Below are 57,671 nucleotides of genomic sequence, written 5' to 3'. Positions count from 1 at the left end.
GTTAAAAATGTAGATCAAAATAGCGCTACCGATGAAGCGGCAACAGCGCAAAGTACATTTGCAGCACTAAACGAGCCAGCTACTGAACCTACAACAAATTCGGATGATACCGAAAAAGAACTTACTTTTACTGAACAATTAGCAAGTCAGGGCTTAATAACTAATTTACTTATATTTTTTGTTGTTGGTGTAGGCCTTGCTTTTACGCCGTGCGTATTCCCTATGTTTCCTATTTTGTCGAGCTTAATTGCGGGTCAGCAAAACCTTTCAACTAAAAAAGCGTTTGCGTTGTCGTTTGTATATATACAAGGTATGGCAGTTACCTATGCAGCGCTTGGTTTAGTTGTTGCGGCGCTTGGTGGGCAAGTGCAGGGGTATTTACAGCATCCATTTGTATTAGTTAGCTTTAGTTTACTATTTGTATTATTGGCTATGTCGATGTTTGGTTGGTACGAAATTAAACTGCCAAGCAGTATGATGAGCAAGCTAACCCAAGTAAGTAACAATCAAAAAGGCGGCAACTACGTTGGCGTATTTTTAATGGGCGTACTGTCGGGGCTAATTGCATCACCGTGTACTACAGCGCCACTGTCGGCGGCGCTCTTATTTGTTGCGCAAAGTGGTGATTACTTAGTAGGTGGTTTAACACTATACGTGCTTAGTTTAGGTATGGGGTTACCACTTTTATTACTTGGTACATCTGGCGGTAAATTGCTGCCTAAAGCAGGTGGTTGGATGGAGCAAGTTAAAACCTTGTTTGGTTTTGTGATGCTCGTTGTGCCGCTTATATTACTTGAGCGACTAGTAAGCGCCGACATTATATTATTAATGGCAGGTGTGCTTGCATTAGCAACGGCACTTTACCTACATCACTGGCAAAGTAGCCAAACACAAAGCAAGTTAAAAACTGCATTATGGTTTGCTGCAACGCTATTAGTTATGACAGGGTTTACGTTAACTAAAAACTACTTTTGGCCAGTACAAGCTGTGCAAGTTAGCTCACAAAGTAATGAGTTTAAAAAGGTGGCGGATTTAGCTGAGCTAAAAGAAGCCGTAGCGCAAGCGAGTAATGAAGGTCGAATGGTTATGGTCGACTTATATGCTGACTGGTGTGTGGCGTGTAAAGAGTTTGAGCATTACACGTTTCCAGATGCCAAAGTACAAAGTGAATTTAGCCATTATCAGCTAATTCAAGTTGATTTAACTAACAGTGACAATAAAACAATTGAGTTAATGGAAGAGTACACCGTGTTTGGTTTACCTAGTATTTTGTTTTTTAACACCCAAGGTAAAGAGCTAACTACACAACGTGTAACCGGCTTTTTAAACGCAGAAGATTTTGCTAAACACCTTGCTACAGTGCGCGCCAGCGCACAATAATAGTGCAATAGAGCCACTTGGATATACCAAGTGGCTTACGACTCCCTCCTAGTTATTCGTTCCCAAAATAGAGATTGGACCAGTATTTTGCTGCTATTTACATCGAAATCACTATAATAGTTGGTTAACGTGAGAATTTGTTGCTACATTACTTTTTTCTGCTTGCTTAAAAGCGAAAAACTACTTAGCAACCGCTTAACTCATTACTTATAGGATATATCGCGTATTATGGCTGCAAAATTTAACCTTTTAGTTATAAATGGTCCAAATTTGAACATGCTTGGCAAACGTGAACCGGATAAATACGGTTTTCAAACGCTAAGTGAAATTATGAGCGAACTAACCAGTGCCGCTGATAGTCTAGATGTTGAGTTAGCACATTTTCAAAGTAATAGTGAGCAAGCCCTCATTGAGCGAATACACAGTGCTTGGCAAGCGGTTGATTACATAATAATTAACCCTGCTGCATTTACGCATACAAGCGTTGCATTACGTGATGCATTGCTAAGTGTTGATATTCCGTTTTTTGAAGTGCACTTAAGTAATGTGCACGCACGTGAAGCCTTTCGTCATCATTCGTATTTTTCTGATGTGGCACAAGGCGTGATATGTGGATTAGGTGCAATGGGTTACCACGCAGCATTAAATGCCGCTGTGAGCCGGTTGAAAAACTCGATTTAATTTTAAATTAACACACAAACAAACAGGCGGGTCGTGTAATGGATATTCGCAAGATAAAGAAGCTTATCGAATTAGTAGAAGAATCAGGTATTGCTGAGCTAGAAATCACTGAAGGTGAAGAATCAGTACGTATTAACCGTAACAACATGAGCGCAGGCCCTGGTTACCCGCAATTTGCTCCACAGCAATATGCACCAGCGCCAGCAGCCCCTGCTCCAGTTGCAGCAGCTCCTGTAGCAGTTGAAGCAGCAGCTCCAGCAGAACCTACTGGCCATCAAGTTAAATCACCAATGGTTGGATCTTTTTATGCAGCAGCGTCTCCTGAAGCTCCAGCGTATGTAGAAGTTGGTCAGCAAGTTAAAGTTGGCGATACGCTTTGTATTATCGAAGCTATGAAAATGATGAACCAAATTGAGTCAGATAAAGCCGGTACAGTAAGAGCTATCTTAGCTGAAAATGGCGAGCCAATAGAATTTGATCAACCTCTATTCATCATTGAATAATAGCGTAACCTAAAAGGCCAACTCTAATGTTAGATAAAGTAGTCATTGCAAACCGAGGTGAAATTGCACTTCGTATATTGCGCGCCTGCAAAGAGCTTGGGATCAAAACGGTTGCTGTGCATTCAACGGCGGATCGCGATCTTAAGCATGTATTGCTTGCAGATGAAACCATCTGTATTGGTAGACCATCAGCAACTGAAAGTTATTTAGATATCCCGCGCATTATTGCTGCGGCTGAAATAACTGACGCTGTAGCGATTCATCCAGGTTACGGTTTCCTTGCAGAAAACGCTGATTTTGCCGACCAAGTTGAGCAAAGTGGTTTTGTATTTATTGGTCCAAAAGGTGACACTATTCGCCTTATGGGTGATAAAGTTTCTGCTATTTCAGCAATGCGTAAAGCAGGCGTTCCATGTGTACCAGGGTCTGATGGTCCGGTATCAGATGATAAAGAACGTAACATGCAAATCGCTAAACGAATCGGTTACCCGGTAATCATTAAAGCCGCTGGTGGCGGTGGTGGTCGTGGTATGCGTGTTGTTCGTAGCGAATCTGAACTTATTGATTCAATTGCATTAACACAGCAAGAAGCTAAGCAGTTCTTTGGTAATAGCATGGTTTACATGGAGAAATTCCTTGAAAACCCACGCCATATCGAAGTTCAAGTATTAGCAGATGGCCAAGGTAATGCAGTGCATTTAGGTGAACGTGATTGTTCTATGCAACGTCGTCACCAAAAAGTAGTTGAAGAAGCACCAGCGCCAGGTATTACTGCAGAAACACGTAAATTTATTGGTGAACGCTGTACACGTGCATGTATCGAAATCGGTTACCGCGGTGCAGGCACGTTTGAGTTTTTATACGAAAACGGCGAGTTTTACTTCATCGAAATGAATACACGTATTCAGGTTGAACACCCTGTAACTGAAATGGTTACTGGTATTGATTTAATCAAAGAGCAGTTAAAAATTGCTGCGGGTCAACCATTATCATTCACGCAAGACGACGTTGTTATTCGTGGTCATGCTATTGAGTGTCGTATTAATGCTGAAGACCCTGAAACGTTTATCCCTTCACCGGGTAAAATTACACGTTTCCATCCTGCTGGTGGCTTAGGTATTCGTTGGGACAGCCATATTTACGCTGACTATACGGTTCCACCACATTACGATTCAATGATTGGTAAGTTAATCACTTACGGTGAAAACCGTGACGTAGCTATTGCCCGCGCGCGCAATGCACTTAACGAGCTAGTAATTGACGGAATTAAAACTAATACTCCTTTGCATAAGAGAATTCTTGCAGATGAAAACTTCCAAAATGGTGGTACTAACATCCACTATCTTGAGAAGAAATTAGGATTGTAATTCTAGCCTGTAAAAAGGCGTTTTATCTTAGTTAATAACCCGAGTTATTAAGCTGATTTAAATAATTAAAAATCCGATATCAGGAGACCGATATCGGATTTTTTAATGCCTGTAATTTAAGTTTTATAGGCAATAAAAAAGTCCATAAAATATACTGCAAAGAGTAAATTCGATGGACTCAATATTTATATAATATGTTGAACTAACATTACACTAATTTAGATTCAATTAACTGTAGTGCTTCTTCTAAAATTGTTTCTACTGCTTTTTTAGCGCGCTCAGGATCGCGTGACTTTATAGTCTCTAAAATATCAGCGTGCTTAGCAACATCTGCGCCCGGTACACCTTTAATGTGGTTTGTATAACGAATACTTACTCTAAGAGCTGTACTAATAAACTCAGTTAACTGCACAAAAAAGCGATTGTTACTGGCCACTAATATGCTGGTATGAAAAGCAATGTCGGCTTCTAATGGGTCGTCTAAGCCTTCGTCTGCTTCAGCCATACGGGCTAAGGCACTATCTATATCAGCGAGTTGTTCAGCAGTTGCATTTAGTGCTGCAAGAGCGGCCGCTTGTGGTTCAAGGGCTACGCGTACTTGAGTAAACTCTTTTAATAACGACAGTGATGGCTTACTGCTTAAAATCCAACGTAGTACGTCGGTATCAAACATGTTCCAGCTACTTTCAGGTAATACACGAATACCTTGCTTAGGACGCGATGAAATTAACCCTTTAGCAGAGAGCATTTTTACCGCTTCGCGGGTAGCGCTGCGACTTACATCATACTTTATACATAAATCGGCTTCAGAAGGCAGGCCTTCGCTTACAGGGTAAACACCACGCACAATAGCAAAACCCAAATCGTGGGTTAATTGTTGTGTTAAATTTTGACGGGGTTGGCTTTTCATTGCGCAGGATTCCGAGTTGATATATTGCTTTATTATATATCATATATCATATTAATGTACTCAAGGATATGATATAAACTTTTAATTAGCTAAATATTTTAACACAGCAATAACGACTTAGTTTGGCTCTTTATACTGTAAATGTAAGTTTATAAAGAGTTTAAATAAAATTGAAAATGCGCTGTATGGAGAGTTGAATTTGAACACCCTAGCTCAATATCATAGTCTTTCTGGTAAAGTTATTTTTATTACAGGCGGTGCATCAGGCATTGGTAGAGCAATGGTTAAATCCTTTGTAAACCAAAATGCAAAAGTAGCATTTATAGATATTGATGATAAGGCAGCGCAATCGCTTATTCGTGATTTACCCAATGCAAAACTATGGTATAGGCAAGTTGATGTAACTGACTCTCATGCACTTCAGCAATCACTTGTGGATGCATGCGCCGCTTTTGGTGCCATTAATGTACTAGTTAATAATGTAGCGAACGATCGCCGTCAAGCAAGCGAAGACGTTACAGTGCAAGACTGGGATCAGTGCTTACAAATAAACTTAAACCCTGCATTTTTTGCCTCTCAAGTTGCTATGTCTTTTATGAAGGGCGATGGAGCGGGCAGTATCATTAACTTTAGTTCTATTAACGCTATTATGGGGCAACCTCAAATGGCAGGCTATGTAACCGCAAAAGCAGGCCTAATTGGTATGACTAAGGCACTGGCTCGCGATTACGGCGAGTTTGGTATTCGCGTTAACGCTATTTTACCAGGGTGGGTGGCTACCGACCGTCAACTAGCAAGCTGGTTTACCGAAGAAGAGCAAGTTAAGTGGATGGAAGCCATGGCGCTTAAAAAATTAGTAACTCCTGAAGATGTTGCTAATTTGGCACTCTTTTTAGCCGCCAATGAAAGCAGTATGATCACCGGGCAAAGTATTAAAATTGACGGTGGGAGGCTTTAAAGCTTGGCTACTTCATCTCTTTTTATTGCTGTTGACTGGGGCACGAGCCATTTACGCGCTTATTTGTGCGAAGTACAAGCGCAATCAACACTTAAACTATTAGCACAACGTGATGGCCCTGGCGTTGTTAAGGCAAATCAAAATTTTGAGCAAACCCTAATCGACACCATTGCGGTGTGGAAGCAAGAGTATGGCAGCTTACCTATATATATTGCAGGACAAATTACCTCAAGCATCGGCTGGCACGAAACACCTTATTTAGAATGCCCAATTAATCCCGAAGGGTTACTTAATGCTGCTGTTAGCTTTGATTGCGATGGGCATATTATTAAAGCGTTACCTGGCACAAAGTGTACGCTGCAAAATGGCTTGTTTGATGTAATGCGCGGCGAAGAGCTGCAAATTTTAGGGTTTTTAAAGCAAAACCCAGAGTATCAACAAGGTAAAATATTACTCTGTTTGCCTGGCACACATACCAAATGGGTGCTTATAAATAATGGCGAAATCATTTGCTTTAAAACAGCCATGACCGGCGAGCTATATGATTTGTTATGTCATCAAAGTGTTTTAATTCCTAACGACTGTGCAGAAGGTGAGTTTGACTTTAAAGCATTTGAGCAAGGCTGTGAGCTAACTTTAGGTAGTGATAGCGGTAACTTGGCACATGGTATTTTTAGTGTGCGTACCCGCCAGCTTTCAAAGGAGTTAACGCCAGTACAAGCTAAAGCCTATTTGTCGGGTGTATTAATTGGCAGCGATGTACGAGCAGCTCGCCACGCTAGTGAATGGCAATTATTAAGTGATACACAAGTTGTGGTGATTGGCACAAAGCAGCTGAATAAGTGTTTTACTACGGCGCTTAACCAAATAGGTGTGAAGTGTGTTGAGTTTGATATTAAAACAGCGACGCTTAGTGGCTTTAATTATTTATTTAATTTAGAGTCAAAAAAATAAACCCCTTTATAACGGTTAAATTATAAAGGGGTTAACAGGAAGCTATTATAACTTGATAGTTAAGCGCTTTTAGCTGCTTGGTTATGCTCAATATAATCATTAAGCGCAGCAACTTGCGCCTCATTAAAACGTAGTCCTAATTTACTGCGGCGCCATAAAATATTGTATGCGTTTTCTGCCCACTCTTCATTTAGCAAGTAATCTACTTCTGCTGCAAATAAACCATGGCCAAAATCCTGGCCTAAATCACTCAGCCCAGTTGCACTACCTAAAATATGTTTAGCACGAGTACCATAAGTGCGTACAAAGCGTTTAAGTGTTATTTCAGGTAGCCATTCGTATTTTGCTTTTAGCTCTGATTTAAGTGCTTCTACAGAGCTAAAATCACCACCAGGGAGCGGACTATGTTTGGTCCACGCATTGCTTATTTGCGGATAAAAATCTTCAAGCTTATTAACCGCAGCTTCGGCAAGTTTGCGATAAGTTGTAATTTTTCCGCCAAACACACTCAGTAGAGGTGTTTGCTTAGCATCACTCGAAAGCTCTAATTTATAATCGCGAGTAACGGCTTGTGCATTAACTGATTCGTCATCAAGTAATGGGCGTACACCAGAAAAAGTATGTACTATGTCTTCGCGTTTAATCGGTTGTTTAAAGTAGGTATTAGTAATATCAATTAAGTAATCAATTTCTTCATCACTAATTTTAACGTCTTGTGCTTCACCTTTGTGTTCTACATCGGTTGTGCCAATAAGTGAGAAGTCATCTTCAAACGGAATAACAAACACAATACGCTGATCTTTATTTTGTAAAATATAAGCTTGTTTTTCATCGTGAATGCGAGGCACTACAATGTGGCTACCTTTTACAAGGCGAATATTTTGTGGTGATTTTTCTGTTAGTGCTTCGTCAAATAATTTAGCTACCCAAGGACCCGCAGCATTAACAATACCTTTGGCAGAAATGGTGTATTTAGCTTTGCTCTTTTGCTGCTCAAGGGTTACCTGCCATTTACCTTGCTCTCGTTTAGCATTTACACACTTAGTTTGCGTGGTAATAACAGCACCTTTTTGTTGCGCTGCTAGGGCGTTTAAAACGACTAGGCGAGAGTCATCAACCCAGCCATCTGAGTATTCAAAACCTTTAGTAATAGAGGGTTCTAAAACGCTATTTTCACCAAATTTAATGCTTCGAGAACCCGCTAGTGTTTCGCGTTTTGCTAGGTTGTCATACATAAACAAGCCAATACGAATCATCCACGCAGGGCGGAGGTGTTTTTGATGCGGCAATCTAAAGGTTAGCGGCCACATAATATGAGGTGCGTTTTTAAGTAGCACTTCACGCTCTGCTAGCGCTTCTTTTACTAATCTAAATTCGTAATGCTCAAGGTAGCGCAGACCGCCGTGGATCAGCTTAGAACTGTTTGAAGATGTTGCACAGGCAAGGTCTGATTGTTCGCACAATAGAACTTTTAACCCTCTGCCAGCTGCATCAGCTGCTATTCCAGTGCCGTTTACACCGCCACCGATGACTAGTAAGTCATATTCGTTATCTGCTAATTCCACCGAGCTAACCTTTTTATTTGTAATATAAATAAGACATAAACATCATAAAGCTGCTGTTTTCATTTGACAATAGAAAACCCAGTTTTTTATTCGTTAATTTTGACGCCAATCCATTTTCAATTTAAAGCAGTAAAACATGCCTTTTAAATCTAGCATTTAGCTAAGTTAAAAAAGCAAAGTGGCTAAAGTACTGGCCTTAACCACTTAGTATTTACTGCGGGCAGTTTTTATTCGTTAAGCAGACTTGAGCTACGCAGTGCTGCCATTTTGCGTATAGATCGTTACGCTCGTCGGCACTCATGGTGGGCTCAAAGCGACGGTCGCATGTCCACATTTTAGATAACTGTTCAGTTGACTCGTACACACCTGCTTGCAAGCCTGCTAAATAAGCGACCCCTAAAGAGGTGGTTTCGGTCACTGTTGGTCGCTCAACTGTTGCACCTAAAATATTTGATAAAAAGGTCATAACCCAATTATTTTTTACCATACCGCCATCTACACGAAGCACACTTGGGCGAAGGCCATCACGCTCCATCGCTTTTTGTAAATCTTTGGTCTGGTAGCCAACTGATTGCAGCGCTGCAGCAACAATAGTGCTAATACCAGAGTCGCGTGTTAGCCCTAAAATAGCGCCACGTGCATTAGGGTCCCAATAAGGAGCGCCTAAACCAGTAAACGAAGGCACTAAAAATACACCATGATCGAGCGGTACATCTTTAACCATCGACTCACTTTCGCCAGCATGGCTAAGTAGTTTTAAGCCTTCAACAATCCACTGCATAGTTGCGCCAGCCATAAATATACTGCCTTCAATGGCGTAAGTTGGCTTGCCGTTTAATCTATAAGCAACAGTGGTCAGTAAGCGGTTTTCTGAGGTCAGTGCTTTTTCGCCAGTGTTAAGCATTAAAAAACAGCCAGTACCGTAAGTACTTTTAGCCATGCCTTGTTCAAAACATGCGTGTCCTACAAGCGCAGCTTGTTGATCGCCTGCAATACCACAAACACGAATTGGCGCGCCAAAAATGTCAGCGCTGGTTGAACCAAACTCGTCAGCTGAATCCATTACTTCTGGCAGCATAGATTCTGGAATATCGAATAACTCTAAAAGCTCTTGATCCCACTGCTGGGTATGAATATTAAATAACATGGTGCGCGATGCATTGGTTGCATCGGTTCGGTGCTCTTTACCGCCAGTTAGCTGCCAAAGTAGGTAAGTGTCAACCGTACCGAAGGCGAGTTCGCCTGCAAGGGCTTGTTCGCGTGCGCCTTCAACGTTATCTAAAATCCAACGAACTTTAGTGGCCGAAAAATAAGGGTCGAGTAATAAGCCTGTTTTATCGCTTATTGTTTGGCAAAGCTCATCAGTTGTTAGGCTTTCGCAATAGTCACTGGTGCGACGGTCTTGCCATACAATAGCGTTATAAATTGTTTTGCCTGTTTTTTTGTTCCATACCAAAGTGGTTTCGCGCTGATTGGTGATACCAATGGCAATAATTTCTTCAGGCTTTACATCGTTTTTAGTTAACACTTCGCGACTAGTGCTAAGCACTGTTTGCCAAATATCGTTAGGGTCGTGTTCTACCCAACCATTTTGTGGAAAATGCTGCGAAAATTCTTGTTGTGCTGTACCAAAAACGTCTGCATCTTTTGTAAACAAGATGGCCCGAGAGCTTGTGGTTCCTTGATCAATTGAGAGTATGTATTTGGACATGATATTTGTGTTATTTATCTTATCTTATATATGACTAGATTGCCTTTAACCGAAGTTAATGGCAATGGTTTTTTCTTAAAATAGCAGATTAAAAAATAAACACGCTGATATTTGCTGGTAACTCTTTTATATAAAAGGCGTTTTATTTTTGCATTATCTTAAGGGCGTATGCGGCTATTGATTAAAATAACCGCTTAAAGCTTATTATTACTTGGTGTGAGGTTTAGCTTGTTGCCAATCCATACCGGTAGAAAAGCGATTATCAAACCCGCGCCACTGTGGCAGCGGTTTACCGTCAACAACAGCTTGGTCGCCGTTTTGTGGTAAATCTAAGTATTTACACTCGCTGGCTATGCCTTTTACGTGGCAATCCATCATGGCAAGTACAAAGTGTTTGTTGGTCTCGTTTAGTGTGCGCATAGACCACGAAGGCTCATAGTAATGGCCTATATCTAGCTCACTGCTGCTTTGTGCAATAGCAGGGGCTGGGTGTGGTGCAATATTATGGCGTGCATTTTTGTAAGTAAGCATGTACTTATCTTCGCTGCCTGTTTGTTCATAAAGGTTTTTAATGCCTTCATAGCCTGATATGTCATCTAGGTTACCGGCTACATAAAGCGAAGGTACTTTAATATTTTCCATTGCTTTGGCATCAAATATAGCGTGCTGTCCGCCCCATGGTGCAAAGGCAACCATGGCTTTTATACGAGGGTCTACTTTTGGGTTTTGGTATTGCCCACCAGCGCAGCTGTTTAGTAATTGCTGTACTTTTTCAATTTGAGCAGGGTCTTTCATACCCGTAAACATAGCCGTAGTTTGCTCATTAAAAGCGTAACAGCCACCTATCGTATTTACAGCGCCATAGCCACCCATTGAGTAACCAATTACGCCTGCGCTTTTGTTATCTACTTGTTTGCTTGCAAAGTTGTTTTGCTCATTAAAGTAATTAATAACAAACTGCTGATCGCGTGAACGATTTATTAGCGTACTAAAAAAGCCAGAGAATGGTGCGTTTTTAAAATCAACATCGGCATTGGTCGAATCGGTATGATCAAGTGCAACAACAATGTAACCGTGCGATGCTAAATGCTCGCCAAGGTAGTACATAATTGCACGGTAACCGGTATAACCGTGCGAAAGCACAATGACAGGGTAGTGCTCTTTATTATTAATGGCGACATCACGCATTGCATCGGCTTGCAAAGTAAACTCTTTACCTGAGCGAGTTTCATCTGTGTAGCTGGTAAGTGGCGCTTTTGCTGTATTTGCAGCCGGATACCACACCTCTACTTTTAAAGGACGATCTTTTTGACCTTGTGTAGCGGGGTCAAATTGCGCAGGGTTAACTAAATCAAGTGTTTGCACACCTACATTGTAGCTACCTTTAGCTGCAAGCTCTGGGAGTACTTCGCTAGTAATTGGCGGATATAGCTGCTCTGGTTTATTAGATTCAGCAACAGCTACACTGACAGATAAACTGCACGTAGCAAGTAATATGGCTTTTGAAAGCGCCTTGAGTGTGTGTGTCATTGTGTGTCCTTGTTGTGTATTTTTATTTTTTAATTAGTCAGTTCAGCCGACTCGACGGCATTGCTATATTGCAGTTGCCATTGTGCTCGCAAGGTATCCATTATATTCATAACTCGTAAGCTAGTACTTAGTGGCAACACGCTGCTTTGGGTTTGTTTTTGTAATATACACTGCGTGACATGTGCAATTTCAAACTTAAAGTTTTCATCGTCGCTAAAGTTGTATTCAAAGTATTTAGGGTCTTGGCCACTTATATGTAGCTCTATAGATTGCGCGCCTACAAATTGAGGTATTCGAATATAGCCAAGCTCACCGTTTATACATGCTTCTGTTGGGCCATTTTGCTGCAGTGCGCTGGCAAGAGATGCAAATTGCCCGTTACCGTAATCAACTAAAGCAGTGCTTCGCTCATCAATACCGGTTGTGCTTTTATGTACAAAGGATTTGATGTGTTCAGGGGCTTTATTAAATACCACATCAGCAATCGAAATAGGGTAAATACCTAAATCGAGCAGGGCGCCACCCGCTGTTACAGGGTTCATTAATCGGTGAGTGTCTGCAAAGCTGCCAGGTAAACTAAAGTTGGCATTAACACTGTGCACATTACCAATAACATCTTCTCTTAGGAGTTGTTGTAATTTTACTATGGCTGGTAAAAACCGCATCCAAACGCCTTCCATTAAAAAGCAGTTTTGTTGCTTGGCAAGCTTAGTGAGGTTTTGCAACTGCTTAGCATTAACGGTAATTGGTTTTTCGCTTAGCACGTGCTTATTGTGTTTTAAGCATTGGGCTATCGTTTTAAAGTGTTGATCGTGCGTATTGGCAATATATACGGCATCTATATTTGGGCACTGCATAAGAGCTTGATAGCTCTCATAGCCTTGAATATTGTACGGTGTGGCAAATTCTTTAGCGCGCTGCATACTCGTTGATGCCGCGCCAATAAGCTGTGCATCATTACAATACGCAATGCTTTTAGCAAAGGTGTGAGCTATATTGCCACACCCAATAATTCCCCAATTAACCTTTGCCATGCTTATTCCTTAGTTTTATTTAAAAAGACGTAATTTGTAATCCTGAGCCCGCTGAACATACGTAAATATCAGCATTTAGGCTAAAACGCTCAAAGTAATGCTTTTCTACCGCTGCTTTAATTAGTGGTACTTCAGCATCACGACACAAACATACAATTGCGCCACCAAAGCCGCCACCCGTCATACGTACTGCACCGCGATCGCCCATGGCTTCTTTACAAATCTCTACTAGGCCATCGGTTGCAGGTACGGTTACTTCAAAGTCGTGTTTAAGTGATTGATGCGATGCAGCCATTAGCGTACGAAGTGCATCCATATCGTTATTCTGTAGTGCAGTTGTTGCTGCAATTACGCGGTCGTTTTCGCTAATTACGTGGTGTGCACGTTTATATTCGTTTTCGCTTAATGTCGCTTTTACTGCTTGTAGGGCAGTCATGGTTGCTTGGCGAAGTGTTTCTACACCCATTTTTACAGCTGCTTGTTCGCAGTCAATACGGCGCTGGTTGTATTCGCTATCAACCAACTTACGCGGGTAGTTAGAGTTAACAATAACAATATTTAAATCATCAGGAACTTTAACTGATTTGGTTGCTAAGTTTTCACAATCAATTAATAGCGCATGCCCGTTTTCGCCTTTAGCTGAAATAAGCTGATCCATAATGCCGCATTGGCAATGCATAAAGTCGTTTTCGGCTTCTTGGCCAAATAGCGCAATTTGCTCTGGCGGTAAACCAAGCTGTGCAATATGGTTAAACATACCGCCTACAGCAACCTCTAGTGCGGCCGATGACGACAAGCCACTACCTTGCGGTAAGTTACTGTCAATTAGTAGGTCGGCACCACGCAGTGTGTAGCCTGCTCTTTTAAGAACATAAGTAACAGCACGAATGTAGTTACCCCATTGCGATTGGCCTTCAGTGATTTCTTCATCAACACTAAAGCTGTCTTTTTCGCCTGGGTAATTTAAAGAATGCACAGTGATAATATTGTCGTCGCGCTCTTTAAACATTACTTGGGTACGAAACTCTAACGAACACGGTAAAACAAAACCGTCGTTGTAGTCGGTAAATTCGCCAATGAGGTTTACACGCCCCGGTGCTGCTGCAATACCTTGAGCAGGCGCGCCATACAGTGACAAAAATTGTTGTTGGAATTCGTTAAGCTTCATCTGTGTGTCCTGCTGTATCTTTATAGTGTGTTGTACTGGCTGCTTTTAAAATAGAAGCAGCGGTTTCTGCGCTTAAATCGCGTTGGCTTTCGCCTAGCATTTCGTAGCCTACCATGTGTTTTTTAACAGTAGCAGAGCGAAGTAGCGGCGGATAAAAATGGGCATGCAAACGCCAATGTTGCTCATCAGAGCCTCTATTAGCCGGTGCATTGTGCCATCCCATTGAGTATGGGAAGCTGCAATTAAATACGTTGTCGTACTTAGTGGTTAATACTTTAAGTGCCTGAGCCAAAGAGTCTGTTTGCGCATCGTTTAACTGGCTAAAGTTTTGAATATTATCTTTAGTTACTAGCATTGTTTCAAACGGCCACGCTGCCCAAAATGGCACCACAACAAGCCAATGTTCGTTTTCAAATACAACACGTGTTTGATCCGCTTGCTCTTTTTGTGCGTAATCGGCAAGCATAGCTGTGCCATGCTTTTTATAATAAGCAAGCTGCTGGGTATCTTCGGCTTCTATTTCGGTTGATAAATGCGAGTGAGCCCAAACTTGGCCGTGAGGATGAGGTTGCGAACAGCCCATGATCTCGCCTTTATTTTCAAAAACTTGTACGCATTCGTACTGCTGTGCAAGCTCTGTGTAATTTTGTTTCCAGGTTTTCACTACTTCGTGCAATGCGTTTTGGCTAAGCTCTGGTAGTGTTTTATTATGCTCTGGAGAAAAACAAATTACGCGGCATTCGCCACTGGCTTCGTCGGCAATAAATAAATCACTGTCTGACTCTAAGCTTTGTAATTGCTCGCTGGCATTAGGTGTGAGTGCACCAAAGTCATTTCTAAATACGTGTGTGTATTTATAATCTGGGTTACTGTCGCCATTTGCACGGGTATTACTTGGGCAAAGTGGGCAGCTTTCATCGTGTTTTGGTAATACGTTTTCGTTAACGGCTTCTGTTGCGCCTAACCATGGGCGGTTATTACGATGTGGTGACACTAATACCCAACGACCCGTTAGCGGGTTTTTACGTCTGTGAGTACTTTCTAATAAAGCCATGTTAACTCTCCAACCCACTTGGGTAATTAGTTTGCCAGCGCCATGTGTCGTTTGTCATGTCGCTAAGTGTTAGTTCTGCGTACCAGTTAAGTGTGTTTTGCGCTTTTGTAGCATCGGCGTAGTTACAGGCAATATCACCTGCTCGGCGCGGTGCAATCTTATACGGAATATCTTTATTGGCTGATGCGCTAAATGCGTTGATCATATCAAGCACAGAATAACCTTGCCCTGTGCCTAAGTTGTAAGCATGAAATGCGGTATCTGTTTTATGCTGCATAAATGCCGCAACATGACCTTTAGCTAAATCTAAAACATGAATATAGTCGCGCACACCTGTGCCATCTTCGGTGTCGTAGTCGTCACCAAAAATATTAACCACGTCACGTTTACCTACTGCAGTTTGGGCAATAAATGGCATTAAGTTATTAGGAATACCATTAGGACTTTCACCTAATAAACCACTTGGGTGTGCACCTACTGGGTTAAAGTAACGAAGCGCAATACCCATAAATTGACTGTTGGCATTACATACGTCTTGCATGGCTTGTTCAACCATGACTTTAGTCCAACCATAAGGGTTCGTTGCGCGTATAGGATGCTTTTCGTCAATAGGGAGGTAGTCTGGCTCGCCATATACTGTAGCCGATGAGCTAAATATAATATGGTTAACGCCTTCATCTTGCATGTTTTGTAGCATGCTTAATGTGCCCGACACGTTATTTTGATAATAACGCAGCGGTTGCTCGGTAGATTCGCCAACGGCTTTTAAAGCTGCAAAGTGAAAGACAGCTTCGGCTTTAGTGTGTTTTAGAGCGAGCTTAAACTGTTGCTCGTCTTGTATGTCGCCCAAAATAAACTCAAACCGAGTACCTGTAATCTTTTCGAGTTGGTCAAGTACCCGCGCACTTGCATTAGACAAGTTATCATAAATAACAGGTGTAATACCTGCTTCATGCAATGCAATACATGTGTGGCTACCTATGTAACCCATGCCGCCAGTAACTAAAACTTTCATGTTATTTCTCGAAAAGTGTATTTATATGATAAATACTACTATTAAGGTGGTTTAAAAACAATAGTTATGATTGCTGAGTAATTCAAATAAAAGCATAAAAAATATTCAGCTTAAACACTCATCTTCCTCTTAAAGGAATGCTTTTATATTAACTAACATAGGCTTAGCTTTATCAATTAATTCTATAAACTGATTCAACTATTGGCCTAATTATCAGCAGTAAGTCGGGGTGCTAATATAGCGAAAATAAAGTAAGGAGAGATCAACATGAACAAAACAATTTTACTTACCGGCGCAACCGATGGCATTGGGCTAGAAACTGCAAAGATGTTATTAGCACAAGGTCACACCGTATTATTACATGGCCGCAGCCAAGCAAAGCTCAATGCGCTACAAGTAGCTTTAACCGAGCAATACCCAAATGCAAGTACACATACTTATATTGCTGATTTAAGCGATATGAGCCAAGTTCAAACTTTGGCAAAAAATGTATTAGCCGATATGGCCGAAAATAATAACCAGCTCGACGTACTTATTAATAATGCAGGCGTTTATCAATTAGTTGATGCTACAACAATTGACGGCCTTGATGCTCGCTTTGTTGTAAACACGATTGCGCCATATCTTCTTACAAAACTATTATTACCTGTCCTTGGTCATGATTCGCGAGTGGTTAATGTGTCATCAGCTGCGCAATCAAGCGTTAACTTAAATGCACTTATAGGTAACACTGAACTTTCTGATAGTGCGGCTTATGCACAAAGTAAATTGGCTATTACTATGTGGTCACGTCATTTAGGGCTTGAGCTTAAAGATATTGGGCCATTAGTTGTATCGGTAAACCCTAAATCGTTACTGGGAAGCAAAATGGTAAAAGACGCTTACGGTATAGATGGTGGGGATTTAAAAATTGGCGCAGATATTTTTTGTCGCGCAGCGCTTAGTGATGAATTTAAAGATGCCGCAGGCCTGTATTTTGATAACGATACAGGACGCTTTGCGCCTCCTCATGTTGATGCACTTAATAATGCTAAAAATCAACAACTCGTAGATACGTTAGACAGTATTTTAGCACAGCTTAAATTAGGTAAAGCATAATGAAAAAGCATGTTACCTGGACAGTACAAGGCCAAATTAAAGAAGGTAAATACGATGAGTTTTTACTGGTAATGGCGCAATTAGTTACTTTGGCTAAAAGTGAAGCGGGCACTTTAGTGTATGAGTGGACAGTAAGTGATGACAAGCGCAATGTACATATTTACGAGCGTTACCAAGATGAAGATGCTGCTAAAGCGCATCTTGCTGGTTGGGGCGAAAGTGGCCCACTATTTTTAAGCGTAGTTGATATGGATAAAGTAACGGTATTTAGTCAATTATCAGAAGAGTTTGCACAAGCCTTTGCAGGCCCAAGCAGTGTATTTATGAAACCTGTGGGTGGCTTTGTAAAGTTTTAGAGAAAATACCCATTGTTGATCTAAAGAGCTCACCTCATCAGTGAGCTCTTTTTTTAGTGGCATTACTGCTCTTGCTGCAAGCGCTCGTATAGCCAATCTTTTAATTCTGTACGTTCGTGTTTTAATAGATGCATTTGTTCATCGCTTATGGGCGCATCTTTGAGCTCTAACACTCTAATCTCTTTATCTAGCTTGTCGTACTTATCTGCTTTTTTTGCAAATTCAGTATCGCTTTCATTTAACTCGGCAATGGTCTTTAAGTACTCTGGAAAGTCGTTTGTTAATGAGTGGTCTTCGCCTAACATATTCGCTCCTTAGTAGGATATAAATGAGCTCACAAGTAAGTGAGTTGTATAAGTGAATTACTGCCTTTCATATAATACACTGGGGCTTACATAGATATAATTCAACCATCGAGCCACTAATTTGATGTAGCACAAACAATCTGTTTATTTTGCTCAGTAAGGCATTTCACCAAAGTATTTAATAGTGCGATCAATAAGTGCACGTACTTTAGAGGTCAATAATTTATTGTTGGGGTATACAGCCTACGTAGGTGTATTAACTAGTCGTAAAAAGCTTAGGGTTCGATATTATTGCTCAAGGTGCAAGGAATCTCTGGCTAGAGAAAATAAATTTAAATATCATCATGATTCAATACGTTAGTAAATCTCTTAACCAGAGTTAAAGTTTAGTAAACCAATACCCGCTAAAGGCTTTTAAGCATTTTAGCTAAAAGAGTTAATTTTTAACGCTTTTTGCTAATTTATGTTGGTTAATTAATAGTGGTAGAATGCAGCGCTTAGTACCACTTGTGTAAAGTAGTGGTCAATAATTTATAAGGTCTGTTGTGTAATGCTGTTGATGATCGACAACTACGATTCGTTTACTTACAACTTAGTGCAATATTTTCAGCGTTTAGATCAAGACGTTTTAGTGAAACGTAATGATGAGCTAAGCATTGCACAAATAAAACAGTTAAACCCGCAGCACATCGTGTTATCGCCAGGGCCATGCACCCCTAACGAAGCGGGTATTTCACTAAATGTTGTTGAGCAACTAAAAGGGCAATATCCTATTTTAGGGATTTGCTTGGGGCATCAAACTATCGCACAAGCTTTAGGTGGAGATGTAATACGTGCTAAAAAAGTAATGCACGGTAAAACATCACCCATAGTTCATACTAATAAAGGGGTGTTTAAAGGCTTAGCTAATCCGTTAACGGTATGTCGTTATCATTCTTTAGTGGTTAAAGCGCAAACTCTGCCTAAAGAGCTTGAAGTAACCGCATGGACTCAAACTGAGCAAGGCGAGTTTGACGAAATTATGGGGTTGTTACACAATGAACTTGCTATCGAAGGTGTGCAGTTTCATCCCGAAGCTATTTTAACTGCTCAAGGCTTAGAACTGCTTGATAACTTTTTAACTCGCTTCTAATGTTATAATACACATAGCATTTTATACTTTATTAATGGATGTCATGACTGAACTTGTAGCCCAGCAGCGTACTGCCAAAATACTAAGCCAACGAGCTCATGACTTATTGCTTGGGCACAGCTTTGCGCATCAGCAAATTGGTTTCATTCATACATTAGATATAGATTACGGCGAACCCATGAAGCAGCGTACCTTGCTGCAGGTTGAAGTGGCCGCACAGAATAAACGCCAGCAAAGCAGTACTGCACATCATAAGTACCGCGCTCAAGCCAGTGAGCAACTGCACAAAACAATTGAAACAGCTATATATAAGCAGCTCGAAGATATAGATGGCGTAATTCATAGCACCATAGGTATTGAAGATGGTATTGCCAATATACTCGATATATTAGCGGTAAAGTCAGCGTCGGTAGGGCGTTTAGAGCCATTGGTTAATGATATAAGCTGGTTGGGTAGGGAGTTAGTAACGCTCGTTAATTTACCTTACTATCGTAATCAACGTAGTAAAAACACGTCTGTAAAAGTAGATAAACCATCGCTTGCCCTTCGTTATATTGGCCTTGATAACTTACAGCTAGTTATTCCTACATTTGCTGCCCGCCATTGGATGCCACATAGCACCGAACCATTTTCGTTATTAAAACGCCGGCTACGCGACAGCGCGATGGCAAACGCGATTGCAGCGCAAAAAATTGCACAAATTAATAATGTAAATGACGTTCATGCATTTACCCTTGGTATGCTTTTAGATGTAGGGCGAATTGCATTAGTGCGCTTGTACTTAAAAACGTTTGAGCAAATATGGCAACGTAAAGTACAGCTAGCCCGAAATGAAAACCAAAAAGATTTACACACCGCATTATTAGAGCTTCAGCCCGACCCGCTATTTTTAACTACTCTACTTAGCAATAAATCGATAGAAGTAAGCGCTAAGGTAATAGACAAAATGGCTTTTAAATATTTACCGTTTAAAGGGGTAATGCAGCAGCTAGTAAATGGGGTAGATAAGGTCGATACATTACTGCCATTAACAGAAGTAATGCTAAAGGCACGGTGCTATTCTCAATATCTTAATTTAAAAGAACATCAACTTATTGAACCTGATGAAGCTCTAAGCTGGTTTTCGCACTTTAAGTTCACTAAAACGGAACTAAAAACCCTCCAATCGAGTAATTTTACCAATTTAGCTATTCAAATTGACTAAAAATCTGAATTTTTTGTTAATTTTTTTGCGACTAACCATTCATTCTCATCTTATTGTTATATTACATATTTGCCGATTAAAGCGTGTGCGCCTCTGTACTCATGCGGTTAGTTGCCTAAAAATAAGCATAAATAGCTATGCAAATAGTTATTCACTATCTATGAAATAATATCTTTAGCCCTTTATTTTCAAGGGATACATGAAAGTTTTTAACGAGACAGATATAAGTAATTCTGAAATAATGTGCGTCTGAAAATTGAACCACAAAGCAATTTTGCGCAATTATCAGGTTACTGATCTTGCCTATAAAGTTGGTTACAAATATTAACCAAACACCTATTTTGATGTTTTGTGTTGCTCACAATTAAGAGGAAATAAAATGACAGTCAATCGCGAATTATTTGATCACGTAATGGTTCCTAACTACGCACCTTCAAGCGTAATTCCTGTTCGAGGCGAAGGCTCTCGCGTATGGGATCAACAAGGTCGAGAGTTTATCGACTTTGCTGGTGGTATTGCAGTTAACTGTCTTGGCCATTGCCACCCTGCATTAGTAGGCGCGTTAAAAGAGCAAGGCGAAAAAATCTGGCATCTATCTAACGTAATGACCAATGAGCCGGCACTTCGCCTAGCTAAAAAAATGGTTGATGCGACATTTGCTGAAAAAGTTTACTTTGCCAACTCTGGCGCAGAAGCAAACGAAGCCGCGCTTAAATTAGCGCGTCGTTTTGCACTTGATAAGTTTGGCGCAGAAAAATCACAAATCATCGCGTTCAACAAAGGTTTCCACGGTCGTACATTCTTTACCGTAACTGTTGGCGGCCAAGCTGCATATTCAGATGGTTTTGGCCCTAAGCCTGGCGACATTATACATTGCGATTACAACGACCTAGCTGCTTTTGAAGCACTTATCAGCGATAAAACATGTGCCGTAATGATGGAACCTCTACAAGGTGAAGGCGGTATTGTTTCACCAACTGATGAGTTTGCTCAAGGCGTTCGCGATTTATGTACTAAACATAACGCACTGCTTATTTTTGATGAAGTTCAAACAGGTGTTGGTCGTACTGGCGATTTATACGCATACCAAGGCTTAAACGTAGTACCTGATATTTTAACTTCAGCTAAAGCACTTGGCGGCGGTTTTCCTATTGGCGCTATGATCACAACAACTGAAATTGCACAGCACCTTAAAGTAGGTACACATGGTTCTACTTATGGCGGTAACCCGCTTGCGTGTGCTGTTGCAGAAGCTGCATTTGATACAGTAAATACCCCAGAAGTACTGGTTGGCGTAAAAGAAAAAGCCGCATTATTTAATGAACTACTTAGCGCGGTTAACGAAAAATACAACGTATTTAGCGAAATCCGTGGCCAAGGTTTATTAATTGGTGCAGTAGTGAACGAGCAATACAAAGGTCGTGCAAAAGAGTTTTTAGTGGCAGGTACTGAGCAAGGCCTTATGTCACTAGTTGCCGGTGCAGACGTAGTACGTTTCACTCCATCTTTAGTAATTCCTGAAGCGGACATTCGCGAAGGTATGGCACGCTTTGAAAAAGCAGTAGCAAGCGTAGTAAACGCATAAGCGACTTAAGCCAACCAATTAAGGGCAAGCACCGCTTGCCCTGCAATTCCTATTTACCGTTATTTATAAGGGAGCAAGCGGACTCATGATGATCCTTCGCCCAATCCAGCAAAATGATTACTCAGCATTACTGAAAATTGCCCACGAATCTGGGCATGGTTTTACGTCTTTGCCATTAAACGAAGAACTATTGCAAAAGAAAATAGACCATTCTGTAAGTTCATTTGCTAAGCAAACGTCACAACCCGGTGACGAAGGCTACCTGTTTGTTCTTGAAGATAGCGAAACCGGTGATGTTGTAGGTACGTCTGCAATTGAAGCTGCGGTAGGGCTTGATGATGCATTTTATCATTATCACTTAAGTAAAGTGATTCACTCTTCGCGCACATTAGACGTATACAAAGCGGTTGATATTTTAACGCTATGTAACGACTACACAGGCGCTACAGAGCTTTGCACATTGTTTTTAAAAGATGGCTATCGTAAAAATTGTAACGGTAAGCTACTTTCAAAAGCGCGCTTTATGTTTATAAAGCAGCATCAAGAGCGTTTTGCACAAACAGTGATTGCAGAAATGCGCGGTGTGTCTGACGAAAATGGCAGTAGCCCTTTTTGGCAGTGGCTTGAAGAGCACTTTTTCTCAATGGATTTTCCAACAGCCGACTACCTAACAGGTATTGGCCAAAAGGTTTTCATTGCTGAACTAATGCCTAAATACCCAATTTATGTAAATTTGCTAAGTAAAGATGCGCAAGCCGTAATAGGTAAAGTACACGACAACACACGCCCAGCAATCGAGTTATTAAAAAGCGAAGGCTTTACGTTTAATGGCTATGTAGACATTTTTGACGGCGGCCCAACGGTTGAAGCAAAAGTAGATAACATTGCGACGATTCGTAATGCAAATAACTTTAACGTTGAAATTGGCGAAATGACTGGCGACACCATGGTGTTACTAGCTAACGAAAAGCTTGAAGATTTTAGAGCAACCGTTGCACCAATGACATTTGACGAGCGCGCAAAAAGCCTTATTTTATCGCAAGAAGTAGCAGATGCATTGCATTTGCAAACTGGCGATATTGTTAGTGCAACCACGATTTAATTTAGGAGAAAGTATATGACTCATCCTGCACAATTTATTAATGGTCAATGGTCACAAGGCCAAGGCACAGAATTTAATTCAGTAAACCCTGCAAATAACGACGTTATTTGGCAGGCATCATCAGCAACTGCGGCGCAAGTAGACACCGCAGTAAATGCAGCGCGCGAAGCGTTTTATGCATGGGCTGATAAAAGCTTTACTGAGCGTTTAGAAATAATTAAAGCATTCGCAGCGCAATTAAAAGAAAACAGCGAAGAGCTCGCTATTACTATCGCACAAGAAACAGGTAAGCCACTGTGGGAAACGCGCACAGAAGCGGGTGCTATGGTTGGTAAAATTGCCATTTCTGAAAAAGCATTTTTAGAGCGCACTGGCGACGTAGAAAACGCAATGCCACTTGGCCGTGCAATGATCCGTCATAAGCCACATGGGGTTGTAGCCGTATTTGGTCCGTATAACTTTCCGGGTCACTTACCTAATGGCCACATTGTGCCAGCGCTTTTAGCCGGTAACACGGTTGTATTTAAACCGTCTGAACTGACTCCTAAAGTTGCCGAGCTTACGCTTAAACTGTGGGAAAAAGCAGGCTTACCAGCCGGTGTAATTAACCTAGTTCAAGGTGAAGTAGAAACGGGTAAAGCCCTTGCTGCTCACAAAGGGATTGATGGCTTGTTCTTTACGGGTTCTTCGCGTACTGGTCATATTTTACATGAACAGTTTGCGGGTCAACCGGGTAAAATTTTAGCGCTAGAAATGGGTGGTAATAATCCACTTATTATTACTGACGTTGAAGACACTAAAGCGGTTGTTCACGATATTATTCAATCAGCGTTTATCTCAAGCGGCCAGCGTTGTACATGTGCACGTAAACTGTTTTTACCTAAAGGTAGCAAAGGCGATGTAATTTTAGAGCGCCTTATCACTGCAACTAAAGCGATTAAAGTAGGTAACTACGATGATGCAGACCAGCCATTTATGGGCTCTATGATCTCATCAGCGGCAGCAGCGGGCATGGTTAAAGCGCAAAACGAGCTTGTTGAGCTTGGCGCTCAAGTATTAGTAGAGCTTGAGCACACAGCTAATACTGGCTTTGTAACACCAGGTATTATTGAGTGTACAAATATTAGTGACTTCCCAGATGAAGAGCATTTTGGACCACTTTTAAAAGTATTCCGCTTTGACGACTTTGACCAAGCCATTGATAAAGCAAACGATACAACCTTTGGTTTATCGGCTGGTTTATTAAGTGATAGTGCAGCAGATTACGACCATTTTTTACGTCGTATTCGCGCTGGTATTGTTAACTGGAACCGCCCAATTACTGGCGCGTCAAGCGCAGCACCATTTGGTGGTATTGGTGCATCGGGCAATCACAGAGCAAGCGCGTATTACGCAGCTGATTACTGTGCATACCCAGTTGCTTCAGTAGAGCTTGAAAAAGTAGCGATGCCAGCAACACTAAGCCCAGGCTTAAAAATAGATTAAGTAGTAATACTACTTAATTATTATAAAAGCAGCTTCGGCTGCTTTTTTTGTATTGCTATCGTACAAGGCTAGTAATTATCGACTCTTTCTGCTTAAATCAGCATAATTAAATATATTTAGGTGGTTCGCATAATGGTTTTAGATAGGCAAGGGTACGATGATTTGATCATGTATCTAACTCAAAATTTAGCATTGTTTGAGAAGCCTGGCGAAATAAAACCAGGCGCTCCAACAGTAATGGAATTAATCGAAGACGTTATTGCACAAAATGTGATGCTTATTTGCGAGCAGCACACAGACCTCAACACAGAGCAGCGTAGTCAAATTGTACGTGAAGTTGATGGCATAGTTTACGATTTAGAAGAAGTCCTCAGCAGCATCACCTCACAGCCTGTCACGGTTGAACAGCATGCCTTTATAGATGAATTTGCAGGTTTAGTAAAAAACCTCTTTGATAGCGCTTTAGCACAACAATCTTAGCCATTTTATAGCCCTGCGTTGCATTTTCATTTGCAACTACGGCTAAGTTGCTTACAATCAAGAAAATATTTTTTTGAGATATAACAATGCAAGCAAATGTAAAATGGGTTGAAGGCGATACGTTTATTGGCCGTTCTAATTCTAACCACAATGTTGTGTTTGATGGCGGCAGCGATAGCGCAGCACCAAGCCCAATGGAAATGGTTTTAATGTCAGTTGGCTGTTGCTCATCAGTTGATGTGGTTAGTATTTTAAAAAAAGCTAAACAAGATTTTTCAGACGTACAAGTGCAACTCAGTGCAGAACGCGCCGAAACAGCACCGCGCGTGTTTACCAAAATCAACTTACACTTTGTTGTTAAGGGTAATAATGTGTCTGAAAAGCACCTTGCACGTGCAGTTTCACTCTCTGCTGAAAAGTATTGCTCGGTTGCATTAATGCTTGATAAAACAGTAGAAATTACGCATAGCCACGAAGTTGTGCAAGATCAAGCAAAATAACGCTTTTTCCACGAGGAAAATTCGTATAAAATCCGCGAACTTTTCATTCTGCAGGTGCAGAACCCACTAATTTATAGGTTGGTTTATTATGAACAAACCCTTCGATAAACTTAAACTTCATGGCTTTAACAATTTAACCAAAAGTTTAAGCTTTAGTATTTATGATATTTGTTACGCAAAGACCGAGCAACAACGTAAAGAATATATTGAATATATCGATGAGCAGTACAGTGCAGATAGACTAACCGATATTTTAGGTGAAGTTGTTGATATTATTGGTGCTAACATTTTAAATGTAGCGCGCCAAGATTATGAACCGCAAGGCGCAAGTGTAACTATTTTGGTTTCAGAAGAACCAGTAGAAGAGCAGCAAAATTACGATGCTGACGAAGCACCAGGCCCATTACCTGATTCAGTTGTTGCACACCTAGATAAAAGCCACATTTGTGTACACACATACCCAGAAGCTCACCCTGATGATGGTATTTGTACATTCCGTGCTGATATTGAAGTATCTACCTGTGGCATTATTTCGCCACTTAAAGCGTTAAACTTCTTAATTCATAGCCTTGAGTCAGACGTAGTAACAATAGACTACCGCGTTCGTGGTTTTACCCGCGACATAAACGGTGTTAAGCACTACATTGATCATGCTATTAGCTCGATTCAAAACTTCATGACAGAAGATACAAAAGAAGCGTACCAAATGATGGACGTGAACGTGTATCAAGAAAACCTGTTCCATACTAAAATGATGTTAAAAGAAACCGACTTAAATACCTATTTATTCGGCCTTTCTACTGATGAGTTATCGGACGAAGAAGAAGACGAGATCCGCTCTAAGCTGACTCGCGAAATGCAAGAAATATTCTATGGCCGTAACCTGCCAGATACAGAATAATAGCAACGAATTAAATTAAAAATGGCGCTCAGTGAGCGCCTTTTTTTTTGCTTTATTTTATAAGCAATAATTGTGTTTGTCGGCCATTTAAATACCAGACACCGCTTTTATCAAAAATAGCATCTTCCTCTAGCATTATTCTTATTTCTTTATTCCACTGCTTTATAAACACCGCATTGTTAAGCTCAATTGAGTAAGCCGTATTTAAATGTAGCGGATAGTCCCCATCTCCCGGTACACCTTGCTGAGAATCCCACATACCTAATGTAGTACCAGCAGCATGACCATGATAGCCAAGAGGATGAGTATAAATAGTGGGTTTTAATCCCTGAGCAATAGCGGCTTTTCGTGCTGCAGCTAAAACTTCATTACCGGTTTTTCCTACCGCAAATTGATTGGTAAATATATCTTGGAGTTTATTACCGCTTTTTAGTGCTTCAACTAAGTAACTAGGCGCACTCGTTTCGTTTTCTTTGAGCACATACGCATGCTGCTGCGTGTCGGTATTTAAGCGTAAATAAGTAATCCCAAAATCGACATGAAGTAAATCACCGGCTTGTATAACGTTATCATCGTAGCCATTGGTAAAGCTTTCTTCATGATTAAACGACTTCGCATCGACGCGTTGAATAGCAACGCTTGGATGAAACCATGTTTGTAGTTTTAGCTCTTTTACACGCTCTCTAAACCACCATACCAAGTCATCGCTAGTTGTTTCACCCGCCGTAATTGTTTTACCCGAAAACCCCTCTGCAATAATATGATGGGCAATAGCCACAATATGTTTATACATTTTAACTTCTTCAGGAATGCGTTGTTCTAACCACGCAACACCAAGCGGCTCTGCAGAAATTATTTTATTGTGATAAGTGGCGGGTAAGTTAGCCATTAAGGTTTTGTAATCGCCTAGCACAAGGCCATCGGCATGTGCCCAGTCGGTAGAAGTATTAAGCGCAATGTTGCGAGGTTTGTATTGCTCAATAAGTGTATTGAGTGCTTCCCACTGGCTTGGTTGTGTTTGTTTATCCCAGCCTTTTTTAAATATGTTACCTATTTTATAAGGCGCAATAGCGTAAGCATCAACACCACCTTGTTTATTAAGTGCAAATAGCAAAATAGTGGTGCGTCTGGCTGAAAGCCATGTTGCAGGCAGCATTGTTTTTAATATTGGGTCTTCATTGTATTCGCGGCTTATAAGAAGCCACATATCAGTGTTGTGCTGCTTCATTAACGAGGGCATTAAGCTATTGATTCTAAGCTCAGTTATTTTATCTATAAACGCTGCGCGCTCTTTCATTGATAAAATTATTGGAGGTTCTGAGGCTTTAACTAAAGGGCTTACAAATAGTGTTGCGAGCAAACATGCGCTTATTAGTAATAATTTATTGTATTGCATAGTTGGGCTATTTTTAGGCTAATTTGTACTTAACATGCCAGAACCCACACTATAAAAAAATAATTTGAGACAAAGCGTACAAACAAAAAAGCCCAGCTAATTAAATTAGCTGGGCTTTTGAATATATAGCGTATTAATTAATCATGCTGTAAATAAGTGCAAATACAGCAAGTGAGCCAACCGCTAATATAAATAGCGTGCTTAATCGGTTGCGGTATTTATGAAGTGCAGGCACTTTATAAACTGCAATCATTGGCATGATGAATAAAATCATTGCGATGATAGGGCCCGATAACTGATCCATCATGTCTAAAATACTTGGGTTTTTAACAGCGCAAAACCAAATAGCTAAAAACATAATTAACACACCAATTTTATCGGCCGCTTTTGTGCTTAAGCTTGTTTGTTTAGTTACTAAACCCGTAAAGCTCTCACGTGCCCCTAAAAAGTGACCCAAAAACGACGATGTAATAGCAATAAAGGCAACAAGCGGCCCAAGTGTGGCAATAAACGAGTTATCAGTAATATTAGCAAGGTAGGATAAAACCGATACGTTAGCGGCTTTAGCCGCTGCCATTTGCTCGCCTGTAAGCGACAGCACGCAAGAGAACACAAATAACAGTACAAAGGTAATAAGTAGTAAGCTAGTGCGCTTTAAAATCGCCTCAGACTTATGTGTAGCTTGTTCACCGTAGTGACCGCGTTGCACGTTTACAAAGCTTGAGATAGCCGCTGCGTGGCTAAACGAAAACACAATAATAGGAATCGATAACCACAATGTTTTTCCAAAGCTGCCCATTTCAGGCATTGTCATATCTGGCATTTGCCAACTTGGGATTAAATAAAGTGATAAAAAGAACAATATACCCACAAGCGGGTAAACTAAAATAGCAAAGGCACGCAGCATTAAGCGCTCGCCGCCCATCATTAAGCTAATCATACCTGCAACTAATACACCCGAAAGCAACACGCGAGAAGGTGATTCCATCCCCATTTGATTAACCATAAAGCTATCAACGGTATTAGTTAAGCCCACACCATAAATAAGCAAAATTGGGAATATAGATAAAAAGTATAATAAAGAAATTAACCGCCCCGCAGTCACACCAAAGTGCTCTTCAACTACATCGGTAAAATCGGCATCTTTATTTTTTGATGAAAGTACAAAACGCGCTAATCCACGGTGTGCACAAAAGGTCATTGGAAATGCTAAGCATGCCAAAATAATTAACGGCCAAAAACCGCCAATACCAATGTTAATAGGTAAAAATAAAATACCCGCACCAACGGCGGTACCAAAAAGGCTTAAAGTCCACTGCGTATCGTGCAGGTTCCATTTAGAAGTGGGTGTGTTTGAAGGTGTGTGTGCACCTTTTGTTGATGCATTTGAAAGCGTTGCATCTTGAGATGTTGTCATGTGTGTGTTTATCCATTATTTAAATAATAATCGCGCGCAAGAATATAGTTTTTAGCTAAAAATTTCATGTTTTGAGAGGATTTGTAGACTAATTAATTAGACCAAATTGAAGGGTAAGTGTCATGAATACGAAACAGCGGTGTAAAAGTGAGCAAACCCTTAAGCGGCAGAACCACATTATAATTTTAAAGTAGGTTGGTTTGAGCGCAGCGAAACCCAACACGCTATAGTGTCACGCGAGCAGTAAAGCCGAGGTAGGCGGTTTTCATAACGTAAAAATAGGGGAAGGTCATTTTATTGGCTTTCATTTAAAAATCAGAATCTGCAGCGAAAAGCTGTTAAGTAGAAGCCATTGATCTGAACTTCATAAGAGATTTTTATTAAACTCCGTTATACTTCCTGTAATTGAATATGCCAAACGAAGTAAATAGGCCACTAACTGCAATGAGCAAAGAGATTCTCTTCCATACTACTTTTGCGCACGAAACCGGTAAAACATGGGTTGTATTTGTCCATGGAGCAGGTGGTAGCTCGGCAATTTGGTTTCGTCAGCTTAAAGCCTATAAAAAAGAATATAATGTGTTGTTGCTAGATCTTCGTGGTCACGGTAAATCGAATAACTTAGTACAAAACTTTGTTGATAATAATTATTCATTTAATAATGTCTCTAGAGACATTATCGATGTGTTAGATCATAACAATATCACCAGCGCACACTTTGTTGGTATTTCATTGGGCACAATACTCATTCGAAATATTGCTGAAATTGCGCCGCAATATGTTTCTAGCATGGTGCTAGGTGGAGCGGTTACTCGTTTTAATACGCGCAGTAATATATTGGTTTATTTAGGTAATACTTTTAAACACTTCTTGCCTTATATGTGGCTGTATCGTTTATTTGCTTTTATTATGATGCCGAAAAAGCGTCATAAAGAATCTCGACTTTTGTTTGTTCGTGAAGCAAAACGCTTGTGCCAAAAAGAGTTTATAAAATGGTTTAAATTAGCCATGGACGTAAATCCTTTAATGCAATACTTCAAAGAAAAAGACATTGATATTCCCATACTTTACATTATGGGCAAAGAAGATCATATGTTCCTTGGCCCTGTTAAAGAAATGGTTAAGCGTCATAAAAACAGCGTACTGCAAACTATTCACCATTGCGGCCATGTCTGTAATGTGGAACGTCCTGACTTATTTAATCAGCACTCGCTTGCTTTTATCGCCCAGCAAAATCGTTAAGGGTTGTAGAAGGAATAGGATCGGTACATTCTTTTTGATTTTCGCCCTAAACTCAAAACAAGACCTACCCCTGAAGGAATAAAGCCCAACTTATGAAGCGTAGGTTGGGTAGAGCGAAGCGAAATCCAACATGTCATAGCGCCATCCGAGCGGTAAAGCCAAGAGGCGACTTTATTTCTTAAACTTGCTTATCCAATAATATTCAATTGATATACACTGGCAAGGTAACGTATTGATAAGGATATTAAGTTGTCGCAAGTTAAAACTCTCCCCATTACAGCCACACGCTGGCTTTCTCTTTTATTGTGCGCAATTACCGCCGCAACAATTACTGTATTTTTAAGCAAAGTTGGTCTTGTACAAAAGGCATATTCAAGTTGGAACGCTATTTTAAATGCGAATCCGGTTTTGCATTACAGCAGTACTTTTTTAGCGGGTATTGGCATAAAGCTCCTGCTTGATAAGTTTTATATATCGCACCCTAAACGCAGTATTGGATTAAGCTGGCGATATCCGCCAGTGACAATTGCTGTATTAGCGTCATTGTTGATAACTGCTTTTTACATGCTAAGCACAGCAGCAAAACTTGATGAAGCTGCGTTATACGCACAAAGTTTTATGAGCTTAAAATACTTAGCACTTACGTTTATTGGCATGCAAATAACCGTCATTTATCAGATAAAGCTTTATACCAAAAAGCCAATATTTACTGCTGTATTGGTTGCACTATCGACTATGTATGTAGGTTTTGCTGTTGGTCTTGCTGATATAGCAGCTGCTTTTTATGTATTTATCAGCCTAGCAGTTAATTATTTAATTTTAGCGATTTACTTATTGTGCGATGAACACAGGCAGAGCAAACAACAAGACTCCGTATCTAAAAATGAACTGCTTGAAACTAAAAGAAGTTCAGAATTAAAAACGTTAGAGGATTTTAGAGAATGGTTCAAAGATGATTCAACTATCAAAAGTACAGATCAATTAGAGCCAGATTTAAAAGTTTATGCCAACCGTATTACTGAGCGGTTACAAAATGGCGGTGATAAATATGAAAAAGATTTAGCACAACACATAGCTCTTTGTGGGCCTTATGGTTGCGGAAAAAGCAGCATCGTTGAAAGTGTTGTGAATGATTTAGCAAAAAAATCTGAAAAAGAGAGTGTTTGGATACACAGTGATATATCTACGTGGGGTACAGCCAGTGGCAGCGTCGCTCATGTAATACTTAGTAATATTATTGATGATATAAGCCAATATATTGATATGTGTGCCTTCCGTGCACTACCTAAACATTACACTGAAGCACTAAAGTCGGGTGGTAGCGTATTTCAATTCGCTTCTACATTACTTGCTGGTTCTGTTGATACAGATATACGCTTTCAAAAACTTAATGATGTACTCGAAACAACTAATCATAAACTACTCATTACTCTGCAAGATGTTGATCGTGGAACCGGCGAGGAAAACGAAAAACGTTTAAATGGCATAGCTGCGCTATTAGACAGATTAAAAGATAAAAATTTAAACAATTTTAACTTTATAATAGTTATGGGAAATAGTAAAAAAAAAGAAGTTGAGGTATTAGGCAAGATAGCTGATCATATTGAAAATATAGTAGTACTTAATCATACAAAGTTAATATGTAGATGGGCTGAACTTAATACAGAAGAAATTTTTAATAATCATATGAGACTATCTGGGCATATAAGCTCGGTGAACTTTAAAAGCTTTATCAAGAGTGAACCATTGAGTTTTAACTCTGTTACTTACAAGCCTGCGAAAATATCAAGTAACTTAATTAGCTCGATCAGGGTTTTGAAGCGAATTATGAGACGAGTCGATAGCAGCTGGACTAAAGGTCGACTTTTAGGGGAAGTTAGTTTTGATAGCTTACTACTCTTAATGATCTTAAGGGAATTTAGCCCTTCCACAGTCAATATTTTAATTAATGAATATAAAAAAATAGATAGCTTATTGTCTTTAGATGGAAATTATGAAGCTGTAAATCCATTTCTTGATCTTTACAAAAAAATAATTAGTAAAGTGAATATTAGCTCAGAACAGTATGAGTTAGAGTTGCTACTCAAATTCATACTTGGGGTAGATGGAGCCGTTAATAAGACTATCTTCAGCCATCAGAACATTTTTAATAAAACTAAGACCACAAATTATTTAGAGCGTATATTATTAGAAAATGTTCCAGTTTTAGAGCTTAGAGATCAGGATGTTTTCAAAGAGTATTTAGAAGCGACCCCAGATTCAATAAGTAGTTTAAGTAAGAAAGTTTTAGATTATGAAGATTGGGCAATTTCATTTGCAAGGTTTGGGTATATTTTTAATCAACAAGAGAGTGCCGAGGCTGTAAATATAAGAAAAAACTTTGCTTTAGCACTATTAAGTAAACCAGATGCAAAAAATATAGAGCTACTACTTAAAAGCACTGCTCTAGAAAATCTTTTGATAAAAGTAACTGAAGAAAATGATCTTGAAGAAGTTTTAAATAAGTTGTTTCTCATTACTTCAAGTAAAGCTCTAGTGGATATAATCATGCAGAAGCATTTTAATGCTTTTAGCACAGTAAGTAATTGTTACTCAAGTGACTTGAAATTTGAAAAAATAAACGACCTCGGTGAAGTTGTTAATTATTGTAATTCACATACTCAAAATATAGATTTAGTCGATTTTTTAGTAACACACTTAGAGCACTTAAGTGTTTCGTCTATAAATATATTCATTTGCTACATTACAATTCAAAAGTTCATAAGTTTGGAACAGAGTTACCCAGAAGAATATGCAAAATCGCACATTGAGATTACACAGAAAGTACAAAGCCATAAAGCATATAAGCTACTAGCTGACTTTGTATTGGACAATGTTGAAAAGTCGAATTTGGTAAATAAGTTAGTTAAAGAATTGAGTCCAGAAGAAAAAATCATTCTGAGAACTGGAATAGAGAAGATCCCAGACTATTCTCTTGAAAAAACACATAAAAGGCGGGTTCTAAATGACCTTGAATTTAAATAGTTAAACTAAATAGATTTAAGTTAGCTATCACTTGTCTTGCTGACAACCGATAGCTAACCACTTAAAACTGCGCTTACTCTTCTATCGAACTTACAATAAAATACGGATTTAAGTATTCATCTTTAGTGTTATAAATAAGCGGGCTGCCATCAAGTTTAGTCACTTTAGCGCCGGCTATTTCGGCGATTGCATGGCCTGCGCCTGTATCCCATTCGCAGGTTGGACCTAAGCGCGGGTAAATATCGGCGCTGCCCTCAGCTACTAAACACAACTTTAGTGAGCTGCCTTTAGACACCATTTCAACCTCATCAAAGCGTTTCACAAACTCGGCTAAATCGGGGGATGGGTGCGAGCGGCTGCCTACAACTCGAATTAACCCTTTGTTAGGTTTGGTAGTTACCTTAAGCTCAATTCGCTCATCGCCTTTATCTTTAAATGCACCAATGGCTTCGGCGGCTAAGTACGATACGCCAAGGGCGGGTGCATCAACTACGGCTAAAATAGGAATGCCGTTTTTAATTAGGGCGATGTTTACGGTAAATTCACCGTTCTTTTTAATAAATTCTTTAGTGCCGTCGATTGGATCAACTAACCAGTAGCTTTTCCACGTTTGGCGTACATCCCAACTTATGTCGGCGTTTTCTTCACTGAGTATTGGAATATCAGGTGTGAGCTGTTGAAGCCCTGCCACAATCAGTTTATGAGCTGCTAAATCGGCGTCGGTTACGGGGCTTTCATCGGCTTTGTACTCAACGTTAAAATCCTTTTCGTAAATTCCCATTATCGCTTGGCCTGCTTTGCGGGCAAGGATGAGGGTTTCTTCTAGCAGTTCGGTTTGATTCATGGGGTTAACCTATATTATGTGCTTTTGTTTTAGATACGTTATCAGTTGTGTAACCGATTGGTCTAGGGTGTTTTTACTTGTATCTAAAATTATTTCTGGATTGTTTGGCACTTCGTAGCTTGAATCGATACCAGTGAAGTGTTTTATCTCTCCAGCGCGGGCTTTTTTGTATAAGCCTTTAGGATCGCGGCTTTCGCATACATCCAGTGGGGTATCGATAAAGACTTCGATAAATTCGCCTTCGTCTACTAAGTTACGCACCATGTCGCGTTCTGCTCTAAAAGGCGATATAAACGCAGTAAGTACTAACAAGCCAGCGTCGGTCATTAGTTTTGCGGTTTCGCCTACGCGGCGTATGTTTTCAATGCGGTCTTCGTCGCTAAAGCCTAGATCTTTACACAAACCGTGGCGTACGTTGTCGCCATCGAGCAGGTAAGTGTGCGTACCTTGCTGATTAAGCGCCGCTTCTAGTGCGTTTGCTACGGTGCTTTTGCCAGAGCCTGAAAAGCCGGTAAACCATAAAATAGCGGGCTTATGTTTTTTTTGCTCACTACGCTGTGCTTTTGTGGTTGCGTAGTTATGCCAAACTATATTTTCATCCATAGTGAGAGTCTCTTATGCTGTGAGCGCAGGTATTAAAACGGAAATACCAGCGGGATCAAGGTTAATACCGTGATTGAATAAATAATAGAAAGGGGTAAGCCCATCACTATGTAATCTTTTAAGCGATAGTTACCCGCGCTATAAACCATTAGATTAGTTTGATACCCAAATGGCGATATAAAGCTAGCTGATGCGCCAAAGGCAACCGCCATAATAAACGGTAGTGGGTCTACATTAAAACCAACCGCGAGCGAGTAAGCAACAGGGAACGACAAGGCAGCAGCTGCGTTGTTAGTTATAAGCTCGGTAAATAATACGGTCATTAAAAATATAGCTATAAACGCGCCGTACGGGCCAAAATCCCCAAGTACCATAAACATGGCGTCGGATATTTGCCCGGCAAGTCCGGTGCCTATCATTAATTTAGCAAGGCCAATGGCGCTACCTACAACCACCAATAACTCGATAGGAAAACGGCGTTTTACTTCGTTAAGTTTTATGGTGCCGCTGAGCATTAAGCCAATCAGTAATACTAATAAGCCTTTAACCAGCGGCACTATGCCAATAATGCTTAAACCCAGTACTGCGGCAAAGCTTAGTAGCACAATATTTGATTGCTTAGGTGCAAGGTGGGCTTGTAAGTCAAACCCTGAAATATACACAAATTCGCGCTTTAAATTAGGCAAAGTGTAAAAATTTTTGCCTGGTGCGAGTATAAGTGAGTCGCCAGCTTGTAATTGCACTTGCCCAAGGCCGCCCTGTAAGCGGTCGTGTCCACGGCGAATGGCAATAACAGCAGCATGAAACTGCTCTCTAAAGCGGGCTTCTTTTACGGTTTTGCCAATAAATTTTGAAGATTGACTTACGACTACTTCTACTAAGTGTTCTATGTCTTTTTGATGATTCTCGTGCACTACTTTTAAACCGTCGAAACGGGTAAGTAATGGCACCGATTTTATGTCACCTACAAACAGCAGCACGTCGTCTTTTTGAATAATTTGCTGCGGAGTGACTGCGCAAATTCGGCTGCCATCGCGAATAATTTCAGCAAGGAATAAGTCTTTTAAATCACGCAGGCCGTTTTCTTCTACGGTTTGGCCTATTAATTTTGAGCTTGCTTGTACTTTACCTTCTAGGTAAAAAGGCACGACTTCTTGGTCGCTTTTACCGTTGTCGGGTAAGTATTTAAGCATTACTAAAATGGTAATTAGGCCTACGCTTAGCGCGCCTAAACCCACTAATGTAAAGTCAAAAAAGCCCAGCGGTTCCATGCCCGCATCTACTGCAAAGCCATTAACGATTAAGTTGGTTGATGTACCAATAAGCGTAATAGTGCCGCCCAAAATAGCAGTGTACGACAGCGGTAATAATAGCTTTGAAGGGGAGTGATTAGGATTGTCTTTTATCGCGGTAATAAGCGATGCAACAACGGCGGTATTGTTAGTAAACGACGATAAAAAGGCGGTTGATAACCCCAATTTTGTTACCGATTTTACTAAACTACCTTTAGATAGCGATTGCGCTAACTTTTGAATTAGGGTGGTTTTTTCTATTGCGGTCGACACTAACACCAATAGTACTAAAGTGATAAGCGACGGGTTAGCGTAGTTAACTAACATACTTTCAAGATCGATTAGCCCTGCTAAGTAGCTGGTGCCAATAGCGCTTACAAATAACCATGCTGGATTAATACGGGTGCCAAAAAGGCACCCGACTAAGGTAAGCATAATGCCTGTTAAAACGAGCTGTTCTACCATGCTTTTAAATTCCTAACAGGCTAAAGTTAACTTATAACTTAGAAATATCAAGCGCTTGCCAATGCGGGAAGTGCTTGCGTACTAAGCTGTTAAATTCAACTTCAAATTCGCTAAAGTTACTTTGCTTTGTTTGGCTTTGCAGTACTTGCTCAATCATACCGGCAGCAACAGTTAGGTTTGATAAGCGATCGATTAGGATAAACGAGCCTGTTTCGTGATTGCTGTGGTACTCGTCTGCCAAAATAGTTTCGGTTAGTTCAAGCGTTACAATCGCAATTTCGTTTAGCTGTAATGAGTCGCTAGTGCCGTGCTCAAGCGTGTTTACATCAATTGTGTAGTCAATCTTTTTAACAATAGCTGAGGTGTTTTTGCTACCTAGTTTTAGGTTATAGCTTTTACCTAACACTAATGGCGATTCATGCATCCACACAATTTTAGCTTGCAGCTGGTTAGTAACAGCGGCCGTTGAGTTTGCAGGTACGATTACATCCCCTCGGCTAATATCAATTTCGTTATTTAGGGTAACGGTAATTGCTTGGCCTGCTTCGGCGCTGTCCAGATTACCATCAAAGGTAACAATTTCTTTAATGCTTGATGTTTTACCCGACGGTAGTACTTTTATAGCATCGCCTACGTGCATCTTGCCCGATGTCAGTGTGCCCTGAAAACCACGGAAGTTTAAGTTAGGACGCACGACATATTGCACCGGTAGGCGCGCTTCAAAGCCTGTATCTGTTTCGGCTGCTGGCGAATCTTCTAATAACTCTAGTAGCGGCTTGTCGGTGTAATACGGTGTATGTGCAGAGCGTGTTACTACGTTGTCGCCTTTAAGCGCCGACATAGGCACAAACTTAATGTTTGATACGTTAAGTTGCTCAGCAAATTTAAGGTAATCGGCCTTAATTTTTTCATACACGGTTTCGTCAAAATCAACGATATCCATTTTATTAACGGCAACAACAAACTGTTTAATGCCCAGCGAGTCACAAATAAAGCTATGGCGCTTAGTTTGTACTTGTACGCCGTAACGCGCATCAACCAAAATAATGGCGACATCGCTTGTTGATGCACCAGTTACCATGTTGCGCGTGTATTGCTCGTGCCCAGGCGTGTCGGCAATAATAAATTTACGCTTAGCCGTTGAAAAGTAACGGTACGCTACGTCAATCGTAATGCCTTGTTCACGCTCAGCTTGTAGGCCATCAACTAATAAAGCAAGGTCAAGATCTTCACCTGCATTACCTACTTTTTCGTTATCTTTATGAAGGGCTGCTAGCTGATCTTCATAAATTTGGTGGCTGTCGTGCAGTAGGCGGCCAATCAATGTTGATTTACCGTCATCTACGCTGCCACAAGTAAGCATGCGTAATAAGCTTTTGTCTTGTTGGCGTGCTAGGTAGGCGTCTATGCCTATTTCTTTTACTTCGTTAAATGTATCGTTATTTTGGCTAGACATTAAAAATACCCCTCACGTTTTTTCTTCTCCATTGAGCCGGCTGAATCATGGTCAATAACACGACCTTCACGTTCAGATGACGTAGATAGCAGCATTTCTTCGATAATTTCGGTTAAAGTACTGGCTGTTGATTCAACTGCACCGGTAAGTGGGTAGCAGCCTAATGTACGAAAACGTACAGATTTCATTTGCGGTACTTCACCTTCATTAAGAGGCATACGCTCATCGTCAACCATAATCAAAGTACCGTCGCGCTCAACTACTGGGCGATCTTTAGCTAGGTACAATGGCACCATTTCGATGTTTTCTTGATAAATGTATTGCCAAATATCAAGCTCAGTCCAGTTAGATAATGGGAAAACACGAATGCTCTCACCCGGATTAACTTGGCTGTTGTAGGTATTCCAAAGCTCTGGGCGTTGGTTTTTAGGGTCCCAACGGTGGTGTTTGTCGCGGAACGAATAAACACGCTCCTTTGCGCGTGACTTTTCTTCGTCGCGGCGTGCGCCACCAAATGCAGCATCAAAGCCGTATTTATCTAGCGCTTGTTTTAAGCCTTGGGTTTTCATTATGTCGGTATGTTTACCCGAGCCATGCGTAAACGGGCCTACACCCATTTCAATGCCTTCTGGATTTTTGTGTACCAGTAGATCAAAGCCGTATTCTTTAGCTATACGGTCGCGAAACTCGATCATTTCACGAAACTTCCAGTTGGTGTCTACGTGTAATAACGGAAACGGAATTTTTGCAGGGTAAAATGCTTTACGCGCTAAGTGCAAAAGTACCGACGAATCTTTACCAATAGAGTAAAGCATTACTGGGTTCTCAAACTCAGCGGCGACTTCGCGCATGATTTTGATACTTTCAGCTTCAAGTTGCTGAAGGTGAGTTAAAGCCATTGTTAGTCGTCCTACTAAAATGATTAAAAGTTACAAATTTAAAATTCGGTTATGTATTTGATACATCTGTTAGCGGCTGTGCAAAGCTGCTTGTTTGCTCGTTCTTCCCAAACCACGCTAGTTGCGAGTGCAGGGCGGCTACTTCACCAATAATGAGTAGCGCAGGCGATATAATGCTGTTGCGTTCAATTAAGTCGGCAAGTTCGCCTAATTGGCCTGTTACAACACGCTGATTTTTACGTGTACCGTTTTCGATAATGGCAACAGGGGTGTCGGCTTTGCGGCCATGTTTTAAAAGCTCGCCTTGTATGTGCGGCGATTTAATTACGCCCATGTAAATAGCCAGCGTTTGATTTGCTTTTGCCAGCGATTGCCAATCAAGTTCTTGACCGTCTTTTTTACAGTGGCCAGTTACAAATTGAATGGCTTGTGCATGGTCGCGATGCGTAAGCGGAATACCCGCGTAAGCACTACAACCTGCAGCGGCTGTAATACCTGGAACAATTTGATAATTTACGTTGTTAGCAGCCAGTACTTGTACTTCTTCGCCACCACGGCCATAAATAAACGGGTCACCACCTTTAATGCGGCACACTTTTTTGCCTTGTTTAGCAAGGTCGACCAGCATTTGGTTGGTATCTTCTTGAACAACACTATGATCGCCCAAACGTTTACCTACACAAATAAGGTCAGCATCGCGGCGCACTAGTTCCATAATTTCGTCAGAGACTAAAAAGTCATAAACGACGACGTCGGCTTGTTGCATAAGTTGCAGTGCTTTAAGTGTTAAAAGCTCTGGATCGCCAGGGCCTGCACCTACTACATATACTTCGCCTTCAGGTTCTGCTTTTGCATCTAGCATTTGCTCTAGTTGCTGCTGTGCGGCTTGGGTATCGCCGGTTTGTACTTTACTCACAACAGATGAGTCGAACACGCCTTCCCAAAATTGGCGGCGGTCTGAAAAATGCTTAAAGCGTTTTTTTACTTTGTCTCTAAAGCCACCGACAAGTGTTGCAAGTGGGCCAATATGATGTGGAATAAGAGTTTCGAGCTTTTCGCGTAAGCGACGTGCAAGTACGGGCGCTGTGCCAGCACTTGATATAGCAATCGTAATTGGGTCACGGTCAACAATGGATGGGAATATAAACGTACATTTAGGTTGGTCATCAACCACGTTTACAAACACATTGCGGGCATTGGCAAGTTCAAATACGTTGTTGTTTACTTCATCGCGGTCGGTTGCTGCAATAACAAGCATTTTGCCATCAAGGTGCGATTCATCAAAATAAGCATCAATAAGCGTTACTTCATTATTATGTGCATGCTCTTTTAGTTCGTCGCAAAACCAAGGTGCTACTAAAGTAACGCTTGCTCTCGCTTTTAAAAACGCGCGACATTTGCGTAAAGCGACCTCTCCACCGCCAACAACCAATACTGGTTTGTTGTCGAGTTTGGTAAAGATAGGTAAATACTGCACGTTAATAAGACCCCTAAACAAATTCAAATATAAGAAAACGCTTTATTCTGATATGCAGAATATAGCGGCTATCAATAAGTAAAAAATAATTAAAACCAAGTTGATATAACCAAAAGTTATAATAGGTGGGCTTTTTAGGCCTAAGAGCTAGTTAACAAGGGATTGCGCCGAGTTACAAGTAAAATAACCAGCTTATAGTGTTTGGTTATGAGCTATAGCGAGTTTGGTTTAATTTGTTAATATGGAGGCATATCAAATTTTGTACTTATACCAATTGCATTAAATTAGTGATCTATTATAGCGACGAGAAAATAGCTCAATAACAAGGCTAAAATTATGATACATAGTTGTTCTATATAAATAGTTTTTAACCTAGTTAGTGCGTTATTTAATACGCTAAAATGATCATGTTTTTAATAAAATTGGTATTACATAAGCAACGGAGCTCTAATGACACAACACCAAAAAGATGCCGCATTAGCAGTCGCACTGATGGATTTAACAAGCTTAAACACCAGCGATACCACCAAAAGCATTCAAGCACTTGTTGATAGCATAAATCCTACCTTAGGCACGCCTGCCGCTGTATGTGTTTATAGCGACTTTGTTGATGATGCAAAAATAGCACTCGCAGCGCTTGAGCTTAACCATGTTAAAGTCGCAACAGTTACTAACTTTCCAACAGGTGATGCACCACTGAGTGATGTAATTAACGAAACACTTATTGCAATAGAGCGCGGCGCTGACGAAATTGATTTGGTTATTCCTTATAAAAAGTTAATCGCGGGCGATGCTCAAACTGTAGTTAACTATGTAAGCGAAAGTAAAAAAGCATGTGGGTCGCGCGCGCAACTTAAAGTAATAATAGAAAGCGGCGAGCTAAAAACCGACGCGCTTATTACTCAAGCCACGGAGCTTGCAATTGAAGGCGGTGCTGATTTTGTAAAAACCAGTACGGGTAAAGTAGCTGTAAATGCCACGCTTGAATCAACAAAAACTATGCTAACAGCCATTAAAAGCTCAAATAAACGTGTGGGCTTTAAAGCGGCCGGCGGTGTTAAAACAGTGGCCGATGCTAGTGATTATTTAGCGCTAGCACGCGCAATAATGGGTGATGATTATTTGCAAGCAAATACATTTAGGTTTGGCGCTTCAAGCTTGTTAAGTGACGTTTATAAAACCATAGGGAAATAATCAATATCTTTGGATTGTAGGTTTATCTAACCGATTAAATTATTAGCAGTTTAAACAATAATGTAATTAATTAATTAGATTTTCCAATGTGGGTATCTTTTAGGCTTGTGTTAATGAACTGCGTAAGTATAATAGGCATCCACTTTGCAGGGGCGTAGTTCCAATTGGTAGAACAGCGGTCTCCAAAACCGATGGTTGGGAGTTCGAATCTCTCCGCCCCTGCCAGTTTTACTTGTTATTTGAGTAGTCTGAGATTAAAAACCGGTTTAAATTAAGTCTGTTTTTAAGTTTAGATTTTAATGGATTAACCCTGCCGTAGTGTAGGGTTGTTGTGTCTGTAGTTAAGGTAATAATATTATGAGCACGAATGTAGAAACACCATCAAGTGCGATGGAGTCAGTAAAGTGGTTAGTAGCAATCGCGCTACTTGCAGGCGCAGTTGTTGGTAATCACATGTATGCAGATCAATCTGTATTACTACGTGCTATTGGCGTTGTTGTTGCAATAGCGGCCGGATTAGCAATTGCCTCGCAAACATTTAAGGGACGTAACTTTCTTGCTTTCGCTAAAGAAGCTCGAATTGAAGTACGCAAAGTTATTTGGCCAACGCGCCAAGAAACTACCCACACGACATTAATTGTAATGGTTGCAACAGTGATTATGGCACTTATCCTTTGGGGATTAGATGGCATTTTATTCCGCGCTGTAGGCTTTTTAACTGGATTGGAGATCTGATCCCATGTCGGATGAGAACGAGAACAAAGAAATTAAGTTACGTTGGTATGTAGTACAGGCCTTTTCTGGTTACGAAAAGCGTGTAGCTCAAACGTTAATTGAACATATTAAAATCGAAGGTCTAGAATCGAGCTTTGGTGAGATATTAGTACCAACTGAAGAAGTTGTTGAGATGCGCGCTGGCCAAAAGCGTAAATCTGAGCGTAAATTCTTCCCAGGTTATGTATTAGTACAAATGGATATGAATGACGCAAGCTGGCACTTAGTGAACAGCACAGAACGCGTTATGGGCTTTATTGGTGGTACGTCTGATCGTCCTGCTCCTATCAGCCCTAAAGAAGCTGAGCGCATTCTTAATCGCCTACAAGAAAATGCTGAAGCACCTAAACCTGCTACATTATTTGAACCAGGTGAAGTTGTACGCGTTACAGATGGTCCATTTGCAGATTTCAGTGGTGTAGTTGAAGAAGTTGACTACGAAAAGAGCCGCGTAAAAGTATCTGTACTTATTTTTGGTCGTTCTACGCCAGTTGAGCTTGAATTCGGTCAAGTTGAGCAAGATAAGTAATTGATTAAAAAAGCTTCGCTAATTTTTATTTAAATTTTGGCATGAAGCTTGAAAAAGGCCGCTGATTAACTTATAATCAGCGGCCTTTTTGTATTAAGGTAAAATTTATTTTTTACTGTGCAAAAAGTACGAAACCAATTTTTAAACTGGGAAGCCGTTAGAGTACGCGTCCTCGCGCGCACAAGGCTGAGACCCACCAAATGAGGTATTTATAATGGCTAAAAAAGTTGAAGCTCTAATCAAGCTACAAGTTGCCGCTGGTATGGCTAATCCTAGTCCTCCAGTAGGTCCTGCACTAGGTCAACACGGTGTAAACATCATGGAATTCTGTAAAGCGTTTAACGCACGTACAGAGTCTATCGAAAAAGGCGCTCCAGTTCCTGTAGTGATCTCTGTTTACGGTGACCGTTCATTTACGTTCGACATGAAAACGCCACCTGCTGCTTACTTACTTAAGAAAGCTGCTGGTATCAAGTCAGGCTCAGGCCGTCCTAACACTGATAAAGTAGGCACAGTAACTCGTGCTCAACTTGAAGAAATTGTTGAGACAAAACGAACTGACCTTACAGCTGCCGATATGGACGCAGCGGTTCGCACTATCGCAGGTTCTGCGCGTGCGATGGGCTTGAACGTAGAGGACTAAGAAATGGCTAAATTAACTAAACGTATGCGTACTATCCGCGAAAAAGTGGAAGTAACTAAAGATTACGAAATCAATGAAGCAGTTGCTCTTTTAAAAGAGTTAGCGACAGCTAAATTCGTAGAAAGTGTTGACGTTGCCGTTAACCTTGGTATCGATGCTCGTAAATCTGATCAAAACGTTCGTGGTGCTACTGTACTACCTAACGGTACTGGTCGTGACGTTCGTGTTGCTGTATTCACACAAGGCGCTAATGCAGAAGCTGCAAAAGAAGCCGGTGCTGAATTAGTAGGTATGGAAGATCTTGCTGAACTAGTTAAAAAAGGCGAGATGAACTTTGACGTTGTTGTTGCATCACCAGACGCTATGCGTGTTGTTGGTCAACTAGGTCAAATCTTAGGCCCACGTGGTCTAATGCCAAACCCTAAAACTGGTACTGTAACGCCTAACGTTGCAGAAGCAGTTAAAAATGCTAAAGCAGGTCAAGTACGTTACCGTAATGACAAAAATGGCATCATCCATACTACTATTGGTAAGGTTGATTTCACTGCAGAGCAGTTACAACAAAACCTTGAAGCTCTAATTGTTGCGCTTAAGAAGGCTAAACCTTCTCAAGCTAAAGGTGTTTACTTGAAGAAAGTAACTATCTCTACAACAATGGGCGCAGGTGTTTCTGTTGACCAAAACACTTTAAGCACTATTGTTGCTTAATTGAGTGTTTACATGGCGTGAAATTTGTACTATAATTTCGCGCCATTTTGTTGATTAATTTATTAATTTGCAAAGTAAAGAATTCGGGTTGAAGTCCATAATTTCGTTAAGCCTTCGGGGTTAACGATAAATTGGGCTTCCGTCCAAGACCGTAGGTGGCTTCGGCCTTAATATTCACCTACGTAGACGGTGTAGACCCCAGATAGATTTTTCCTAATCCTTCTGGCTCTCGCCGTAAAAAGCATCTCTACCTTGTTTGGTAGGGAAGAGTAGAACAGGGGAATCCGATAATCGGTACCCCCATTAAACCAGGAGTAACACCCATGGCTTTAAATCTTCAAGGCAAAAAAGCAATAGTTGCTGAAGTCAACGAAGCAGCCAATGGTGCTCTATCTGCAGTTGTTGCAGATTCTCGTGGTGTAACAGTTGGCGCAATCACTGCCCTTCGTAAAGAAGCTCGTGCAAATGGTGTTTGGATGAAAGTTGTCCGTAACACTTTAGCAAAACGTGCTCTTGAAGGAACAGATTTTGAGTGTCTTTCTGATTCATTTGTTGGTCCAAGCTTAATCGCTTTCTCATCAGAGCACCCAGGTGCTGCTGCGCGTATCTTTTCAGATTTCGCGAAAAAGAATGAGAAATTCGAGCTTAAAACGGCCGCTTTTGAAGGAAATGTTGTTGATGCAGCAATGCTTGCTACATTACCTACATACGATGAAGCTGTTGCACGCTTAATGAGTGCTATGAAAGAAGCGTCTGCTGGCAAATTGTGTAAAACAATTGAAGCAGTACGTGTACAGAAAGAAGAGCAAGCTGCTTAATTTTAAGCTGTTTAATCTCACTTTCGGTGTAAAATTTATTTGGACTTAATGTCCGTTAATTATTAGGAAATTTGTAATGTCTGTATCTAAAGACCAAATCCTTGACGCAATTGCTGAAATGTCAGTAATGGACGTTGTTGCTCTTATCGAAGCAATGGAAGAAAAATTCGGCGTAACTGCTGCAGCTGCAATGGTAGCTGGTCCAGCTGCTGAAGCTGCTGAAGAGAAAACAGAATTTGACGTAATCCTTACTGGCGCTGGCGCTAACAAGGTTTCTGCAATCAAAGCTGTTCGTAGCGCAACTGGCCTTGGCCTTAAAGAAGCGAAAGCTCTTGTTGAAGCTGCTCCTACACCTGTTAAAGAAGGTGTATCTAAAGAAGAAGCTGAAGCACTTGCAAAAGATCTTACTGAAGCTGGTGCTGAAGTTGAGGTTAAGTAATTTAGCTTTTGCTAAGTTCGCTGCCTGAGAAATCAGGCAAGGGCTGGTGATTATTTAATCACCGGCCTTTTTGCGCTATAGAGTGATGCACTCTTTTAGTTCAAATAAAATCTGATTTTTTCTTTACTTTCAACGCTTTATAGTTTGCTAGTGTTAAAGTGGGATCTAATTAGAACAACAGTTAAATGTTGTAAAATCTTGGCATAGCTGCCAGTTAAGTCTGTTCTTACAAGAACAGGTCGGGTCAAAGATCAGCAAGCTGAGGAACCCCATGGCTTACTCTTATTCTGAAAAGAAACGTATCCGTAAGGATTTTGGTAAACGTCCACAAGTTTTGGATATACCTTTTTTACTGTCTACACAGTTAGAATCGTTTAAAAAATTCTTAGTGCCGGACGCTGATGGCGATCATGGTTTGGAAGCTGCCTTCCGTTCTGTGTTCCCTATTAAAAGCTACTCGGGAAATTCTGAGCTTCAATACGTAAGTTACCGTATTGGTGAGCCAGTTTTCGATGTAAAAGAATGTCAAATTCGCGGTGTGACTTATTCTGCTCCACTTCGCGTGAAACTGCGTCTTGTTGTTATGGACAAAGAAGCACCAGGCACAGTTAAAGACATTAAAGAGCAAGAAGTTTACATGGGCGAAATTCCGCTCATGACAGATACCGGTACTTTTGTAATCAATGGTACAGAGCGTGTTATCGTTTCTCAGCTACACCGTAGCCCTGGTGTATTCTTTGATAACGACCGCGGTAAAACCCATTCATCGGGTAAAGTATTATATAACGCACGCGTTATACCTTACCGTGGTTCATGGTTAGACTTCGAATTTGATGCAAAAGATAACTTATATGTACGTATTGACCGCCGTCGTAAATTACCGGCGTCTATCATCCTACGTGCACTAGAGTATTCTAGCGAAGAAATCCTAGATATGTTCTTCGATAACACTACGTTTGAAGTAACGAATGGTAAAGTTCTTATGGAACTTGTACCTTCGCGTTTACGTGGTGAAACTGCCGCTTTTGATATCAAGAGCGAAGACGGTGAAGTATTTGTTGAAAGCGGTCGTCGTGTTACGGCTCGCCACATCAAGAGCATCGAGAAGAAAGGCATTAAGCAATTAGAAGTACCACATGAGTACATCATTGGCCGTATTGTAGCTAAAAACTATGTTGATGAGTCAACTGGTGAAGTTATTGCAAATGCAAATGACGAGCTAACTCTAGAGCTAATGGCTGAATTGGTTAAAGCCGGTCACACTAAAATTGATACTTTATATATCAATGAAGTGGACAGCGGTGCTTACATGTCAAATACATTGAACATTGACTCTTCAAGCAGCCGTTTAGAAGCACTAGTAGAAATTTACCGCATGATGCGCCCAGGCGAGCCACCGACGAAAGACGCGGCTGAAGCCTTATTCCAGAACTTGTTCTTCTCTGAAGAGCGTTATGACTTATCTACTGTAGGTCGTATGAAGTTCAATAGCCGTGTTGGTTACGATACAGACACAGGCCCAGGCACATTAAGCAAAGAAGACATCGTGTCTGTTATGAAAGTATTAATTGCTATTCGTAACGGTCAAGGCGATGTTGATGATATCGATCACTTAGGCAACCGTCGTATACGTAGTGTTGGCGAAATGGCTGAGAACCAATTCCGTGTTGGTCTAGTACGTGTTGAACGTGCTGTACGTGAGCGTTTAAGCTTAGGTGACCTTGACGCGATAATGCCACAAGATCTTATTAACGCTAAGCCTATTTCGGCAGCGGTTAAAGAGTTCTTCGGCTCGTCTCAGTTATCACAGTTTATGGACCAAAATAACCCACTATCAGAAGTTACGCATAAACGTCGTATCTCTGCATTAGGTCCGGGCGGTCTAACTCGTGAACGCGCAGGCTTTGAAGTACGTGACGTTCACGTAACTCACTATGGTCGCGTATGTCCAATCGAGACTCCTGAGGGTCCAAACATCGGTCTAATTAACTCGTTGTCTACGTACGCACGTACAAATGACTACGGTTTCTTAGAAACACCTTACCGCAAAGTGGTAGATGGTGTTGTAACTGATGAAGTTGATTACTTATCAGCCATTGAAGAAGGTCAGTTTGTTATCGCACAGGCGAACTCAAACTTAACTGAAACCAATGAGTTTGTTGATGAACTTATTCCATGTCGTCACAAAGGTGAATCTACCTTTATGGGTCGCATGGACCAGCAGTATATGGATGTATCACCACAACAGGTGATCTCTGTAGCGGCAGCACTTATCCCGTTCCTAGAACACGATGATGCTAACCGTGCATTGATGGGTTCAAACATGCAACGCCAAGCAGTACCAACATTGAAAGCGGATAAACCGTTAGTAGGTACTGGTATTGAGTTAACACTAGCGAAAGATTCTGGTGTAACTATCGTTGCTAAACGTGGTGGTGAAGTAATGTATGCTGACGCAAGTCGCATCGTTGTAAATGTACATGAAGAAGAACGCATCCCAGGTGAAGCGGGCATCGACATCTACAACTTAACCAAATACACACGTTCTAACCAAAATACATGTATTAACCAAAAACCAACTTGTATGGTTGGCGAACCGGTTACTCGTGGTGACGTGTTAGCAGATGGTCCTTCGACTGACTTAGGTGACTTAGCCCTTGGTCAAAACCTTCGCGTGGCATTCATGCCATGGAACGGTTACAACTTCGAAGATTCAATCTTGTTATCAGAGCGCGTAGTTGAAGAAGATCGTCTAACGACTATCCATATTCAAGAACTACAGTGTGTTGCCCGTGATACTAAATTAGGTCCTGAAGAGATCACTGCAGATATCCCGAATGTGGGTGAGTCTGCGCTAGGCAAGCTTGATGAATCAGGCGTTGTATATATTGGTGCTGAAGTTAAAGGCGGCGATATCCTAGTAGGTAAAGTGACTCCTAAAGGCGAGACACAGCTTACACCTGAAGAGAAGCTACTACGTGCTATCTTCGGCGAAAAAGCGTCTGACGTTAAAGACAGCTCTTTACGCGTACCAAACTCTGTAACTGGTACTGTAATTGACGTGCAAGTTTTCACCCGTGATGGTGTTGAAAAAGATAAACGTGCGTTAGAAGTTGAAGACATGCAGCTTCGCGAAGCGAAGAAAGACTTCAACGAAGAGTTCCGTATTTTAGAAGCAGGCGTTTTAGACCGTGCACGCAAGCTACTTATAGCTGCTGGTTTTGATGAAGATAAACTTGCATCTCTTAATGCTGAAAAAGTACTTACGCAAAGCCTTGCTGAAGAAGACAAGCAAGCTGAGCTTGAGCAACTAGCTGCACAGTACGATGAGCTTAAAGCTGAATACGATAAAAAGTTTGAAAACAAACGTCGTAAAATTACCCAAGGTGATGATTTAGCACCAGGCGTACTTAAGATTGTTAAAGTATACCTAGCTGTTAAACGTCGTATCCAACCGGGTGATAAAATGGCGGGTCGTCACGGTAACAAAGGTGTTATCTCGACTATCGTACCAGTAGAAGATATGCCTTACGATGACAAAGGTCGTACGGTAGATATCGTATTGAATCCACTAGGTGTACCATCGCGTATGAACATCGGTCAGATCCTTGAAACACATATGGGTCTTGCTGCACGTGGTATCGGTGAACGTATTGAAGAGATGATGAAAGAACAACGTGAGCTTCATGAGCTACGTGAATTCATCAAGCAAGCTTACGAAATTGGTGAATCTCGCCAAGTTGTAGACATTGCTAGCTTCACTGATGACGAAATTCGTCGTCTAGCTGAAAACTTAAAAGGTGGTTTACCAATAGCTACTCCTGCATTTGATGGCGCGAAAGAAAGCGAAATCAAAGACATGCTTGAGCTTGGTGGATATCCTCGAAGTGGTCAGGTTACACTTTATGATGGCCGTACTGGCGATCAGTTTGAACGTCAAGTAACTGTTGGTTACATGTACATGCTTAAACTTAACCACTTGGTTGATGATAAGATGCACGCACGTTCTACTGGTTCTTACAGCCTTGTTACTCAGCAGCCGCTGGGTGGTAAAGCACAGTTCGGTGGCCAGCGTTTTGGTGAGATGGAAGTATGGGCACTTGAAGCTTACGGTGCTGCTTACACTCTACAAGAAATGCTAACAGTGAAATCGGATGACGTGAACGGTCGTACTAAGATGTATAAAAACATCGTTGATGGTAACCATAAAATGGAACCAGGTATGCCAGAATCGTTCAACGTATTGTTGAAAGAAATCCGCTCACTGGGTATCAACATCGAGTTGGAAGAAAATTAAGCCAATTAGATGCTGCAGTTAACGCTGCAGCATCTGTTACGGCTGAATAGAATGTAGGGACGAGACTATCCGTCCTCAAGATTAACTCCGACAGGAGAGCTAAGGTGAAAGACTTACTTAAGTTTCTGAAGCAACAAAATAAGACCGAAGAATTCGATGCAATTCGCATTGGTCTTGCTTCACCAGACATGGTTCGTTCATGGTCATACGGTGAAGTAAAGAAACCTGAGACTATTAACTACCGTACTTTCAAGCCTGAGCGCGACGGCTTATTCTGTGCCCGTATTTTTGGCCCAGTGAAAGATTATGAGTGTTTATGTGGTAAATATAAACGCCTTAAACACCGTGGTGTGATCTGTGAAAAGTGTGGCGTTGAAGTAACACTCACTAAAGTGCGACGCGATCGTATGGGTCATATCGACCTTGCGAGCCCAGTTGCACATATATGGTTTTTAAAATCATTACCGTCACGTATTGGCTTAATGCTAGATATGACGCTTCGTGATATTGAACGTGTTCTTTACTTCGAATCATTCGTAGTAACTGAGCCTGGTATGACAACGCTTGAGCGTGGTCAACTATTAGGTGAAGAAGAATACTTAGATTCACTAGAAGAGCACGGTGATGAATTTGAAGCGAAGATGGGTGCTGAAGCAGTTTTAGACTTGCTTCGTGAACTTGATCTTGCTCAATTAATTGCTGAGATGCGTGAAGAGTTACCAACAATTAACTCTGAAACTAAGCGTAAAAAAATCACTAAACGTCTTAAGTTAATGGAATCGTTCCACCAATCAGGTAATAACCCTGAGTGGATGATCATGACAGTACTTCCAGTATTGCCACCTGATCTACGCCCATTAGTACCATTAGACGGTGGTCGTTTTGCGACATCTGATCTAAACGACCTTTACCGTCGTGTTATTAACCGTAATAACCGTCTTAAGCGTCTACTAGATTTAGCAGCACCAGACATTATTGTACGCAACGAAAAACGTATGTTACAAGAAGCGGTAGATGCGCTACTTGATAACGGTCGTCGTGGTCGTGCAATTACAGGTTCTAACAAACGTCCTCTTAAATCTCTTGCTGATATGATCAAGGGTAAGCAAGGTCGTTTCCGTCAGAACTTACTTGGTAAGCGTGTAGATTATTCAGGCCGTTCTGTAATCACAGTAGGTCCTACTCTTAAGCTTCACCAATGTGGTCTTCCTAAGAAGATGGCACTAGAGTTATTCAAACCATTCATCTATGGCAAATTAGAGCGTCGCGGCATGGCTACGACAATCAAAGCAGCTAAGAAGATGGTTGAACGTGAAGTTCCGGAAGTATGGGATGTACTTGACGAAGTAATTCGTGAACATCCAGTATTACTTAACCGTGCACCAACACTTCACCGTTTGGGTATCCAAGCGTTTGAACCTGTGCTTATCGAAGGTAAAGCGATTCATTTGCATCCATTAGTATGTGCGGCCTACAACGCCGATTTCGATGGTGACCAAATGGCGGTACACGTACCGTTAACAATCGAAGCACAGCTTGAAGCTCGTGCCTTAATGATGTCAACAAACAACATTCTATCTCCTGCGAATGGTGAGCCAATCATCGTTCCTTCACAGGATGTTGTATTGGGTCTTTATTACATGACTCGTGACCGCATTAACGCTAAAGGCGAAGGCGCGATATTTAAAGATCCAAAAGAAGCAGAAAAAGCATACCGCAGCGGCAATGCAGACCTTCACGCAATCGTGAAAGTACGTATTAGCCAATCAGTTAAAAACGAAGACGGCATAGTAGAAGACACTGTTACTGTTATCGATACAACTGTTGGTCGTGCAATTCTGTCTCTAATTTTACCTAAAGGCATGCCGTTTGCGTCAATCAACCAGCCGCTAGGTAAAAAGCAGATTTCTGGCTTATTGAATGAGTGTTACCGTCGTCTAGGTCTTAAAGATACAGTTATCTTTGCTGACCAAGTTATGTACACCGGTTTCCATTATGCAATGAAGTCAGGTGTTTCTATCGGTATTGATGACTTAGTTATCCCACCGATTAAAGCACAGATAATTGAATCAGCTGAAGCTGAAGTGACTGAAATCAACCAACAATTCCAATCAGGTCTTGTAACGGCTGGTGAAAAGTACAATAAAGTTATCGATATCTGGTCACGTGTAAACGAAAACTTATCACGTGAGATGATGGCTAACTTGTCAAAAGATACAGTTATCAATGCAAAAGGTGAAGAAGTAGAGCAACCGTCATTTAACTCAGTGTTTATGATGGCCGACTCAGGTGCTCGTGGTAGTGCTGCACAGATTCGTCAGTTGGCGGGTATGCGTGGTCTAATGGCACGTCCAGATGGTTCAATCATCGAGACGCCAATCACAGCTAACTTCCGTGAAGGTCTAAACGTACTTCAGTACTTCATCTCAACGCATGGTGCGCGTAAAGGTCTTGCCGATACAGCACTTAAAACAGCAAACTCGGGTTACCTAACGCGTCGTCTAGTAGACGTTGCACAAGATTTGGTAATCAATGAAGATGACTGTGGCACAGAAGATGGCTTAACAATGAAACCGCTTATTGAAGGTGGTGATGTTGTAGAAGCACTTCGCGAACGTGTTCTAGGTCGTGTTGTTGCTGAAGATATTGTAATTCCAGGTACTAATACTGTACTTGTTGAACGTAATGTTATGCTTGACGAAAAACTGTGTGACCTTTTAGAAGAGCACTCAGTAGATGAAGTTCGCGTACGTTCTGTTATCACATGTGATAATGACTTTGGTGTTTGTGCTAACTGTTACGGTCGTGACCTAGCACGTGGTCACATCATCAACGCTGGTGAATCAGTGGGTGTTATCGCGGCTCAATCAATCGGTGAGCCGGGTACACAGTTAACAATGCGTACCTTCCACATCGGTGGTGCGGCATCTAGAGCATCTGCAGAAAATAATGTACAAGTTAAAACTAACGGTACATTAAAACTTCATAACTCTAAGTACGTATTAAACACAGACGGTAAGATTGTTATTACCTCTCGTTCTACGGAAATTACTATCATCGATAGTCATGGTCGTGAGAAAGAGCGTTATAAAGTACCTTACGGTGCGGTACTAACAGTGCAAGACAATGCAGAAGTTCAAGGTAATGACATCGTCGCTACTTGGGACCCGCATAGTCACCCAATCGTTCTTGAGCATAAGTCAAAAGTATCGTTCAGCGATATCGATGATTCAAATACTGAAGCACAGACTGATGAACTAACCGGTTTAACCCGTGTAGTTGTAAAAGATCTTGCTAAAGTAAATACGAAAGAACCAAAGCTTATCATTGAAAGTGAAGAGCGCGGTCTGCAAGAAACACGTCTTCCTTCATTCACTACGATTGAAGTTATTGACGGCGTTACAGCAAACCCAGGTGACGTGTTAGCACGTATTCCGCAAGAAGGTTCGAAAACTCGTGATATCACGGGTGGTCTACCACGCGTAGCCGACTTATTTGAAGCTCGTAAGCCAAAAGATCCAGCTATATTAGCTGAAGTAACTGGTACAATTAGCTTCGGTAAAGAGACTAAAGGTAAGAAGCGTTTAGTTATTACTCCAGCTGAAGGTGATCATTACGAAGAGATGATTCCTAAGTGGCGTCAACTTAACGTGTTTGAAGGTGAGCAAGTGTCTAAAGGTGAAGTTATTGCCGATGGTCCTGAATCACCGCATGACATCTTACGCCTACGTGGTGTGACTCATGTTGCTAACTATATCGTTAACGAAGTGCAAGAGGTTTACCGTTTGCAAGGCGTTAAGATCAATGACAAGCACATTGAAACAATTATCCGTCAAATGTTACGTAAATGTACCATTATGCACGGCGGTGATACTGACTTCTTAGCCGGTGAACAAATCGAAGTGGCGCGCGTTAATATCGCAAACCGTGACCTTGAAAAACAAGGTAAGATACCAGCTAAGTTTGAAATCCAGTTAATGGGTATCACAAAAGCATCACTAGCAACAGAATCTTTCATCTCTGCAGCGTCTTTCCAAGAGACAACACGTGTTCTTACAGATGCGGCAGTGAATGGTAAGAGCGATGAGCTTCGCGGTCTTAAAGAAAACGTAATTGTGGGTCGTTTGATCCCAGCCGGTACCGGTTTTGCGTATCATCAAGAACGTATGGCTCGCCGTAAACAAAGCAAAGTAGTAGTAGAAGAGCAAACAGTAAGTGCAGAAGAGGCGACTCAAGCACTTACAGACGCTCTAAATGCTGATTTGTCTGGAAATCAATAAACTGTTCTTAATCAATAGATTAAGTGATCGTAAGGCAGTTATATGCTGTCTTACGATTAGTTTAGGTTGACAGGTTAAACTTTGCTCATTAAAATTCCGCCACCCATTTACTTGTGTGCTTAATGCAGGCTCGTAAATAAAGGGCGGATTTTTTTATTTTTTTCAGTAGTAATTTTAATTTCAGGAGCTATTTAAATGGCAACTATTAACCAGCTAGTGCGTAAGCCACGCCGTAGCAAGGTTACGAAAAGTAACTCAGCTGCACTAAAAGCGTGTCCGCAAAAGCGCGGTGTATGTACTCGCGTATATACAACTACACCTAAGAAACCAAACTCGGCGTTACGTAAAGTAGCACGTGTACGTTTAACTAACGGTTTCGAAGTAACTTCATACATTGGCGGTGAAGGTCATAACCTTCAAGAGCATAGTGTAATCCTAATCCGTGGTGGTCGTGTTAAAGATTTACCAGGTGTGCGTTTTCACACTGTTCGTGGTGCACTTGACTGTGCAGGCGTTAGCGATCGTCGTCAAGCTCGTTCTAAATACGGTGCAAAACGCCCTAAAGGGTAATTGTATTCCGTTAGTAAGGCCAAGCACTAAATATTTATAATTATTGTTTTGGGTGATTGACTCGAAAGAGCAAACCTGAATAAACCGGAGATACAAAATGCCTAGAAGACGCGTAATCGGTCAACGTAAAATTCTTCCAGATCCTAAGTTCGGATCGGAACTTCTTGCTAAATTCGTTAACATCGTGATGTTAGACGGCAAGAAATCTACTGCTGAAAAAATTGTTTATGGTGCGCTAGACGTGGCTGCTGAGAAATCAGGCAAGTCGCACCTAGAAATCTTTGAAACTGCACTTGATAACATCCGTCCACAGGTAGAGGTTAAATCTCGCCGTGTTGGTGGTTCAACTTATCAAGTACCAGTTGAAGTACGTCCAGTTCGTCGTAACGCATTAGGTATGCGTTGGTTAGTAGACGCTGCACGTAAGCGTGGCGAAAAATCTATGGGCTTACGTTTAGCTCAAGAAATCGTTGACGCTTCTGATAATAAAGGCACTGCGGTTAAGAAACGTGAAGACGTTCACCGTATGGCTGAAGCGAATAAAGCATTCGCTCATTACCGTTGGTAATCTGTCTTTAACCTTTAAGAGGATCATATGGCACGTACAACTCCACTTGAGCGCTATCGTAATATAGGTATTGTTGCTCACGTAGATGCAGGCAAAACCACCACAACAGAACGTGTTCTGTTCTACACAGGTCTTTCTCATAAGATCGGTGAAGTACATGATGGCGCTGCAACTATGGATTGGATGGAGCAGGAACAAGAGCGTGGTATCACAATCACTTCTGCTGCAACAACGTGTTTTTGGAAAGGGATGGACGCTCAATTTGACGCCCATCGTATCAATATTATTGATACTCCAGGACACGTAGATTTCACTATCGAAGTAGAGCGTTCTTTACGCGTACTAGATGGTGCGGTAGTTGTTCTTTGTGCTTCATCTGGTGTACAGCCGCAAACTGAGACAGTTTGGCGTCAAGCGAACAAATACGAAGTTCCGAGAATGATCTTCGTAAATAAAATGGATCGCACGGGCGCAGACTTCTTAGCAGTGGTCAGCCAGGTGAAATCTCGTCTTGGAGCAACGCCTGTTCCAATTCAGTTGCCTGTAGGCGCTGAGGACGACTTTAAAGGTGTTATTGACCTTATAAAAATGAAAGTGATTAACTGGAACGAAGCGGACCAGGGTATGACTTTCTCTTATGAGGCAATACCGGCAGAACTTCTGGAATTAGCTGAAGAATGGCGCGCTCATTTAGTTGAAAGCGCTGCTGAAGCAACAGAAGAACTAATGGATAAATACTTAGAAGGTGAAGAGTTAAGTGAAGCAGAAATTAAAAATGCTTTACGCCAACGAACATTAGCAAATGAGATTGTTCCAGTTACTTGTGGTAGCGCATTTAAAAACAAAGGCGTTCAAGCTGTGCTTGATGGCGTTGTTGAATATATGCCGTCACCAGAGCAAGTGAAACAAATCCAAGGTATCTTAGAAAATGGTACTGAGGAAGAACGTCCAGCTAATGATAAAGCGCCGTTTGCTGCACTCGCATTTAAGATTGCAACAGACCCGTTTGTTGGAACCTTGACCTTTTTCCGTGTTTACTCTGGTACTGTTAAACAGGGTGACACGGTATATAATCCAGTAAAAAGTAAGCGTGAGCGACTTGGCCGTATCGTACAGATGCATTCAAACTCTCGTGAAGAGATCAAAGAAGTTTTCGCAGGCGACATCGCGGCAGCTATTGGTCTTAAAGACGTAACAACAGGTGAAACACTGTGTGATCCGAATTCTATTATTACGCTTGAGCGTATGGAATTCCCAGAACCAGTAATCTCTATTGCGGTTGAGCCCCGCACTATAGCTGACCAAGATAAGATGGGTATCGCACTAGGTAAACTAGCTGCTGAAGATCCTTCTTTTCGCGTACAAACTGACGAAGAATCAGGCCAGGTTATAATCTCTGGCATGGGTGAACTTCACTTAGATATCATCGTCGACCGTATGAAACGTGAATTCAGTGTTGAATGTAACGTTGGTAAGCCGCAGGTCTCATACCGAGAAGCTATTCGTTCAACTGTTAAGGTTGAAGGGAAGTTTATACGTCAGTCAGGTGGTCGTGGCCAATATGGACACGTTTGGATTAAACTTGAACCGATGGATATTACGGATGATGAGTCACCAATTTACGAGTTCGTTAACGAAACCGTAGGTGGTTCAGTTCCTAAAGAATTCGTTCCTGCGGTAGACAAAGGTATCCAAGAGCAAATGTCTCAAGGTGTACTGGCAGGCTACCCATTACTTGGCGTTAAAGCGACTTTATATGATGGTTCATTCCATGATGTAGATTCGAATGAAATGGCATTTAAAATAGCAGGTTCACTGGCAATGAAAAACGGGGCGCTTGAAGCTAACCCTGTACTTTTAGAGCCAGTAATGAAGGTTGAAGTACTCACTCCTGATTCAAATATGGGTGATGTAGTTGGCGACTTAAACCGTCGCCGCGGCATAATCGAAGGCATGGAAGATGCATTAGGTGGACTTAAGCAAATTAATGCGCAAGTTCCTCTTTCTGAAATGTTTGGTTATGCAACTGCTTTACGATCTGCAACACAGGGCCGTGCCTCATACTCTATGGAGTTTGTGAAGTACGCTGAAGCCTCTAAAAATGTCGCAGATACAATAATTTCAGCTCGCGCTGTTATATAATTTTAGCTTGTCTGGCTCAATAGTGAGTCAGGCTTTAATTTCTTTATTAGGAATTTTTTAAGATGGCAAAAGAAAAGTTTGAACGCGTAAAACCGCACGTAAACGTTGGTACAATCGGCCACGTTGACCACGGTAAAACTACACTAACTGCAGCAATCACTAACGTACTTGCAAAAGTATACGGCGGTGTTGCTAAAGATTTCGCATCAATCGATAACGCTCCAGAAGAGCGCGAACGTGGTATCACTATTTCAACGTCTCACGTTGAATACGATACACCTACACGTCACTACGCACACGTAGATTGTCCTGGTCACGCCGATTATGTTAAAAACATGATCACTGGTGCTGCTCAAATGGACGGCGCGATCTTAGTAGTTGCTGCGACAGATGGCCCTATGCCACAAACGCGTGAGCACATCCTTCTTTCTCGTCAGGTTGGCGTTCCTTACATCATCGTATTCATGAACAAATGTGACATGGTTGATGATGAAGAGCTACTTGAACTAGTAGAAATGGAAGTTCGTGAACTTCTTTCTGAATACGATTTCCCAGGTGATGACTTACCTCTAATCGCTGGTTCTGCGCTTAAAGCGTTAGAAGGCGAGAAAGAGTG

General features: G+C 41.2%; 48 protein-coding genes and 1 tRNA gene (1 of these 49 running past the window's edge). 32 read left to right on the top strand and 17 right to left on the bottom strand.

What is annotated here, in order from left to right; all coding sequences use genetic code 11:
- The 4 genes from H5116_RS09785 to accC form a co-directional block, all read left to right on the top strand.
- Window positions 1-1,380: the 3' portion of a protein-disulfide reductase DsbD gene (locus H5116_RS09785; protein WP_182716035.1), read on the top strand. The gene continues 450 nt to the left of window position 1, outside the view; 1,380 of the gene's 1,830 nt are visible here — the last part of the coding sequence; its start codon lies beyond the left edge, outside the window; the stop codon is at window positions 1,378-1,380.
- A 228-nt stretch (window positions 1,381-1,608) separates the two neighbouring features.
- On the top strand, window positions 1,609-2,061 hold the full coding sequence (gene aroQ, locus H5116_RS09780) for a type II 3-dehydroquinate dehydratase (RefSeq protein WP_002958841.1): 453 nt from the start codon (window positions 1,609-1,611) through the stop codon (window positions 2,059-2,061).
- Window positions 2,062-2,099: 38 nt separating this feature from the next.
- Window positions 2,100-2,564 carry an acetyl-CoA carboxylase biotin carboxyl carrier protein gene (gene accB / locus H5116_RS09775; protein ID WP_002958842.1) on the top strand — a complete coding sequence of 155 codons (465 nt, stop codon included), beginning with the start codon at window positions 2,100-2,102 and terminating at the stop codon, window positions 2,562-2,564.
- A 26-nt stretch (window positions 2,565-2,590) separates the two neighbouring features.
- Window positions 2,591-3,931, top strand: coding sequence for an acetyl-CoA carboxylase biotin carboxylase subunit (accC, locus tag H5116_RS09770; RefSeq protein WP_002958843.1), 1,341 nt, complete (start codon window positions 2,591-2,593; stop codon window positions 3,929-3,931).
- A 208-nt stretch (window positions 3,932-4,139) separates the two neighbouring features.
- Here the strand turns inward: accC and H5116_RS09765 are convergent, their stop codons facing one another.
- The gene (locus H5116_RS09765) at window positions 4,140-4,841 is read right to left on the bottom strand and encodes a FadR/GntR family transcriptional regulator (protein ID WP_024596672.1); all 702 of its coding nucleotides are present in this window, start codon (window positions 4,839-4,841) and stop codon (window positions 4,140-4,142) included.
- Between the two features lie 199 nt (window positions 4,842-5,040).
- Here H5116_RS09765 and H5116_RS09760 point away from each other — a divergent pair, with 199 nt between their 5' ends.
- Both H5116_RS09760 and H5116_RS09755 read left to right on the top strand, forming a co-directional pair.
- Complete coding sequence (locus H5116_RS09760; protein ID WP_182692714.1) at window positions 5,041-5,799, top strand: SDR family NAD(P)-dependent oxidoreductase; 759 nt, start codon at window positions 5,041-5,043, stop codon at window positions 5,797-5,799.
- 3 nt (window positions 5,800-5,802) lie between these two features.
- Window positions 5,803-6,753, top strand: coding sequence for a 2-dehydro-3-deoxygalactonokinase (locus tag H5116_RS09755; RefSeq protein WP_165723681.1), 951 nt, complete (start codon window positions 5,803-5,805; stop codon window positions 6,751-6,753).
- Window positions 6,754-6,812: 59 nt separating this feature from the next.
- Here H5116_RS09755 and glpD read toward each other — a convergent pair whose 3' ends face one another.
- From glpD to galE, 7 genes are all read right to left on the bottom strand, one after another.
- Entirely contained in the window at window positions 6,813-8,318 is a 1,506-nt protein-coding gene (gene glpD, locus H5116_RS09750; RefSeq protein ID WP_182716034.1) for a glycerol-3-phosphate dehydrogenase, read from the bottom strand.
- Window positions 8,319-8,529: 211 nt separating this feature from the next.
- Complete coding sequence (gene glpK / locus H5116_RS09745) at window positions 8,530-10,029, bottom strand: glycerol kinase GlpK (protein ID WP_033013631.1); 1,500 nt, start codon at window positions 10,027-10,029, stop codon at window positions 8,530-8,532.
- Window positions 10,030-10,236: 207 nt separating this feature from the next.
- Window positions 10,237-11,559, bottom strand: coding sequence for a dienelactone hydrolase family protein (locus tag H5116_RS09740; protein WP_182716033.1), 1,323 nt, complete (start codon window positions 11,557-11,559; stop codon window positions 10,237-10,239).
- Window positions 11,560-11,588: 29 nt separating this feature from the next.
- Window positions 11,589-12,593, bottom strand: coding sequence for a Gfo/Idh/MocA family protein (locus H5116_RS09735; RefSeq protein WP_182716032.1), 1,005 nt, complete (start codon window positions 12,591-12,593; stop codon window positions 11,589-11,591).
- A gap of 19 nt (window positions 12,594-12,612) precedes the next feature.
- Entirely contained in the window at window positions 12,613-13,761 is a 1,149-nt protein-coding gene (gene galK / locus H5116_RS09730; protein ID WP_182716031.1) for a galactokinase, read from the bottom strand.
- On the bottom strand, window positions 13,751-14,815 hold the full coding sequence (locus H5116_RS09725; protein WP_182716030.1) for a UDP-glucose--hexose-1-phosphate uridylyltransferase: 1,065 nt from the start codon (window positions 14,813-14,815) through the stop codon (window positions 13,751-13,753). The genes galK and H5116_RS09725 overlap by 11 nt, the downstream gene beginning before the upstream one ends.
- A gap of 1 nt (window position 14,816) precedes the next feature.
- Window positions 14,817-15,830, bottom strand: coding sequence for a UDP-glucose 4-epimerase GalE (galE, locus tag H5116_RS09720; RefSeq protein WP_149601995.1), 1,014 nt, complete (start codon window positions 15,828-15,830; stop codon window positions 14,817-14,819).
- 267 nt (window positions 15,831-16,097) lie between these two features.
- On the opposite strand from galE, the gene H5116_RS09715 reads away from it, so the two are divergent.
- A complete protein-coding gene (locus H5116_RS09715) occupies window positions 16,098-16,928 on the top strand; it encodes an SDR family NAD(P)-dependent oxidoreductase (protein ID WP_182712479.1) in 831 nt (276 codons plus the stop codon).
- Window positions 16,928-17,284: a putative quinol monooxygenase gene (locus H5116_RS09710; protein ID WP_182695908.1), complete on the top strand. Its 357-nt coding sequence runs from the start codon at window positions 16,928-16,930 to the stop codon at window positions 17,282-17,284. The genes H5116_RS09715 and H5116_RS09710 overlap by 1 nt, the downstream gene beginning before the upstream one ends.
- Window positions 17,285-17,346: 62 nt before the next feature.
- On the opposite strand, the gene H5116_RS09705 is transcribed toward H5116_RS09710, so the two are convergent.
- Window positions 17,347-17,589 carry a YdcH family protein gene (locus H5116_RS09705; RefSeq protein WP_002958856.1) on the bottom strand — a complete coding sequence of 81 codons (243 nt, stop codon included), beginning with the start codon at window positions 17,587-17,589 and terminating at the stop codon, window positions 17,347-17,349.
- Window positions 17,590-18,139: 550 nt separating this feature from the next.
- Here H5116_RS09705 and H5116_RS09700 point away from each other — a divergent pair.
- The 8 genes from H5116_RS09700 (at window position 18,140) to speD (ending at window position 25,978) form a co-directional block, all read left to right on the top strand.
- A complete protein-coding gene (locus tag H5116_RS09700) occupies window positions 18,140-18,721 on the top strand; it encodes an aminodeoxychorismate/anthranilate synthase component II (RefSeq protein ID WP_024596662.1) in 582 nt (193 codons plus the stop codon).
- Window positions 18,722-18,764: 43 nt separating this feature from the next.
- The gene (locus H5116_RS09695) at window positions 18,765-19,925 is read left to right on the top strand and encodes an HDOD domain-containing protein (RefSeq protein ID WP_024596661.1); all 1,161 of its coding nucleotides are present in this window, start codon (window positions 18,765-18,767) and stop codon (window positions 19,923-19,925) included.
- Window positions 19,926-20,304: 379 nt separating this feature from the next.
- Window positions 20,305-21,510 (top strand): aspartate aminotransferase family protein, encoded by a 1,206-nt coding sequence (locus H5116_RS09690; RefSeq protein ID WP_182716029.1) that lies wholly within the window; start codon window positions 20,305-20,307, stop codon window positions 21,508-21,510.
- A gap of 85 nt (window positions 21,511-21,595) precedes the next feature.
- Window positions 21,596-22,612, top strand: coding sequence for an arginine N-succinyltransferase (gene astA / locus H5116_RS09685; protein ID WP_002958860.1), 1,017 nt, complete (start codon window positions 21,596-21,598; stop codon window positions 22,610-22,612).
- A 15-nt stretch (window positions 22,613-22,627) separates the two neighbouring features.
- Window positions 22,628-24,097 (top strand): succinylglutamate-semialdehyde dehydrogenase, encoded by a 1,470-nt coding sequence (gene astD / locus H5116_RS09680; protein ID WP_182693187.1) that lies wholly within the window; start codon window positions 22,628-22,630, stop codon window positions 24,095-24,097.
- A gap of 132 nt (window positions 24,098-24,229) precedes the next feature.
- Window positions 24,230-24,577 carry a DUF3802 family protein gene (locus H5116_RS09675; RefSeq protein WP_002958862.1) on the top strand — a complete coding sequence of 116 codons (348 nt, stop codon included), beginning with the start codon at window positions 24,230-24,232 and terminating at the stop codon, window positions 24,575-24,577.
- An 86-nt stretch (window positions 24,578-24,663) separates the two neighbouring features.
- Window positions 24,664-25,077 (top strand): OsmC family protein, encoded by a 414-nt coding sequence (locus H5116_RS09670; protein WP_002958863.1) that lies wholly within the window; start codon window positions 24,664-24,666, stop codon window positions 25,075-25,077.
- A gap of 88 nt (window positions 25,078-25,165) precedes the next feature.
- Window positions 25,166-25,978 (top strand): adenosylmethionine decarboxylase, encoded by an 813-nt coding sequence (gene speD / locus H5116_RS09665; RefSeq protein ID WP_024597058.1) that lies wholly within the window; start codon window positions 25,166-25,168, stop codon window positions 25,976-25,978.
- Window positions 25,979-26,030: 52 nt separating this feature from the next.
- Here speD and H5116_RS09660 read toward each other — a convergent pair whose 3' ends face one another.
- Together H5116_RS09660 and H5116_RS09655 are read right to left on the bottom strand one after the other, a co-directional pair.
- Window positions 26,031-27,374 (bottom strand): M24 family metallopeptidase, encoded by a 1,344-nt coding sequence (locus H5116_RS09660; protein WP_182716028.1) that lies wholly within the window; start codon window positions 27,372-27,374, stop codon window positions 26,031-26,033.
- A gap of 133 nt (window positions 27,375-27,507) precedes the next feature.
- Entirely contained in the window at window positions 27,508-28,791 is a 1,284-nt protein-coding gene (locus H5116_RS09655; protein ID WP_182716027.1) for an aromatic amino acid transport family protein, read from the bottom strand.
- A 444-nt stretch (window positions 28,792-29,235) separates the two neighbouring features.
- Between H5116_RS09655 and H5116_RS09650 the strand changes: the two genes are divergently transcribed.
- The gene (locus H5116_RS09650) at window positions 29,236-30,033 is read left to right on the top strand and encodes an alpha/beta fold hydrolase (protein ID WP_182716026.1); all 798 of its coding nucleotides are present in this window, start codon (window positions 29,236-29,238) and stop codon (window positions 30,031-30,033) included.
- Between the two features lie 249 nt (window positions 30,034-30,282).
- Complete coding sequence (locus tag H5116_RS09645; protein WP_182716025.1) at window positions 30,283-33,057, top strand: hypothetical protein; 2,775 nt, start codon at window positions 30,283-30,285, stop codon at window positions 33,055-33,057.
- 73 nt (window positions 33,058-33,130) lie between these two features.
- On the opposite strand, the gene cysQ is transcribed toward H5116_RS09645, so the two are convergent.
- Genes cysQ through cysG form a run of 6 tightly spaced genes read right to left on the bottom strand, consistent with a single transcriptional unit; the run spans window position 33,131 to window position 40,093 of the window.
- On the bottom strand, window positions 33,131-33,901 hold the full coding sequence (gene cysQ / locus H5116_RS09640) for a 3'(2'),5'-bisphosphate nucleotidase CysQ (RefSeq protein WP_182716024.1): 771 nt from the start codon (window positions 33,899-33,901) through the stop codon (window positions 33,131-33,133).
- Between the two features lie 9 nt (window positions 33,902-33,910).
- On the bottom strand, window positions 33,911-34,504 hold the full coding sequence (gene cysC, locus H5116_RS09635) for an adenylyl-sulfate kinase (protein ID WP_002958870.1): 594 nt from the start codon (window positions 34,502-34,504) through the stop codon (window positions 33,911-33,913).
- A 32-nt stretch (window positions 34,505-34,536) separates the two neighbouring features.
- Window positions 34,537-36,261 carry an SLC13 family permease gene (locus H5116_RS09630; protein WP_002958871.1) on the bottom strand — a complete coding sequence of 575 codons (1,725 nt, stop codon included), beginning with the start codon at window positions 36,259-36,261 and terminating at the stop codon, window positions 34,537-34,539.
- Window positions 36,262-36,292: 31 nt separating this feature from the next.
- Window positions 36,293-37,717, bottom strand: a complete 1,425-nt coding sequence (gene cysN / locus H5116_RS09625) for a sulfate adenylyltransferase subunit CysN (protein ID WP_024603862.1) — start codon at window positions 37,715-37,717, stop codon at window positions 36,293-36,295.
- Complete coding sequence (cysD, locus tag H5116_RS09620) at window positions 37,717-38,616, bottom strand: sulfate adenylyltransferase subunit CysD (RefSeq protein ID WP_002958873.1); 900 nt, start codon at window positions 38,614-38,616, stop codon at window positions 37,717-37,719. Before cysD ends, cysN begins: the two co-directional genes overlap by 1 nt.
- A gap of 49 nt (window positions 38,617-38,665) precedes the next feature.
- Window positions 38,666-40,093, bottom strand: coding sequence for a siroheme synthase CysG (cysG, locus tag H5116_RS09615; protein ID WP_002958874.1), 1,428 nt, complete (start codon window positions 40,091-40,093; stop codon window positions 38,666-38,668).
- 450 nt (window positions 40,094-40,543) lie between these two features.
- On the opposite strand from cysG, the gene deoC reads away from it, so the two are divergent.
- The 14 genes from deoC to H5116_RS09545 all read left to right on the top strand — a co-directional run.
- A complete protein-coding gene (gene deoC, locus H5116_RS09610) occupies window positions 40,544-41,287 on the top strand; it encodes a deoxyribose-phosphate aldolase (RefSeq protein WP_182716023.1) in 744 nt (247 codons plus the stop codon).
- 148 nt (window positions 41,288-41,435) lie between these two features.
- Window positions 41,436-41,512, top strand: a tRNA-Trp gene (locus tag H5116_RS09605).
- A gap of 132 nt (window positions 41,513-41,644) precedes the next feature.
- Window positions 41,645-42,022, top strand: a complete 378-nt coding sequence (secE, locus tag H5116_RS09600; RefSeq protein WP_002958877.1) for a preprotein translocase subunit SecE — start codon at window positions 41,645-41,647, stop codon at window positions 42,020-42,022.
- Between the two features lie 4 nt (window positions 42,023-42,026).
- Window positions 42,027-42,590 carry a transcription termination/antitermination protein NusG gene (nusG, locus tag H5116_RS09595; RefSeq protein WP_002958878.1) on the top strand — a complete coding sequence of 188 codons (564 nt, stop codon included), beginning with the start codon at window positions 42,027-42,029 and terminating at the stop codon, window positions 42,588-42,590.
- Window positions 42,591-42,804: 214 nt separating this feature from the next.
- Window positions 42,805-43,233, top strand: coding sequence for a 50S ribosomal protein L11 (gene rplK / locus H5116_RS09590; protein ID WP_002958879.1), 429 nt, complete (start codon window positions 42,805-42,807; stop codon window positions 43,231-43,233).
- 3 nt (window positions 43,234-43,236) lie between these two features.
- Complete coding sequence (gene rplA, locus H5116_RS09585) at window positions 43,237-43,941, top strand: 50S ribosomal protein L1 (RefSeq protein ID WP_002958880.1); 705 nt, start codon at window positions 43,237-43,239, stop codon at window positions 43,939-43,941.
- A 323-nt stretch (window positions 43,942-44,264) separates the two neighbouring features.
- Entirely contained in the window at window positions 44,265-44,759 is a 495-nt protein-coding gene (gene rplJ, locus H5116_RS09580; protein ID WP_002958881.1) for a 50S ribosomal protein L10, read from the top strand.
- Window positions 44,760-44,835: 76 nt separating this feature from the next.
- Entirely contained in the window at window positions 44,836-45,198 is a 363-nt protein-coding gene (gene rplL / locus H5116_RS09575) for a 50S ribosomal protein L7/L12 (RefSeq protein ID WP_002958882.1), read from the top strand.
- A 271-nt stretch (window positions 45,199-45,469) separates the two neighbouring features.
- Window positions 45,470-49,495 carry a DNA-directed RNA polymerase subunit beta gene (gene rpoB / locus H5116_RS09570; RefSeq protein ID WP_138488388.1) on the top strand — a complete coding sequence of 1,342 codons (4,026 nt, stop codon included), beginning with the start codon at window positions 45,470-45,472 and terminating at the stop codon, window positions 49,493-49,495.
- A 104-nt stretch (window positions 49,496-49,599) separates the two neighbouring features.
- Window positions 49,600-53,775 carry a DNA-directed RNA polymerase subunit beta' gene (gene rpoC / locus H5116_RS09565; protein WP_002958884.1) on the top strand — a complete coding sequence of 1,392 codons (4,176 nt, stop codon included), beginning with the start codon at window positions 49,600-49,602 and terminating at the stop codon, window positions 53,773-53,775.
- A gap of 195 nt (window positions 53,776-53,970) precedes the next feature.
- Window positions 53,971-54,345, top strand: coding sequence for a 30S ribosomal protein S12 (gene rpsL, locus H5116_RS09560; RefSeq protein ID WP_002958885.1), 375 nt, complete (start codon window positions 53,971-53,973; stop codon window positions 54,343-54,345).
- A gap of 97 nt (window positions 54,346-54,442) precedes the next feature.
- Complete coding sequence (rpsG, locus tag H5116_RS09555; protein ID WP_010555004.1) at window positions 54,443-54,913, top strand: 30S ribosomal protein S7; 471 nt, start codon at window positions 54,443-54,445, stop codon at window positions 54,911-54,913.
- 27 nt (window positions 54,914-54,940) lie between these two features.
- On the top strand, window positions 54,941-57,055 hold the full coding sequence (fusA, locus tag H5116_RS09550) for an elongation factor G (protein WP_002958887.1): 2,115 nt from the start codon (window positions 54,941-54,943) through the stop codon (window positions 57,053-57,055).
- Window positions 57,056-57,117: 62 nt separating this feature from the next.
- Window positions 57,118-57,671, top strand: a 554-nt coding sequence (locus H5116_RS09545) for a GTP-binding protein (protein ID WP_182716022.1), incomplete at its 3' end; no start/stop codon positions are given.

The organism is Pseudoalteromonas sp. SG45-2 (genome assembly GCF_014164115.1).
Lineage (GTDB): Bacteria > Pseudomonadota > Gammaproteobacteria > Enterobacterales > Alteromonadaceae > Pseudoalteromonas > Pseudoalteromonas distincta.
This window is presented reverse-complemented; position numbering and strand designations above follow the sequence as displayed.

Excerpts from the sequence above, each read along its gene's own strand:
- aroQ (WP_002958841.1), top strand. The coding sequence starts at position 1,609 with ATGGCTGCAAAATTTAACCTTTTAGTTATAAATGGTCCAAATTTGAAC.
- accB (WP_002958842.1), top strand. The coding sequence starts at position 2,100 with ATGGATATTCGCAAGATAAAGAAGCTTATCGAATTAGTAGAAGAATCA.
- accC (WP_002958843.1), top strand. The coding sequence starts at position 2,591 with ATGTTAGATAAAGTAGTCATTGCAAACCGAGGTGAAATTGCACTTCGT.
- H5116_RS09765 (WP_024596672.1), bottom strand. The coding sequence starts at position 4,841 with ATGAAAAGCCAACCCCGTCAAAATTTAACACAACAATTAACCCACGAT.
- glpK (WP_033013631.1), bottom strand. The coding sequence starts at position 10,029 with ATGTCCAAATACATACTCTCAATTGATCAAGGAACCACAAGCTCTCGG.
- H5116_RS09740 (WP_182716033.1), bottom strand. The coding sequence starts at position 11,559 with ATGACACACACACTCAAGGCGCTTTCAAAAGCCATATTACTTGCTACG.
- H5116_RS09735 (WP_182716032.1), bottom strand. The coding sequence starts at position 12,593 with ATGGCAAAGGTTAATTGGGGAATTATTGGGTGTGGCAATATAGCTCAC.
- galK (WP_182716031.1), bottom strand. The coding sequence starts at position 13,761 with ATGAAGCTTAACGAATTCCAACAACAATTTTTGTCACTGTATGGCGCG.
- H5116_RS09725 (WP_182716030.1), bottom strand. The coding sequence starts at position 14,815 with ATGGCTTTATTAGAAAGTACTCACAGACGTAAAAACCCGCTAACGGGT.
- galE (WP_149601995.1), bottom strand. The coding sequence starts at position 15,830 with ATGAAAGTTTTAGTTACTGGCGGCATGGGTTACATAGGTAGCCACACA.
- H5116_RS09715 (WP_182712479.1), top strand. The coding sequence starts at position 16,098 with ATGAACAAAACAATTTTACTTACCGGCGCAACCGATGGCATTGGGCTA.
- H5116_RS09710 (WP_182695908.1), top strand. The coding sequence starts at position 16,928 with ATGAAAAAGCATGTTACCTGGACAGTACAAGGCCAAATTAAAGAAGGT.
- H5116_RS09705 (WP_002958856.1), bottom strand. The coding sequence starts at position 17,589 with ATGTTAGGCGAAGACCACTCATTAACAAACGACTTTCCAGAGTACTTA.
- H5116_RS09700 (WP_024596662.1), top strand. The coding sequence starts at position 18,140 with ATGCTGTTGATGATCGACAACTACGATTCGTTTACTTACAACTTAGTG.
- H5116_RS09695 (WP_024596661.1), top strand. The coding sequence starts at position 18,765 with ATGACTGAACTTGTAGCCCAGCAGCGTACTGCCAAAATACTAAGCCAA.
- H5116_RS09690 (WP_182716029.1), top strand. The coding sequence starts at position 20,305 with ATGACAGTCAATCGCGAATTATTTGATCACGTAATGGTTCCTAACTAC.
- astA (WP_002958860.1), top strand. The coding sequence starts at position 21,596 with ATGATGATCCTTCGCCCAATCCAGCAAAATGATTACTCAGCATTACTG.
- astD (WP_182693187.1), top strand. The coding sequence starts at position 22,628 with ATGACTCATCCTGCACAATTTATTAATGGTCAATGGTCACAAGGCCAA.
- H5116_RS09675 (WP_002958862.1), top strand. The coding sequence starts at position 24,230 with ATGGTTTTAGATAGGCAAGGGTACGATGATTTGATCATGTATCTAACT.
- H5116_RS09670 (WP_002958863.1), top strand. The coding sequence starts at position 24,664 with ATGCAAGCAAATGTAAAATGGGTTGAAGGCGATACGTTTATTGGCCGT.
- speD (WP_024597058.1), top strand. The coding sequence starts at position 25,166 with ATGAACAAACCCTTCGATAAACTTAAACTTCATGGCTTTAACAATTTA.
- H5116_RS09660 (WP_182716028.1), bottom strand. The coding sequence starts at position 27,374 with ATGCAATACAATAAATTATTACTAATAAGCGCATGTTTGCTCGCAACA.
- H5116_RS09655 (WP_182716027.1), bottom strand. The coding sequence starts at position 28,791 with ATGACAACATCTCAAGATGCAACGCTTTCAAATGCATCAACAAAAGGT.
- H5116_RS09650 (WP_182716026.1), top strand. The coding sequence starts at position 29,236 with ATGAGCAAAGAGATTCTCTTCCATACTACTTTTGCGCACGAAACCGGT.
- cysQ (WP_182716024.1), bottom strand. The coding sequence starts at position 33,901 with ATGAATCAAACCGAACTGCTAGAAGAAACCCTCATCCTTGCCCGCAAA.
- cysC (WP_002958870.1), bottom strand. The coding sequence starts at position 34,504 with ATGGATGAAAATATAGTTTGGCATAACTACGCAACCACAAAAGCACAG.
- H5116_RS09630 (WP_002958871.1), bottom strand. The coding sequence starts at position 36,261 with ATGGTAGAACAGCTCGTTTTAACAGGCATTATGCTTACCTTAGTCGGG.
- cysN (WP_024603862.1), bottom strand. The coding sequence starts at position 37,717 with ATGTCTAGCCAAAATAACGATACATTTAACGAAGTAAAAGAAATAGGC.
- cysD (WP_002958873.1), bottom strand. The coding sequence starts at position 38,616 with ATGGCTTTAACTCACCTTCAGCAACTTGAAGCTGAAAGTATCAAAATC.
- deoC (WP_182716023.1), top strand. The coding sequence starts at position 40,544 with ATGACACAACACCAAAAAGATGCCGCATTAGCAGTCGCACTGATGGAT.
- secE (WP_002958877.1), top strand. The coding sequence starts at position 41,645 with ATGAGCACGAATGTAGAAACACCATCAAGTGCGATGGAGTCAGTAAAG.
- nusG (WP_002958878.1), top strand. The coding sequence starts at position 42,027 with ATGTCGGATGAGAACGAGAACAAAGAAATTAAGTTACGTTGGTATGTA.
- rplK (WP_002958879.1), top strand. The coding sequence starts at position 42,805 with ATGGCTAAAAAAGTTGAAGCTCTAATCAAGCTACAAGTTGCCGCTGGT.
- rplA (WP_002958880.1), top strand. The coding sequence starts at position 43,237 with ATGGCTAAATTAACTAAACGTATGCGTACTATCCGCGAAAAAGTGGAA.
- rplJ (WP_002958881.1), top strand. The coding sequence starts at position 44,265 with ATGGCTTTAAATCTTCAAGGCAAAAAAGCAATAGTTGCTGAAGTCAAC.
- rplL (WP_002958882.1), top strand. The coding sequence starts at position 44,836 with ATGTCTGTATCTAAAGACCAAATCCTTGACGCAATTGCTGAAATGTCA.
- rpoB (WP_138488388.1), top strand. The coding sequence starts at position 45,470 with ATGGCTTACTCTTATTCTGAAAAGAAACGTATCCGTAAGGATTTTGGT.
- rpsL (WP_002958885.1), top strand. The coding sequence starts at position 53,971 with ATGGCAACTATTAACCAGCTAGTGCGTAAGCCACGCCGTAGCAAGGTT.
- rpsG (WP_010555004.1), top strand. The coding sequence starts at position 54,443 with ATGCCTAGAAGACGCGTAATCGGTCAACGTAAAATTCTTCCAGATCCT.
- fusA (WP_002958887.1), top strand. The coding sequence starts at position 54,941 with ATGGCACGTACAACTCCACTTGAGCGCTATCGTAATATAGGTATTGTT.